This window comes from Aggregatibacter sp. oral taxon 458 str. W10330, from assembly GCF_000466335.1.
Lineage (GTDB): Bacteria > Pseudomonadota > Gammaproteobacteria > Enterobacterales > Pasteurellaceae > Aggregatibacter.
The window spans coordinates 904-58,574 of record NZ_KE952627.1 but is presented as its reverse complement, the minus strand read 5'-3'; the positions used below and the strand labels follow the sequence as shown (position 1 = coordinate 58,574).

Here is a 57,671-nt window from a genome sequence, read left to right as displayed (position 1 = left end):
CGACAAAATCATACCAACTCTTCTCTGCTAAGCGCCAACGGCTGTATTGTTGCACGATCTGAGTAACCGTACTTTTGGAATAAGTCACTTTAATATTTTCATCTAACGTCAATCGCCCTTTGGTAATGATCGAACCGCTAATTTTACCTTGCCCTCGAATGTGTAAATCGCCTTCGGCGACAATCACCGCATTCACATTTTTGTTAATCTCCCAGTCGGTTTCATTTGCCGTGAACCAATACAATGCCGCAGGCGACGACTTGCTTAAAATTAGCGGTGGAGACTGTAATTGTTGACGAAAAAGCGCAAGCCCTTCTTTGGAAATAAACTGGTCAAACAATTTTTCATGTTGGTTTCGCACCGGTTGCTTTTGAAATAACTTATCCCGTTGACACCACGCATAATGGCTTAAGCCATCGGCAAATGGATTATTCTCCAGCCGAAATGTCAAGAGAAACGTATCACCGTTTTCTTGCGTGGAAAGCTGTTCACAGCGCGTTTTTTTCTCATGCACGCTAAGTTGTTGCAAGGTGAGCTGTTGTTCCACATACCGATGCCGCTGAGCGGCAATGGCGGAATATAAACGCAGGAGATCATCGTTAAACAGCATGGCAATCAGCAAAAATCCGCTGAGTAATATCAGTAAGGTGAGGGTCATGATGCCGCGTTGGGGTGTTGTCATGGTTCTTCTCGGTTTAATAAGGGCACAACGATGGCGGTTTCGTAGGTGATTTTTTTATTCTGTTTTAAATTTCCCATTAAACGCACTTCAACGCCTTTTTGTTCCGCTAACCAAGTAAAAGTGAAATCAGAAATTTCATATTCTTTTTCATCTAACAAATCCACCCAGCCGCCGTGATTACAGGCAGATTGTTGGGTATAACGTTGGCAATCTTCAAAACTGCAATTTTGTTTGACCGCACTTTTATAGGTTAAACGGGTTTCTACCATTTTCTTATTGAGTCGATAACCGAATAATTCACGTTCAATTTCTTTGGTGGCATTTTTCTCGTTTGCAAGACAGGTATTGCCTTTGTATCGTCCGCCAATACAGCCATTCACATTCAGATCATAGAAAAAGAGAACACAGCTATTGCTATTTTCTGTCTCCATTTGTGCGATAGTGATTGCCGAAGGCGGATTCGGTTGTTCAAATAAGGACAAATTGTTTTGGGCTAATTTTTCACTCACCGCGCGAAACCCTGCACGCGCTAAATCTTTTCCGATGAGCTGAATCACACGTTGTAGCTCCGTTTGTAACTGCAGACGCAAAAGCATTTCCTGATTTTGCTGTTGATGCTGGCTATAAAACTGCAAAATCACCAAGAATAAAAACGAAGAAAGGGATATCGAAAGCATTAAACTCACCAAGCTTTGCCCTGAAACACATTTTTGTTTTAACGTCATGCTATTCTTCATCATTCACACAAGCACTTAAGGATTGGTTATCTTTTAATTTCAGACTGCCCACATTAAAAAATGAAAAGAGGGTTCGTTGATGGTTGGCTTGTAACACAAAACAGGCGGTGGACGCTGTGTTGCGAATGCCGCTTAACCTTGTAATTTCAAAAGGGTAGTAGCGTTTGCTGATTAACAAAGTGTCTTCAAAGGCGGGAAAATAAAAATAGGCGGAAACTTCCGTGGGGCAATGTTGTGGGTTTAAGCAATCACATAGCTTATCGTGCTTAATTTGCGCCGTGAGACACCAACGTCCCGTCGTTTGATGACGATTGGCAATTAAAAACCAAATGTCCGATGAATTTTCTACCCGCGCTTGAATTTGGCGTAAAAAGATATACAGCTTTTGTTGCTCTTTCTGCAAAATTGACTGTTGGCGATAGTGTTGCCATGTAGGCAGTGCCAATGTTAACAGAATACTTATCACAAGCAGTGCAATCAAGCTTTCCAATAAGGTGAATCCCTTTTGCATAAACGTTCCTTTTTTTGACCGCACTTTAGCCAGTGAAATCATCAAAAGGAAAGCTTACGATGTGATTTTGCGATCCCTATCGCAAAACCGTATCTTTCGTGCATGAGAAGCATCATGCGCAGAGAAAATAAGAATAGGTTGCCGATCAAAGTGCTGTCATTTTTGGGGCGATTTTTAGTTTTGCTCTTTTTTCAGTAATGCACATAAAAATAAGAAAGTAGAACAGATTACCACTGAGGGACCGGCGGCGGTGTCGTAATAGGCGGATAAGGTTAAGCCCATGGAGACAGCAATCATGCTGATGATACTGGCGATGACAACCATGCTTTCCGGTGTGCGGGCAAAGCGTTTGGCGGTGGCGGCAGGAATAATAAGCAACGAGGTAATAATCAAAGCACCGACAAATTTCATACTTAACGCAATGGTTAATGCGGTGAGGATCATTAGAATAAAGCGCATTCTTTTTACGTTAATGCCTTCCACTTGTGCCAGTTCAGGACTGATGGTGGTGGAAATGAGTGGTTTCCAAAAATAGCATAATGTGGCAAGCACGATGACAGCACCTATGCCGATATAAATTAAGTCTTCGTAGTTAATGGAAAGCAGATCGCCGAATAAATAGGACATTAAATCTACCCGCACATTTTGCAGTAAGCCGACGGTTACCACGCCGATTGAAAGACAACTGTGGGCGATAATGCCAAGTAGCGTATCGACGGAAAATTGCGTGTTGTTTTCCAACCAAACCATCGCAACGGAAAGCAATAGGGTCAGTATGAGAATGGCGATATACGGATTAATTTGCAGGAAAATACCCAATGCCACGCCAAGGAGGGCAGAGTGGGACAGGGTATCGCCAAAGTAAGCCATTTTTCGCCAAACGACAAAAGCACCGAGGGGCGCGGTGATGAGCGAAAGTATCATGCCTGTAAGCCAAGCGGGAAAAAGAATATCAAACATCATATTACCTTGCGTGGGAGTGTTTGGGTTCCATGTTGCAGATATCCCCATGCATATCATGACGATGATTGTGATGATGGGTATAAACTGCAATGTTTTTAGAAAATTGATCGCCAAAAAAGTGAATAAACGTCGGGTCATTAGACACGGTTTCCGGCGTGCCGGCACAGCAAATATGCTGATTGACACAAAGCACTTCATTGGTGTCTGCCATCACAATATGTAAGTCATGGGATACCATTAAAATGGCGCAATTAAGTTGCTTTTGGGTTTGATTGATCAGCTGGTAGAGTTCTGCCTGACCGGTCATATCCACCCCTTGAGTCGGTTCATCCAAGACCAATAAATTCGGTTTATTTAACATCGCTCGCGCCAATAGCACCCGTTGCATTTCGCCACCGGAGAGCTTTTGCATACTGTTGTGCATTAAATGGGTAATCGACAAGCGCGTCATTGCTTCTTGAATGTCTTGTTGTCCAATGCCTTTTTTTAGGGATAAAAATTTCTCCACAGTGATGGGAAGATTATGATCCAAATGGATTTTTTGCGGCACATAGCCAATATGAATATGTTTGTTATAAATGACTTGACCTGACGTGGGCTGTTGCAATTTTAGCAAGACTTTCAATAAGGTCGATTTACCTCCACCGTTTGGACCGACAATGGTAATAATGGAGTTGGGATAAACCGTCAAGTTAATGTTGCTTAACGCCACGTGTTGCCCGTATTTCACATTAATATTTTTTAATTCAACTAAAGGCAATTTAATTGCATTGATTTGCATATGAATTTTGGCATTTTGTTTTGAGGAAAAATTGCGCTAAAAATAACTTATTTTTTGAAGTTTAACAAGTTGAACGCAAATTTCCGTGTATAATGACGAGATTCATTTTAATTTATGTTTTGATGAATTTTTTTTTATTCATGTGGTCGTAACTACTATTCTGATGAAGGGTTTGTTGTAAAGGAAGTTGGTGCTGTGCAGTATATTATGTTGGCTAGAGATCGCCGTAAAAGAAAATCTCGTATAAAAGCCGTTATTTTTTTTATTGCGATTTGCTCAATTGCGCTTGGTGTTTTTTTACGCTTAAACGACAGTGCTTCCGATAAAGCGGAAACCATGGCTTATCCTCTTCATCTTGATTCTTCCATGACGAATGATCTCACTTCAAGCACAAATCAATTTCAAGACATTCTCGCTGATGCACTCTATCCCGCATCTGCCTATACGACCTCATTTGCGAATGAAACCTTGCAATCCTCACAAATTCTTGCGGATACTCGTGGGTTGAATACCGAAGATAATAATGCAACCTCTTATGAGGACGACCTTGGGCAAGATGATGAAGCGGAAGAAGTCACAACCCATGATGAATTTGATGGATTAGAGGGGTTGCCGAATGATGCTAAAGATGCGGTGGCGAATATTTTAGATGTAGCCGATCAGGCTATTCGGATTAAAGAACAATTCAGCCACACCGTTGTGAAAGGGGAGACATTAAAGGATGTCTTGGAGCTTTCCGGATTAGATGATGAGACCGGCAAGCAGTTGACCGAAGCCTATCCCGAATTAAAGCATTTACAGGCAGGGCAACAGTTTTACTGGATTTTGGATAATGATGGAAAATTAGAATATTTGAACTGGCTTGTTTCTCAAAAGAAAGAGCATACTTACGAATTGCAAGCAAGCGGACAATTTAAACGACAAATTATCGAAAAGAAAAGCACATGGAAGCGGGATGTTTTACGCGGTAGCATGGAAACGTCTTTTGTGAATAGTTTGAAGAGCATGGGACTGGAAAGTCGCCAAATTTATCAGTTATTTTCCGCCTTGCAGTGGCAAGTGAGCCTAAAACAGCTAAGTAAAGGCACAAAAATTTCCATTTTGGTCTCTCGTGAATATTTAGATGGCAAGCTCACCGGTCAGGGAAATGTGGAGGCGATTCACATTATCAGTAACGGTAAGAGCTATTATGCGATCCAAGCTGATAACGGGCGTTATTATAATCGCCAAGGTGAAACCTTAGGCAGAGGTTTTGCGCGTTACCCATTGCAACGTCAAGCACGGATTTCCTCACCGTTTAACCCTGTTCGCCGCCACCCGATTACCGGTCGAATTGCTCCGCATAAGGGGGTAGATTTCGCTATGCCGACAGGCACACCGGTGATTGCGCCGGCAGATGGCACAGTAGAAAAAATTGCTTATCAAGCCCGTGGTGCCGGCCGTTATGTGGTGATTCGACATTCGCGTGAATACCAAACCGTTTATATGCATTTGAGCCGTCCTTTAGTGAAAGCAGGACAAACGGTCAAAAAAGGGGAAAGAATTGCGCTATCGGGGAATACCGGCGGGTCAACAGGACCGCACTTGCACTATGAATTTCATATTAACGGGCGTCCGGTCAATCCGATTACGGTAAAACTTCCCGGCGCTAGCAGCAGTATGACCACAGCAGAACGTAAAGCGTTTTTAATTAAAGCGGCAGAAGTTGAACGCGCGTTACGCTAAATTCGTGTGTGGATTAAATGGCAAATTAAACAAGCAAGGTAAGCGTAGAGGGAGCATGCGGAATGTTTAAATGAATTTGTGACCTAGGACAAATTTCTTATAAAAAATCACCGAACTTTATGCTTATTTTTGCGCTTTGAATGTAAATATGGTACTTTTTATTCGTCAATCCGACGGTAATGATTAAATTTTTTATGAACGAAGAACACTCGAGCAATCAACCTGAAGCCAGTAAACAATCCTTTTTCCAATCTCTTTTCGGGCGCTTTTTCCAAGGCGAACTGAAAAATCGTGAAGACTTAGTGGAAGTTATTCGTGATTCCGAACAAAACGATTTAATCGATCAAGATACCCGCGAAATGATTGAGGGCGTGATGGAAATCGCCGAATTGCGCGTGCGTGATATCATGATCCCGCGTTCTCAAATTGTCTTTATTGAAGCGGAGCAGGATTTAGATTCCTGTTTGGATGTCATTATTGCATCAGCGCATTCCCGTTTTCCGGTGATTAAAGACGCAGATGATCGCGACAATATTGTCGGCATTTTGCACGCCAAAGATTTGTTGAAATATTTACGTGCCAGTGCAGAAGAATTTAATCTGCTTGATGTTATTCGCCCGACAATGATTGTGCCGGAAAGTAAACGTGTGGACAGAATGCTAAAAGATTTCCGCTCCGAACGTTTCCACATGGCCATTGTCGTGAATGAATTTGGTGGCGTCTCAGGTTTAGTTACCATTGAAGACGTATTAGAGCAAATTGTCGGAGACATTGAAGACGAATTTGATGAAGAAGATGTGGCAGATATTCGTCAGCTTTCCCGTCACACTTATGCTGTGCGCGCGTTGACGGATATTGATGATTTTAATCAGCAATTTAACACGCAATTTGTTGACGAAGAAGTGGATACTATCGGTGGATTGATTATGCAGGCCTTTGGTTATTTACCGAAACGTGGCGAAGAAATTACGTTGGAAAATCTCCACTTTAAAGTGACGTCTGCCGACAGCCGACGCATTATCCAGTTGCGTGTTACCGTGCCGGATGAACACCTGCCGGAGAAGGAAAAAACAGAAGAGATTATCGAATAGTTTTCATTTTAACTTGATTTTTCATTATATCTTTAACGATGGCACGCGCTTTTCTAACGCGTGCCGTTTATTTCATTCAATAACAACATATTAGGGGTGTATGCTGGGAGGCGTACGCCATTTGCGTGATGAATAAATACTTAACTTACCTTATCGCACTATTTTCCGGTGTTATTGGCGTATTTGCCTTCGCACCTTTCAATTACTGGCCGCTATCTTATGTTTCCTTATTAGGATTAATTTGGGCAATAAAAACGCCACAAAAATCCACCGCACTTTTTTCTGCCTTTTTATGGGGCTTAGGTTTTTTCACATTTGGCGTCAATTGGTTGCACGTCAGTATTCATCAATTCGGCGATGCACCTCTGGTGGTAAGCTATTTCTTAGTGGTTGTGTTGGCAGCCTATTTATCTTTATATCCGCTCCTATTTGCCTATTTGGTACGTCGTCTGCAAGTGCAACGAGCAGTGATGTATCCGGTATTGTGGACGTTTACGGAATTCCTGCGCGGTTGGGTCTTCACCGGTTTTCCTTGGTTGCAGTTTGGCTATACGCAGATTGAGAGTCCTTTTGCAGGCATTGCACCGATTTTTGGTGTTACCGGATTAACATTTTTTACGATGTTTGTGAGTGCGGTCATTTTTAATGGCGTTTTTGCATGGCTAAGCGCACCACGCAAGATCACGATGGTGGTGGCGAATGTCTTGATTCTAGCCGTTGTTGCTTTGCTTGCCGGCTATACGTCCAAAGCAAAATATGTGCAAGACATCCCTGAAAAAGCCGTGAATATCACCTTAGTTCAAGGCAATATTGAGCAAAATTTAAAATGGGATCCGAATTATTTGTCTCAAACCATGGAAAAGTATGGACGATTGATTGGCGATAATTTGGGGAAAACAGATTTAATTATTTTGCCGGAAGCGGCATTTCCTACTTATGAAAATAATATCCAACCATTTTTCCAAATGCTCCAATCCATAGCGGAAAAAACGAATACAGAAGTGATGATTGGAACGATTTATCGTGATGAGTCTGTGGGTAAATTATTCAATTCTATTGCGGTAGTTGGTAATAAAGCGATGCCTTATGAGCTAAAAACGCCTAACCGCTATAATAAACATCATTTAGTGCCGTTTGGCGAGTATGTACCGTTAGAAAACCTTTTACGTCCGCTTGGAACAGTGTTTAATTTGCCGATGTCAGCTTTTCAAAGTGGTGATTTTGTTCAAAAACCACTCTCAGCCAAAAATGTTAATTTCACAGCGGCGATTTGTTATGAAATTATTTTGGGTGCGCAGTTACAGAAAAATAAGGTAGCGGATTCCAATTTCATTTTAACCATTTCTAATGATGCGTGGTTCGGCAATTCCATTGGCCCATGGCAACATTTGCAAATGGCACAAATGCGAGCATTAGAGTTTGGTAAGCCTGTCATTCGTGCCACGAACACAGGTGTTACCGCATTTATTAATGCACAAGGGGAAATCGTGGCGCAAGCACCACAATTTGTGGAAACCGTACTTACGCATAAGATCGCGCCGACAGAAGGCAAAACGCCTTATGCCGTATTAGGTGATACTCCTTTATTTATTCTAAGTGCGGTCTTTTTCTTGCTACATTTCTTGGGTGGATTTGTTCAGCGTCGTATTTTGAAAAAGATGCAATATCCAACAACTTAAAAAACAAAAACACCGGAGAATATCCGGTGTTTTTGTTGATTCGGTGAGGCGAACATTAACGGCTACGGAAAATGATGCGGCCTTTGCTTAAATCGTAGGGTGTCATTTCTACGGTGACTTTATCACCGGTTAAAATACGAATATAGTTCTTACGCATCTTGCCCGAAATATGTGCAGTTACCACATGGCCGTTTTCTAACTCAACGCGAAACATGGTGTTTGGTAAGGTTTCCAGAATTGTACCTTGCATTTCAATGCAATCTTCTTTTGCCATTTTATCCTCTAAAATAATTAATCGGTTTTCCCGCCGGCATCTGTTGGTGGGATCTCATATGAAAATTCGGTGCGAATTATACCGTTTTTATTGGAAACAAGGAAGTTTTTATCCGGACAATCCGCTTTGCTTAAATTTCATTTTGGATGATTCATCGTTTTTAAACATGACCGGAATCAAACTTGTGATAACGCCGATATAAAAAGCCCGGCATTAAACCGGGCTTTTTTTCGTAAAACTGAATTATTCAGCAACGATAACAACGTTTAAGTGAGAGAAGACTTCACCATGGAATTGGAAAGTCACTTCATGTTCACCAAGCGTACGGATTAAACCGTTTGGTAAACGCACTTCACTTTTCGCCACTTCAACGCCTTTTGCAGTGATTGCATCAGCGATGTCACGAGTACCGATAGAACCGAATAAACGACCTTCGTCACCCGCTTTAGACGCGATGGTTACAGAACCTAATGCTTCTAAGCGTGCTGCGCGGTCAACAGCTGCAGCTAATGCTTGAGCTGCTTTTTCTTCTAATTCTGCACGGCGTGCTTCGAAATGTTCAATGTTTGCTTTGGTTGCCATAACTGCTTTACCTTGTGGGATTAAGTAGTTACGTGCGAAACCAGATTTCACATTGACTTGATCGCCCACTTTACCTAAGTGTGCAATTTTATCTAAAAGAATTACTTGCATTTGACCTTCCCCTTCTTAGTGATGATGTGTATCAGAGTAAGGTAATAACGCTAAATAACGTGCGCGTTTGATTGCGCGAGCTAATTGGCGTTGGTACTTCGCACGAGTACCGGTAATGCGGCTTGGTACAATTTTGCCGCTTTCAGAAATGTAGTTCTTTAATGTAGCGATATCTTTGTAATCGATTTCAACAACATTTTCCGCTGTGAAACGGCAGAACTTACGACGACGGAAATAACGTGCCATTTGGCTAGTCTCCTAATCTATAAATTCGATTTGCTCGGCATGTAGGACTAATTGTGTTGACCCATTATTTAATTGATGGGTGGTTAAGAAACCTAGAATTAATACTTTACTGCCGACCGTAATGCCTTGAGTTTTTTCTACTAATTGATTGCCACTGATTTGAACGGGCATTTTACACCAGGCTTGTCGCATTAAATTTGCTTCTTGCTGGCTCGAACGATGTTCCAATAAAAATTGGCAATGTTCGATTCCGTTCGGGCTTTTGCGTCGTTTAGGATTATTAGTGACAACACCAATAATGGATAAACGATTATCAATGTTCAAATTACTCTTCAGCATCCTCAAAATCGTTGGATTCAACTTCAGTTAAAGCTTTACGATCATCTTTTGCTTTAACCATTGGGGACGCTTCGGTTACGGCGTGCTTAGTGTGAATAACAAGGCTGCGCAATACAGCATCGTTATAACGGAAAGTCGTTTCTAGCTCGTCGATGACTTGTTGAGGCGCTTCTACATTCATAAGCACATAGTGTGCTTTATGTAATTTGTTAATTGGGTATGCTAATTGACGGCGACCCCAATCTTCTAGGCGATGAATTTGACCGCCGGCTTCTTTTACAGAACCGGTATAACGTTCAATCATCCCTGGTACTTGCTCGCTTTGATCCGGGTGGACCATAAACACGATTTCGTAGTGACGCATTACTGCTCCTTACGGGTTAATCAGCCTCCAACGTTAAGACCAGTCACCAATCTTGTGGAAGCAAGGAACTTATTCGGACGTGACTGAGGGCGCAAATTATACACGGAATCCGAGTTTTTGCAATAAAAGTGCGGTCATTTTTTTCAGTGTTTTTTCCCCTTGGACGTTTTTACATCCAAGCATTATTACGAATAATGCCGACTGCGATACCTTCGATTTCAAAATGCGGACGTTGGGTTAAATCTACGACAATTGGGGCAAATTCTTCGTTTTCAGCGTGCAAGTAAATCATCGAACCTTTACGCTCTAAGCGTTTTACTGTCACTTCATCTTCAATACGAGCAACCACAACTTGACCATTGCGCACATCTTTTGTGCTATGCACTGCTAGTAAGTCGCCATCTAAAATACCAATGTCTTTCATGGATTGCCCATACACTTTGAGCAGAAAATCCGCTTGTGGTTTAAACATTGCAGGATCAACATGATATGTACCTTCGATATGCTGTTCGGCTAAAATCGGTTCACCGGCGGCAACGCGACCAATGAGGGGGAGGCCGGGTTCTTCTTCTTCTGCATGATTATCTTCCAATAAAAGACGAATGCCGCGTGATGCACCAGAAACAATTTCAATGACACCTTTTTTCGCCAAAGCCTTCAAATGTTCTTCAGCTGCATTAGGAGAGCGAAACCCTAACTCTTTTGAAATCTCCGCTCGCGTTGGTGGCATACCTGTGGTTTCCAGATGATGTTTAAGAAAATCATAGACTTCTTGCTGGCGGGCTGTGAGTGGTTTCATAATATCGATCCTGTTCATATATACATAAATAACTGGTATTATATACAGAAAAATAAGCAGTGCAATCTTTTCTTTGGTAAAAGATAACGCGAATGATGACGTTATCTGAGAATTGTGTCGTAGGTCACTAATTCAGTAAAATTTTTATGCTAAACTAGCGCAAGTTTGACAACCTTTTAGTGATATGACGTTATAACAAGGACATTTATTATGGCGAGTTTTCTTAATGCTTATCGAAAATTGCTCGAGTTGCCATTGTCGATTTTAGTAAAAAATAATCCGATTCCACATCACCCTATTGAAGAATTAGCACTGAATGTTGCGCAACCTGTCGTTTATGTGTTGCCTTACACCTCTGAAACCGACTTTGTGATTTTCCGCAAAAACTGTTTGAGTGTCGGTTTACCGGATCCCTTGGAGCAAAATGAAATTAATGGGCGTGTTTTGCCACGTTTTGTCTTTTTAGATGAAGGACGGCGCTTTTTTAAATCCAAAGGTGCGAAGAAAGAAACCATCACGATCTTTAATAACTATTTGGAATTGCACCGCACTTTGCCAGAATTAGATGTTCAACTCATTCCGGTTTCGGTTTTGTGGGGAAGAGCGCCGGGACGCGAAGACAAAACCGGCTTGCCGAATTTGCGTTTGTTAAACGGACTACAAAAAACCATCGCAGCGCTCTGGTTTGGACGGGATACTTTTGTACGTTTTTCTCAAGCGGTATCTTTGCGTCACATGACGCGTGAGCATGGCTTCGATCAGAAAATCGCACAAAAACTTGCCCGCGTGGCAAAAATACACTTTGCCAAGCAGCGGATTTCTGCGACTGGCCCGCGTTTGCCTAATCGCCAAGCGATGTTTAATAAACTATTGCAACAACCGGTGATATTGGCGGCCATTGAGGATGAAGCGAAAAGCAAAAATATCAGTAAAGAAAAAGCCTACAAAGAAGCCGAAAAAATTTTAGATGAAATTGCTGCCAATGTGAGTTATGAAGGCTTACGCATGGCAGATCGTTTCTTGCGTTGGTTATGGAATAAACTTTATCAAGGTATCGATGTAGAAAATGCTGATCGCGTGCGGAAATTAGCGTTAGAGGGGCATGAAATCGTGTATGTGCCTTGCCATCGTAGTCATATTGACTATCTCTTGCTTTCCTATGTGTTATATCACCAAGGTTTGGTACCGCCACATATCGCCGCCGGAATTAACCTAAATTTCTGGCCAGTTGGGAGCATGTTCCGCCGTGGTGGGGCGTTCTTTATTCGTCGTACCTTTAAAGGCAATCGCTTGTATTCCACCATTTTCCGTGAATATTTGGCGGAATTGTTCCATCGTGGTTATTCTGTGGAATACTTTATTGAAGGCGGGCGTTCCCGTACCGGTCGCTTGTTAGCGCCAAAAACCGGCATGATGTCGATGACTCTTCAAGCCTTACAGCAGCAACAAACCCGACCGATTTCTGTCGTACCGGTGTATGTGGGGTATGAACACGTTTTAGAAGTGGACACATATGCAAAAGAGCTGCGTGGAGCAGCAAAAGAAAAAGAAAATGCCGGTTTAGTGTTACGTGTGATCAAAAAGTTACGCAATTTGGGCAAAGGTTATGTGAATTTTGGTGAGCCGATTACTTTAAGCAATTATTTGAACCAGCATTTCCCGGAATGGAAAGCTCCATTGGAAGATCGCCCACAATGGTTTAACAAAGCGGTTGACGCGGTCTCTCATCAAGTGATGGTAAATATTAACAAAGCGGCAGCAGTGAATGCCATGAACTTAACCGGTACAGCGTTGTTATCCTCCCGACAACGTGCGCTGTCTCGCGAGCAATTGTTAGAGCAGCTTGCCAGTTATCAACAATTCTTACAAAACGTGCCATATTCCGATGATGTGGTGATTCCAACGGAAAAACCGGAAATTATGCTTGATCATGTATTAAGTTTGGATCGCGTTGGTATTTTGGTGGAAAAAGACAATTTTGGTGAAATTGTTCGCTTGGAACGTTCTTCTGCTGTATTAATGACCTACTACCGCAATAATATCCAGCACCTTTTTGTCTTGCCATCATTGGTTGCCAGCATTGTGTTGCATTATGAGGCGATTCAAAAAACCTTAGTGCTGGATAGTGTATTGAAAATTTATCCGTTCTTGCGAAGTGAATTATTCCTGCATTTTAATGAAGAAGCACAAATTGCCGAGCGAGTAGAGCAGATTATTCAAGAATTTCAACGGCAAAATATTATTAAACACAGTGAAAATATGCTGACTATCAATAAGCCGAATATTCGGATGCTACAATTGTGGTCTGCCGGTGTGCGTGAAATTTTGCAACGTTACTACATCACCGTGAACTTATTGCAAAATAATCCATTGATTTCTCGTGCGAATTTGGAAAAAGAAAGTCAGTCTGTGGCGCAACGCTTGTCTGTTCTGCATGGCATTAATGCACCGGAATTTTTTGATAAAGCGGTTTTCTCTGCTTTTACGAATAGTTTAAAAGAACAAGGCTATTTCAATGAAAGTGGCACAGCCAATACGGAAAAACTACAGGAATTAGCGACGATCTTAACGCATTTAATTTCTACTGAGATTTGTCTAACGATTAACGGGGCGGTGGCGAAAGTGGAAGAAAAAGAACAGGATGAGAATTAACTAAAGTAATAAACATCAATTAGCCGCCAGAAGCCTGATTATGATATCGGACGTTTGGTGCGCTAATTGATTTTTTATTTATTGATTATCTAAATACACCCACCACAGCTACCACAACGCCAATCCTCTGGATTTACGGCTTGGTAAAATGCCCGCATATACTCTTCTTCTAATGGAATATTGTATTGAATAAATAAATCAGATAACCAATCCATGTTAGCGAGTATCCAATCATTTTCATCTAAGCCTTCTAAATAAAGTTCATCTTCGGGATCCATGAAATTATAAATATTTTGTGTTCCCATATCTTTATCCCGTCGTTCAGCAGGAAGTGTAAGAGGCAGTCCGTTATAACTGATTTCCCAATGACCTAAACAAAGCGTATGACCTTTTGATGTCCAGTTAGCAGTAAATGGATTTTCCATGATTTTTTTATACGTTGCTGTAATAAAGGTGGGGAGGAGTATAAAACGTGAAATGAAATGAGCCATACTACAAACATGGTAATCCGGTGAGTAATCATAAAAAAACTTGATCTCACGCAAAGAGAATACCTCAAAAAGTTTAAGCCCGTTTTTCATGAGAATGAATTTATCCTCTTTATTTTGCTAACTTTTCTTTTTGCTTTAGGTAGAAATTCGCTATAATTCTCAGCAATTTTTTTATGTTTTTGATTTATTTTTGAGTGTGATTTCATGTTAAAGCAAGTGACCGACTCCCTATTAGTTCGCAATAATTTAGCATTATCAGATTTGTCTAATCTGTTTGATACCTTAGCGCAACGCAACGTGGATTATGGCGATTTATATTTTCAGTTGAGTCAGGATGAAAACTGGGTATTAGAAGATGGGATTATTAAAGAGGGCGGATTTCATATTGATCGCGGCGTGGGCGTGCGTGCAGTCAGTGGCGAGAAAACCGGTTTTGCCTATTCTGACCAAATTAATTTAGCCAATTTACAACAATGCGCCCAAGCAGTGCGCGGTATTGCACAACCTTCTCAATGTAATTTTATTCTGCCGGTCAGATTTAATCCGGTGGACGCACCGTTGCGTTATCAACCTATTAATCCGTTATACAGCTTAAGCCAAGAGCAAAAAATTGAATTATTGCGTTTGGTCGATAGAACTGCCCGTGCGGAAGACCCACGAGTGGTGCAGGTGAATGCCGGCTTGAGTATGGTGTATGAAGAAATGTTGGTAGCCGCCACGGACGGCACCTTGGCGGCAGATATTCGCCCACTCATTCGTTTATCGGTTTCCGTGTTGGTAGAACAAGACGGTAAGCGTGAGCGTGGCAGTGCGGGCGCAGGCGGTCGTTTCGGCTTAGAGTGGTTCTTTGAAAGCTATCAAGGTGAGCAAAGAGCGGTCTATTTTGCGAAGGAATCGGTGCGTCAAGCATTGGTAAATTTAGGTGCGGTGGCGGCACCGGCAGGATTAATGCCGGTGGTGTTGGGCGCAGGTTGGCCGGGTGTGTTATTACATGAAGCAGTAGGGCACGGCTTGGAAGGCGATTTTAATCGTAAAGAAAGTTCATTGTTTACCGGCAAAATCGGCGAATTAGTTACATCGCCCTTATGCACGATTGTGGATGATGGCACCTTAATGGATCGCCGAGGATCAGTCACCGTTGATGATGAAGGTGTGCCGAGCCAACATAACGTGCTAATTAAAGACGGTATTTTGCAGAAATACATGCAAGATAAAATGAATGCCCGTTTGATGGGCGTGCAACCGACAGGTAATGGTCGTCGTGAATCTTATGCCCATTTGCCAATGCCACGCATGACCAATACTTATATGTTGGCAGGCAAAGACAAATTTGAGGATTTAGTGGCGTCCGTAGAACACGGCATTTTTGCACCGCACTTTGGCGGCGGCCAAGTGGACATTACTTCCGGTAAATTCGTATTTTCTACTTCAGAGGCTTATTTGATCGAAAAAGGCAAAATCACTAAGCCGGTGAAGGGCGCAACCTTAATCGGCAGCGGCATTGAAGTGATGCAAAATGTGTCCATGGTTGCTGATGAAGTAGAATTGGATCATGGTGTTGGCACTTGTGGTAAAGAAGGACAAAGTGTGCCGGTGGGTGTAGGGCAACCGGCATTGAAAATCGATCAAATTACGGTCGGCGGAACGAATTAATATACGCAATATCGCATTGTTAAATAGCGGAGATCATCAATAAATGAAAAAATCGACATATTTGTTTTTGGGACTTCTGGTATGCGGGATTGCCGGTGGTGGATATTACTGGCATCAAGAGCAAAAATTTAACGATCCTAATGGGGTTAAAATCACGTTAAACCCGATTCAACCAACACAGTATCAGGCTGAAGGGGGAGAAATAATTGCACCGTTAGTGATTGATTTTAGCGCAAATATTGTTGCACCGAATCAAGTAAAAGCACCTATTGCGCAGGGCATTAAGCTTCTTCCATCAGTGAAAGGGCAGTGGACATGGGAAAATGAACACGCACTGGCTTTTTTGCCGGCGCAAGATTGGGCGGCGGGGCAAGAATATCAGGTGACACTAGATAGACAACTACTTAACGCAAGCTTATCCTATGCACCGGAAGTTACCCAACCTCAAACGGTCAAAACAGTGCCCTTTAGTGTCGTCCGTGCGGAAGGGGAATTTTCTCAAGATGCTATTTCGGGACAGCATTATGCAGTGGGTTATATTGTTTTCTCTCATCCGGTCGATCCGAAAGTGCTGGAACACGCCATTGAATTTAAGTTAGTTCAACAACCGAAGGGAAAAGAGGCTACGCTAATAAAAACGTTGCCTTTTTACGTCACTTATTCTGACAATCAGCTTGAAGCGTGGATTCGTTCTGAGCCGTTAGCGCTCGCAACACAAGAGGATGAGTTTGTGCAAATTAGCCTCTTGAAGTCACTACAATCGAAATTAGGCGGAAATACATTGGATAAAGATGTTGGCATTCCCCTAATTGCTATTCCGAATGAATTTAGTTTGAAAAATACACAAAGCACATTCTCTTTTGTAAATGATGAGGAAGATGTCCTTGATCAGGTGCTAACACTGCATTTTAACAACGAAGTGAATGAAGAGGATATTGCGGATAGTTTGGTTGCGGTGTTACTGCCGGCTTTGCCGAAAGGTGAAACGTGGTCTTATGAAAAATTAAATGAATCTGCCCTGTTGCAGGGCGAGGTGATTAAGCCGGAGCTTCTTGGTGAGGGGCAATCTTATACGACAAAAACGGCTTTTCGTCTGAGCGTACCGGAAGAACGTTGCGTGTATTTTATTTTAAATAATGAGTTCACCGCAAAAGGGGGCTATCGTTTTAAAGATCCATTAGGCAGTTTAGCTTGCTTACCTCATTATCCGCATCATGTGGAGTTTGTCGGTCAAGATGATCTTCTTCCGCAATACTGGAATAGCAAAATTAATTTAAAAATACGTAATGCGCAAAGTGTAATATTAGATGTTGCACCATTATCGAAAACACAAGTACTTTCAATGATTAATTGGAGCGCGCCATCTCTTCGACCATCAGATTTGGCTATATTTAAGCCGGAAAAAACAACGCTTTTCAAAACAGAGACGTTACATACCGAAGGTGAAAATCCACGTTACTTTGATTTTCTTTCCGTGGATTTAGCTGAAAAAGGACTACCTCCGAAAGGCATTTTTTGGTTAAAAGCTGAAGTTCCTGTACCAGCAGGGAAAACGGAAGTGGAAAGTGCGGTCAAAAATGACATCGATCAGGTGACAGACAAATTGACGGACTATCGCTTGCTTGTTTTAACCGATTTTGACGTGACAACGGAGATGGAGGACAGTGGTAAGTATGTCGTTAAGGTAAAATCCTTAGCCACCGGTGAACCGATTGAGAGCGCAACCATTCGTCTCGTGACGGCAACGGCAGAAGAAATAGAGGCACAAGCAACCAATGAGAAAGGGGAAACCACCATTGAATTGCCGAAAGAAAATGCCGGCAAGACGAGTGTGCTTTGGGTTACCAAGGGCGATGACGCCTCTTTTGTGATTATTCATGCCCCTTAATGGGGCCTATTACGCCTTGCATTGACGGAGATTTAACCTGAACATTTTTTTGTATTCTACGTAGCAAGTTTAAACGTAAAAGCGGTTAATTTGTCTGTGTAAAAAGAGGCAGTTAAATTTGTGATTAATGTCTTTTCATTGGGGGCTAATCACTATATCATTAGCAGCTCATATTTATCATCGCCGCTTATCTTTTATGATAAGTATTTGTTTCTAATTTTTATCGAAAAACTTCGGTACGTTAGGGAGAAAACCAAAGCTAGTGGAAAACTCGGTTCAAAACAAGCCAATTATTGAGCTTCGTTCAATCAAAAAATCCTACGGTTCCAATACCATTATTAACGATTTTAATTTAACCATTAATAATGGTGAATTTGTCACCATTCTTGGCCCATCCGGTTGTGGTAAAACTACCGTGTTGCGTTTATTGGCAGGATTGGAAGAATTAGATTCCGGCAACATTATTTTGGACGGTGAAGACATTACCAATGTGCCGGCAGAAAAACGTCACATCAACACCGTATTCCAAAGCTATGCTTTGTTCCCGCATATGACGATTTTTGAAAACGTGGCTTTCGGTTTGCGTATGCAAAAAGTGCCGGAAAGCGAGATCAAACCTCGTGTGTTAGAGGCATTGCGTATGGTTCAGTTGGAAGAGATGGCGGAACGTAAACCTACCCAGCTTTCCGGCGGACAACAACAACGTATCGCAATTGCTCGTGCGGTGGTCAATAAACCGAAAGTCTTATTACTTGATGAATCTCTGTCTGCGCTGGATTATAAATTGCGCAAACAAATGCAATATGAATTAAAGCAATTACAACGCCAATTAGGCATTACCTTTATTTTCGTGACCCACGACCAAGAAGAGGCAATCACCATGTCTGATCGTATTGTCTTATTGCGTAAAGGTAAAATTGCACAAGACGGCTCTCCGCGTGAGATTTATGAAGATCCGGCAAACTTATTTGTGGCACGTTTCATCGGCGAAATTAATGTTTTTGATGCAACCGTCATTGAACGCAAATCAGACGATGTAGTACTTGCCAATGTGGAAGGCCGTATTTGTGATATTTATACGGATATTCCGGTCGAAAAAGATCAACAACTTCAAGTGTTGCTTCGTCCTGAAGATATTGTGATTGAAGAGCTGGATGAACACGAACATTCTAACGCGATTATCGGTCACATTATCGACCGCACTTACAAAGGCATGACTCTTGAATCTACCGTAGAATTCGAGCACAACGGCAAACGCGTGTTAGTGAGCGAGTTTTTCAATGAAGACGATCCTCATATGGATCACAGTATTGGTCAACGTGTAGGGATTACTTGGCACGAAGGTTGGGAGGTTGTACTCAACGATGAAGATAATCAATAATAAATTTCAGAAAATTACTGTTGCGATTATCTTCGGTTGGCTCATTTTCTTTGTGCTAATTCCAAACTTATTGGTATTAGTCGTAAGTTTCTTAACCCGAGATGGTAGTAACTTTTATGCCTTGCCATTTAACTTGGATAACTACATCAATCTGTTTAATCCGCTTTATGCGCAGGTGGTGTGGAATTCATTGTATATGTCGGGCATTGCCACCATTATTTGCTTACTGATCGGCTATCCATTCGCCTTTATGGTCAGCAAAATTCATCCGAAATATCGACCGCTCTTATTGTTCCTTGTGGTATTGCCATTCTGGACAAACTCGCTGATTCGTATTTACGGTATGAAAGTGTTCCTTGGTGTGAAAGGCGTGTTGAATACCATGTTGATGGATATGGGCATTTTGAGTGAACCGATTCGCATTCTAAACACAGAGGTGGCGGTGATCATCGGTTTAGTCTATTTGCTTCTGCCATTTATGATTTTGCCACTTTACTCCGCGATTGAAAAATTAGACGGACGTTTATTGGAAGCCGCAAAAGACTTAGGCGCTAATGCGTTTCAACGTTTCTTCCGTGTGATTTTACCACTCACCATGCCGGGCATTGTGGCAGGTTGCCTGTTGGTATTATTGCCGGCAATGGGCATGTTCTACGTCGCGGACTTGCTTGGTGGTGCGAAAGTCTTACTTGTGGGTAACGTGATTAAGAGTGAATTCTTAATTTCCCGCAACTGGCCATTCGGTTCGGCAATCAGTATCGGCTTAACGATTCTCATGGCATTGTTAATTTTTGTGTACTACCGTGCCAATAAACTATTGAATAAGAAAGTGGAGTTAGAATAATGAGCCGTTTACTACGTAATATCTTTATGTTTGTGGTATACGCTTATTTGTATATCCCGATCATTATTTTGGTGACTAACTCCTTCAACGAAGACCGTTATGGTTTAAGTTGGAAAGGCTTTAGCTGGAACTGGTATGAACGGCTGTTTAACAATGATACTTTAATTCAAGCCGCGATTCACTCTGTCACCATCGCCTTCTTTGCGGCAACTTTAGCGACTATCGTCGGCGGTTTAACCGCAATTGCTTTATATCGCTATCGTTTCCGTGGCAAACAAGCCGTAAGTGGCATGTTGTTTATCGTGATGATGTCGCCGGATATCGTGATGGCGGTATCGTTGCTTGCGTTGTTTATGGTTGTGGGGATTTCTTTAGGTTTCTGGTCGCTATTACTTGCCCATGTTACTTTCTGTTTGCCTTATGTCACGGTCACTATTTTCTCCCGCTTAAACGGTTTCGATGCCAGAATGTTAGAAGCTGCGAAAGATTTGGGGGCAAGCGAAGTGACGATTTTACGCAAAATCATCCTACCACTTGCATTACCTGCCGTGGTCTCCGGTTGGTTGTTAAGCTTTACCATCTCGCTAGATGATGTTGTGGTGTCATCTTTTGTGAGCGGTGTAAGCTATGAAATCTTACCGTTGCGTATTTTCTCCTTGGTGAAAACCGGGGTGACACCGGAAGTCAATGCACTTGCAACCATCATGATTGTGCTTTCATTATTACTCGTGGTCGTCAGCCAATTTATCGGCAGAAAACACAAAGACATCTAGCGGTAATAATGTTTCACAAATAATTTAATATCACATACAATACGCCTTGACGCACAATCAAGGCGTTTTTTTATACCTGCATTTTATGCAGGTGGTTTTTTACCCCTCTTTTACGGAGAACAAACAAAAATGAAAAAATTTGCTGGTTTATTCACCGCAAGTATGATCGCCGTTGCCCTTACCGGTTGTAACGAAAAAGACAACAAGCAAGCGCAAACCACACCCGAAGCTGCAAAAGCTGAAGCGCCTGCAAATGATACCGTGTATCTTTATACATGGACGGAATATGTGCCGGATGGACTTTTAGATGAGTTCACGAAAGAAACCGGCATCAAGGTTATTGTTTCCAGCCTTGAATCCAACGAAACCATGTATGCAAAAATCAAGACCCAAGGGGCTGCCGGCGGTTATGATGTGATTGCGCCGTCTAACTACTTCGTATCCAAAATGGCACGCGAAGGTATGTTAAAAGAACTTGACCACAGCAAATTACCTGTCATTAAAGAATTAGACCCTGATTGGCTCGACAAGCCTTACGACAAAGGCAACAAATATTCCCTTCCACAATTATTAGGTGCGCCGGGTATTGCATTCAACACCAATAGCTACAAAGGCACCGATTTCACCTCTTGGGGTGATTTATGGAAACCGGAATTTGCGAATAAAGTACAATTATTAGATGATGCCCGTGAAGTATTCAACATTGCCTTATTGAAAATTGGTCAAGATCCTAATACGCAAGATCCAGCAATTATCAAACAGGCTTATGAGGAATTGTTGAAATTACGTCCGAATGTGCTTTCTTTCAACTCCGATAACCCGGCAAACTCTTTTATTTCCGGTGAAGTAGAAGTGGGTCAATTATGGAATGGTTCCGTACGTATTGCGAAAAAAGAACAGGCACCTTTAGACATGGTATTCCCGAAAGAAGGTCCGGTCCTTTGGGTGGATACTTTAGCCATTCCGGTTACCTCTAAAAATCCGGACGGTGCACACAAACTTATCAACTATATGTTAGGTGCGAAAGCCGCTGAAAAATTAACCTTGGCAATTGGTTACCCAACGGCGAACCTTGAAGCGAAAAAAGTCTTACCAAAAGAAATCACAGAAGATCCGGCAATCTATCCAACAGCTGAAGTATTAAAAAATAGCTACTGGCAAGATGATGTGGGTGATGCGATTCAATACTATGAACAATATTATCAAGAGCTAAAAGCAGCGAAATAATTTGTTCTCATCGCTATCCCTAAAGTGCGGTTGAAAATTGATATAAATTTCCACCGCACTTTTTTTATCTAATGCTAAGATAAGGAAATGAAAAGCGAAAAAGGAGGGGATTATGACAACACCAATTTCAGACAAAATTCACCACGCGTTGTCCCAAATTGATAATGTACTGTTAGCTCAGGATATTTGGCTTATTTTACAAGAGCAAAAATTTGTGGGATTCCTACCGCACTTTGCCATACAGCACTTGTGCAACAAACATCAAATCACGCCTCAACAACTCTCCCTTCAGCTGCTTCCCATTGCCGCTTGTTATGCCACCACGCCCATCTCACATTTTAATGTTGGCGCGATCGTCATAGGAGTAAGCAGCAATTTTTATTTCGGTGCGAATCAAGAATTTTGTCAAACGGATATTCAACAAACCATCCATGCCGAACAAAGCGCAATCAGTCATGCTTGGATGCGCGGAGAAAAACAGATCACCGACATTAGCGTCAACTACACACCATGCGGCCATTGTCGTCAGTTTATGAATGAATTAAATAGCGCAGAAAAATTACAAATTCATTTACCGCATCGCAAGAATAATCCGTTGCACCAATATTTACCCGATGCATTCGGGCCAAAAAACTTGAACATTCAGCTACATTTGCTGGATCAGCATGATAATCAATTATCCTTGAACAGCAACGACCCAGTGATTTCACAAGCCCTTGCGATGGCGAATCAAGCACATGCGCCTTATTCAAAGGCCTTCCATGGCATTGCATTACAAACGCAAGATCAACACATTTATCACGGCAGTTATGCGGAAAATACGGCGTTTAACCCAAGCCTACCGGCGATGCAAGTGGCGTTGAATTATCTGATATTAAGTGGTGAAGCCGTAGAAAATATTACCCGTGCGGTGATGGTAGAAAAACCACAGACGCTCAGTTATAAAAGGATGGCAGAGGATTTGCTGGGAAGTTTAACGAAGGTTAAATTAGAGTACATTTTGACCTAATGGCATTGAATAAAATACAGTGAACGTGCCTTTATGGTGTCCGGTTAGGTGTGGTGAGATTTTATCATAGATTCAAAATCTCTTAAAAAATCCACCGCACTTCAACGCACTGAGTCGCTTAAAACTGCTATAATCCCCGCCAATTTTTACCAACCATTGAGACCTTATGAAACAACTTTTTGCCACCACTGCCCGTGGGTTTGAAGAGCTTTTAAAATCCGAATTGACCGAGTTAGGCGCGCAGGATGCCAAAGTCGCGCAAGGCGGCGTGCATTACTGGGCGGATGATGAAACCTTGTATCGCACTTTGCTTTGGAGCCGTTTGAGTTCACGCATTTTATTGCCTATCGTGCAAGCCAAAGTCTTTAGCGATTTGGATTTATATTCTGCCGTGGTGGGCGTAAATTGGTTGGATTATTTTGATGAAAAAGTCCATTTTTTCGTGGATTTTAACGGTACGAACCAAGAAATTCGTCATACCCAATTCGGCGCAATGCGTGTAAAAGACGGGATTGTGGATTATTTTGAGCGCCACGGTCGCGCCCGTCCTAACGTGGACAAAGAGCAACCGGATATTCGTATTCATGCGTATTTAAATCGTGATGATGTGGTGCTGTCGCTTGATTTAAGTGGTGATGCGCTGCACATGCGCGGTTATCGCGAAGACACCGGCAAAGCGCCGTTGCGTGAAACCTTGGCAGCTGCGATTGTGCTGCGTTCCGGTTGGCAAAAAGGCACGCCGTTAGTGGATCCGATGTGCGGTTCGGGTACGCTATTGATTGAAGCCGCACAAATGGAAGCGCAAATCGCACCGCAATTGTATCGTGTGCATTGGGGCTTTGATTTTTGGCAGGGGCATAATCAGGCAGCGTGGGAAAAGGTGAAAGAAGAGGCTTTAGCTTTGGCGGAAGCCGAAAAACAACGTGAAAACTCACCGCACTTTTATGGCTTCGATTTGGATCATCGCGTGTTGCAAAAAGCCAAACAAAATGCCAAAAATGCGGGTGTGGCGCATCTGATGCAATGGCAACAGGGCGATGTGGCAGCGATAAAAAATCCAAGCCCGAATGTGGCGGGCACGGTGATTTGTAATCCGCCGTACGGCGAACGTTTAGGCACAACGCCGGCGCTGATTGCCTTATATTCTGTGTTTGGGCAACGCTTGAAACAACAATTTGCCGGCTGGAATGCGTCCATTTTTAGCGGTGAACCGAGTCTATTGGATTGTTTGCGTTTGCGTTCTCATCGTCAGTTTAAAGCGAAAAACGGTCCGTTGGATTGTGTCCAGAAAAATTATCAAATTGCCGAGCGCACAGAGCAAAGTGCGGTAGAAAATGCCCTAGAATTTGACCGCACTTCTTCGGTGACACCTGAGGTGGCGGTGGATTTCGCTAATCGCCTGCAAAAGAATATTAAGAAAATTGAGAAATGGGCGAAGCAGCAAGGGCTAGACGCTTATCGCTTATATGATGCGGATTTGCCGGAATACAATTTGGCGGTGGATCGTTATGCCGATCACATTGTGGTGCAGGAATATGCCGCACCGAAAAATATTGATGAAAATAAAGCCCGCCAACGGTTGTTGGATGCGGTAAATGCTACGTTGAACGTTACCGGCATTGAAACCAATAAATTGATTTTAAAAGTGCGCCAAAAACAAAAAGGCACTAATCAATATGAAAAATTGGCGAACAAAGGCGAGTATTTTTATGTAAACGAATACGGCGCGAAACTGTGGGTGAACTTAACAGATTATTTGGATACCGGCTTGTTTTTGGATCACCGCCTAACCCGTAAAATGCTCGGTGAAATGGCGCAAGGCAAAGATTTCCTCAATTTGTTTGCTTACACCGGTTCGGCAACGGTGCATGCAGCGTTGGGTAAGGCAAAATCGACCACTACCGTAGATATGTCAAATACCTATCTCAACTGGGCGGAACAGAATTTGTTGTTGAACGACATTGAAGGTAAACAGCACAAACTGATTCAAGCGGATTGCCTGCAATGGCTAGAAAAATGCGATCGTCAGTTTGATTTAATTTTCGTTGACCCGCCGACATTCTCCAATTCCAAACGCATGGAAGACAGTTGGGACGTGCAACGGGATCATATTAAGTTAATGACGAATTTAAAACGCATTTTGCGCCCGAACGGCACCATTGTGTTCTCTAACAACAAACGCGGTTTCAAAATGGATTTTGCTAAGTTGGAAGAATTAGGCTTAAGTGCGGTGGAAATTTCTCACAAAACCTTGCCGTTGGATTTTGAACACAATAAGCAAATTCATAATTGTTGGCTGGTGACGTTAAAATAAGGCGAGTTTAGCAAAAAAAGAAGATGATTAAAATGAAAAGAACCGAATGCATCGTACATTCGGTTCTTTTTATGGCATTATTTTTTGTTGTTTTCTGGGCATTGATTAATATCACTACATTTGCCATAGAGATATAGACTGTGGCTGGAGAGTTCAATGCCGTGCTGTTTACTGATTTCTTTTTGGCGACTTTCAATTAATTCGTCATTAAATTCGAACACTTTACCGCAATCGGTGCAGATAATATGGTCGTGATGTTGGGTTGGCGCCAACTCAAAAACCGATTTATTTCCTTCAAAGTTATGACGAATTAAGATTTTGGCTTCATCGAATTGGTTTAAAACACGATATACCGTCGCTAAACCAATGTCTGAACCATTCTCCAATAGCATTTTGTAAACATCTTCTGCGGAAAAATGCTGTTCACTGTGTTTTTGCATTAAAGCTAGGATCGTCAAACGGGGTTCCGTAATTTTCAATCCTGCTTTTTTTAATAATTTGATGTTTTCTTCAGACATAACAGCTCCTTTTTTGCTATTAAGCTAACTCAGCCAAACACATTTCGTCATAAACTTGTTTAACCCATTTGTTGACACGTTCAGACGTTAATTCCGGTTGACGATCTTCATCAATACATAATCCGACAAACGTATCATCGTCGACTAATGCTTGTGAAGATTCAAAGTTGTAACCTTCTGTCGGCCAATGTCCGACAATAATCGCACCGTGCGGCTCGATAATATTACGCACAGTTCCCATGGCGTCACAGAAATAATCTGCATAATCTTCCTGATCGCCACAGCCAAAGATGGCGACCAGTTTATCCGTAAAATCAATTTGCTCTAATGTTGGGAAAAAGTCATCCCAGTCACATTGCGCTTCGCCGTAGTACCACGTCGGAATACCGAATAAGAGAAAATCGTAAGCCTCGATATCTTCTTTGCTACTTTTGGCAATATCGCGAATATCAACTAATTCGCTGCCTAATTGTTTTTGAATCATTTTGGCAATGTTTTCTGTATTGCCAGTATCACTACCATAAAATAAGCCGACAACAGCCATCTTGTTACCTATTTATTAATGTTAAAATAATCTTGTAAAATTGCGCCAATAAGCTCGGCACGATTCACATTTCGTAGGGATGCTAAATCTTCTAATTGTTGAACCAAGTCCTCATGCAATTTTAATTCGACACGCTTTAATCCACAGGATTTATCACGTTTTAATTGATTGCGCTTATTAACACGGATTTGTTGTTCCCGACTCAGTGGATTGGTTTTTGGACGTCCAACTCTACGAATTTCGCTAAATAAATCTAAAGTAATACAGTCAGAATCTTGTTTTGCCATTTTGTTAACCACTGGCCTGTAAGTCGACTTCTGCCATTCTAACTAAAGAGAATTATTTCAGAAGTGATAATGATAAGCCACAACCAAATTTGGGAGAAAACTATATCATAATTAACAAGCAAATGAAATTCTATTTAGATTCCCCGTGACTATCAATTCTATTCAAAAAATGTGTGATTGCACGGATAACAAATTGCGGTTTTTCCGCATGAACCCAATGTCCGCTACCGTTAATGGTAAAGGAGGCAGCGTGTGGGCATTGGGATAAAATCCGATCGGTGTATTCGGGTAAAATGTAGGAGGAATTGCTACCTTTGATAAACAAGCAAGGTTGTGTGATATGGCGTGATTCCCAGCCCATTAAGTGAGGGTAATTGTGTTTAAGTGCGGTCAAATTAAAGCGAAAATAATCGGCACTTGAGGCATCAAAGGATTTCAACATAAACTGTTGTACGCGTTCATCCTGAATATATTGCGCTAAAATGGGTTTAGCCTCTTGACGGGTATGAGGTTGGGCATTTTTTACAGCAAACAAACCGTTAAAGACGTCATCGTGCCCATGTTCGCCATACGCGACAGGCGCAATATCAATCACCACTAATCCTTTGACGAATTCAGGGTAATTTGCCGCACAAACCATAGCGGTTTTTCCGCCCATGGAATGCCCGACTAAAATCACTTCACGAATGCCCAAAGAATGAATTACGTCAAAGACATCTTCCGCCATGGCATCGTAATTCATCTCTTCGCAATGAAAACTCAAGCCGTGGTTGCGTAAATCTACCCGTAAAATAGAATAATCATCACTAAAGGCGCGGGCGATGACGCCCAAGTTATTCATATCGCCGAATAAACCGTGAATGAACACCAAAGCCGGTTTATTAATTGCTTGTTTTAATTCATTAAATTGGAAGTTGAGTAATTTTTTCATCGGTTAAATTTGGGGCTGGAGAATTTGCTTACAGCTCGTTATAATGTGTCAAAAGGTTAAAGAGATCAAGCAAGTGGAGAGAGAAAATGAAAATTATCGAAGTGGATGAAGAGCTTTATCAATACATTGCCGGTAATACGCAATCGATTGGTGAAAGCGCTTCGGATATTTTGCGTCGTCTGCTCAATCTTTCCACGAAAAACAGCTATGTTCCTTTTGCCGAGAGTTTATCTTCCCCTGTTGAACGTCCTTCTTCCGCGAACACGAAACAGGACGCCAAAAAAGTCAATGCAGCGCTGGAATCAAGTGATGCAATAAAGCCTGCTGTGAAAAAGCAGCCTGATGCCGTAACGCAAAAAACCATCGAGAAATTAGAAGCGTTACTCAACTCAGAAGCATTTAAACAAGAAAATAAAGCGGTTATTCGTTTCTTAAATATTCTGACAATTTTATATCGCACCAATCCGGAAGGCTTTGCTCTCGCAACAGAATCGTTACAAGGACGCACTCGTGTTTATTTTGCCCGTGATGAAGGCACCTTGTTAATGGCAGGAAATCATACGAAGCCGAAACAAATTCCGGATACGCCGTATTGGGTGATTACGAACACCAACAGCGGTCGTAAAATGCTTATGTTGGAAGGCGCGATGCAGTCCATGCATTTGCCGGAATACTTAATTGATCAAGTGCGGTCATTTTTTACGGCAAATTAATGCTTATGGCACTAGGTCAGCAATTTGCACAATCTCCTCTATTTTCCAAGCGAATCGCCTTGCAAGTTTTGCAAGGCGACGCTTTTACATGGCATCAACTCCTCGAAAAAACACAGCAAATCTCCACGTATTTACAATATCTTGGTGTGAAGCCACAAAATGGCATCGCATTATGTGGGAAAAATCGCCTAGAATTGGTGTTATTTTATTTAGCGGCGATTCAAATCGGTGCCCGCGTTTTAATGCTCAACCCCATGTTTCCACTGGAAAAACGTATTGCATTGTGCCAAGCCTATAATGCGGATTTTTTCTTTACCACAGATCACGAAGAATGTGTTGCAGAATCCCAAAAGTGCGGTGAGATTTTCAGGTGTTTTTTTACTTTTTCGGATGCCATAAAGCAGGCAGAGAAAATAGATTCTTTTGGCCATTTTCCCGTTAATTTGACGCAACCGGCGACCATGACGCTCACATCAGGTTCCACGGGCTTACCCAAAGCCGTTGTACATAATGTGCAAGCACATTTGGCAAACGCACAAGGCGTATGTGATTTAATGCAATTTGGTGCGGCAGATTCATGGTTACTTTCATTGCCGTTGTATCACGTCTCCGGGCAAGGCATTGTGTGGCGTTGGTTAACGACAGGGGCAACTTTAGTGTTACCCGCTGAGGATTTTTATGCGGCAGTCAATCAGGTGACTCATGTTTCTTTGGTGCCAACGCAAGTGCAACGCTGGTTATCGTATTTGCAGGAAAATCCCTCAACGAGACAAACACGCGCTGTATTACTTGGCGGGGCACATATTCCTTTAGCACTGACGCAAGCTTTGCAGCATCTTGGTGTGAAAAGTTATTCCGGTTATGGCATGACAGAAATGGCTTCCACGGTGTTTGCTAAACAAAGTGATGAAAAAAACGGGGTAGGACAGCCCTTAGCTGGACGTGAATACTGTTTGCACAATGAAGAAATTTGGTTGCGCGGTGCAGGCTTGGCGTTAGGTTATTGGCAACAGGGCCGCATCGTTTCTCTTCTTAACGAACAAGGTTGGTTTGCTACCAAAGATAAGGGTGTGTGGCACGACGGCGAACTTGTGATTTCAGGGCGAATTGATAATATGTTTATTTCCGGCGGAGAAAATATTCAGCCGGAAGAAATTGAAAAGTGGATTCTAAAGTCTGATTTAGTCAAACAGGTTTTTGTGTTGCCTGTCACCGATCCGGAGTTTGGTCAACGACCGGTAGCCATTGTGGAATGGCGGGAGCCGACAAAAAGTGCGATGGAAAATCTGAAGGTATTTTTACAGGGGCGATTGGAACGTTTTAAACAACCTGTTGCCTATTATGAATTGCCGTTAAATTTAAGCGACGGTGCGATCAAAGTTTCTCGTAAAACGTTAGCAGGCTGGCTAGCGAAACAATTAGGATAAATATGAAAATAAACGCGTTTTTAACCGCACTTTGTGCTGCCTTATTTTTAAATATGGCAGTGTCACAAAATGCCTTTGCCGATCAAAATACTCTGTCTTTGCCAACCGAAAAAAGTCTTAAGGCAGATCTTGCCGCAGCACAAAAAATGCCGGATGGCGATGAAAAGCAAACGTTGGTCACAGACATTCAAACCTCTTTGGATCTCTTGCAACAAATTCAAGCGCAGCAAAAGGCCAATGAGGCACTACAAGCCACATTGAATGGGGCGGATGCTGAGATTCAGAAGAATAATGCCGAATTACAAACGCTGAAAAAACAATTAAATACCGCCACAGCTGCAGATTATCAATCTCGCCGCTTAGCGGATTTACAGGCTCAGCTTGAAAAATTAATCGAACAACAACAGGAAACGCAATCGGCGTTAGGGGCAGTGAATAGCCAATTGGCGGGGCAAAGCTCAGTATCCGAGCGGGCGCAAGCCACATTAACCGCCAATTTGAAGCGTGCGCAAGAGCTTAATCAAAAGCTTGGCGATAGTACGACTTCAGCAGCATTGAAACAGCAGGCTCAGTTAGAGTTACAACTGATTGATCTGAAAAATAATTACAATCAAATTTTGTTGAAAAACAGCGATCAGCTGACGGTGTTGTATCAAAGCCGTTATGACTTATTAAACGCTCGTGCGCAAGTGCTACAACAACAGATTGCGGCCATTCAAGAGGCGATTAATCAACAGCATTTGGCACAAACACAAAATCAGGTTGAGCAAGTACAGCAACAAAGTCAAAGTGCGGTCAAAAATAATTACATTCAAAAAGAATTAGAGCGTAATGCCCAGCTGAGCCAATTTTTATTGGAACAAACGGAAAAAACCAACACGTTAACGCAAGATGAATTGCGTATGCGTAGTGTTCTAGAAAGCTTAACGCAAACGCAGCGCACCATTGATGAACAAATTAGTGCGTTGCAAGGCACATTGGTGTTGTCACGGATTATTCAACAGCAAAAACAAAAATTGCCGACAAACTTGAATATCCAAGGATTATCAAAACAAATTGCCGATTTGCGTGTACAGATTTTTGATATGACCCAACGCCGCAATGAGCTTTATGATTTGGAGGCTTATTTAGCGAAGGTTCAAGCCGAGCAGAACCAAACCTTTACGGCAGAAGAAAAAGCACAGCTCACCAATTTGTTGACGGAGCGCCGTAAAATTGCCTCCGATGTGATTAAGTCTTTAAATAACCAATTAAATTTGGCGATTTCTTTAGAATTGACACAACAGCAAATTACACAGCTTAGCGATCAAATTCAGGCGAAGTTGGATCAGCAAAGCTTTTGGGTCAAAAGCAATAACCCGATCAATTTAGCGTGGTTTAAGAATTTACCTATGTCGCTTAGCGAGCAATTTGAGGGAATCAGTAAAAAATTAGGTTTCCCGAGTAATTTTGATAATTTGCCTTATTTACTCATGTTTGTGGCAATTTTGGTACTGATTGGCGGTATTATTTTCAGATTTAAAACACTGATTAAGCAACGTTTAGCTACCATTAACAGTGAAATTAATACACTTCGTTCCGACAGTCAGTGGCATACGCCAATGGCACTTTTATTGACAGCGATTATCGCTTTGCCATCCACATTATGGTTTTTAGCCGTATGCCAACTGTTAGGCTTTTTCTTTGTTCGAAATCCGGCGGAATTTTGGCAATGGTCGTTGAGTATGGCGGCATATTGGTGGTTCTTTAGCTTTGTGCTTGCACTTTTACGACCGAATGGTATCTCCGTTCGTCATTTTGGATTCTCTCAGGATGAAGCGGAAAAACTGAGAGCGGTGACGAAACGAATCATTGTCGCGGTAGTATTATTATTGAATACCTCGGTTTTCAGTAATGTTATGGATAGCGGTTTAGCCAATGATGTGCTTGGCGAATTGAATACCATGGTCGCCTTGATTTTTTGTATCGCCATTATTGCGCCACGTTTTCGTAGAGCTTCAAAAACATTAGGCCAGACAAATCGTGATCACCGAGATGAACTGATTTTAAAAATTGTCCGCATTTTATTGCAATTAGTGCCGGTCGGATTGATTGTATTGGTCGCGCTCGGTTATTACTACACCGCACTTAACTTGATTAACCACATGATTAACACCTACATCGCTTGGGTGATTTGGTCTCTGGTTCGTTACACGCTATATCGTGCGATTACGGTTTCCTCCCGTCGTTTAGCATACCGTCGCGTGCAAGAAAAACGTCAGCAAAAAGCTACGAAAGCCAATGATGGATCCTCTGCAGAGGATATCGTGGTGGTGAGCGAACAAGAAGAGGGTATGGCCGTTAATCAAGTCCGTAGCCAGTTACTGCGCTTTGCCGATTTATTCATTTGGACGGCATTGTTTGCGATTTTCTATTATGTGTGGTCGGATTTAGTTACTGTAGCAAGTTACTTACGCGACATTACCTTATGGCAACAAACAACGACAACAGAAGCCGGTGTCGTAACCGAAAGTATTTCGCTATTTAACTTACTTATGGCGTTAGTGATTATCGGTATTACTTACATTTTAGTGCGCAACTTGCCGGGGATTTTAGAAGTGTTGATCTTCTCCCGTGTGAAGTTGTCGCAAGGCACGCCTTATACGATTAATACCTTATTAACCTATCTCTTAGTGGCTATTGGAGGCGCATGGGCATTTGCCACCTTGGGGATGTCATGGTCTAAATTGCAGTGGTTATTCGCCGCACTTTCTGTGGGTCTCGGTTTCGGTATGCAGGAAATTTTTGCGAACTTCGTGTCGGGTATTATTCTCTTATTTGAACGTCCGATTCGAGTGGGCGATACCGTCACCATTAACGATGTGACCGGTACGGTAGCGAAAATTCGTATTCGCGCAATTACGATTATCGATCCTGATCGTAAAGAAGTGATTGTGCCGAATAAATCTTTTGTGACCGGACAGGTCACTAACTGGGCGTTATCCAATACCATTACCCGTTTAGTGATTTCGGTCGGGGTAGCATACGGATCCGATTTAGACTTAGTTAAGCGTTTATTATTACAAGCGGCGGCTGAGCAAGCTAATGTAATGAAAGAACCTGAGCCAAGTGCTTTATTCATCAGTTTTGGCGCCAGCACCTTGGATCATGAATTGCGGGTTTATGTGTCTCAACTCTCCGAACGTAATAATACCATTGATGCGTTAAACCGCCGTATTAATGAATTATTTGCGGAACATAACATTGAGATCGCCTTCAATCAGCTTGATGTCTTTATCAAAAATCAAGATACCGGGGCGATTATGCCGTTGGTGGAAGTGAAATCATAAATCGAATTGAAGAGAGAAGATTATGGCAGGAAATACGATTGGGCAATTATTTCGCGTAACCACCTTTGGTGAATCTCATGGCATTGCATTAGGTTGTATTGTCGATGGTGTACCACCGAATATGGCGCTCTCGGAAGCCGATATTCAGCCGGATTTAGATCGCCGTAAACCGGGTACCTCTCGTTACACCACGCCACGTCGTGAGGACGACGCAGTGCAAATTTTATCGGGCGTCTTTGAGGGGAAAACCACGGGCACCAGCATTGGCATGATCATCAAAAACGGCGATCAACGTTCGCAAGATTATGGCGAAATCAAAGATCGTTTTCGTCCGGGGCATGCCGATTTCACTTATCAGCAAAAATACGGTATTCGTGATTATCGCGGTGGCGGCCGGTCTTCTGCCCGTGAAACCGCCATGCGTGTGGCGGCAGGCGCTATTGCAAAAAAATATTTACGTGAACAATACGGCATTGAAGTTCGCGGCTTTTTAAGCCAAATCGGCAAGGTAAAAATCGCGCCCCAATCTCTTGCAAACATCGATTGGGCGGAAGTGAATGACAATCCGTTTTTCTGTCCGGATAAAAGTGCGGTGGAAAAATTCGATGAATTAATTCGTGAATTGAAAAAGCAGGGCGATTCCATCGGTGCAAAATTAACTGTCGTCGCTGAGAATGTGCCGGTAGGCTTAGGCGAACCGGTATTTGACCGTTTAGATGCAGATTTAGCGCACGCTCTCATGAGCATTAACGCGGTAAAAGGCGTTGAAATTGGCGATGGTTTTGCCGTCGTAGAACAACGCGGCAGTGAACATCGTGACGAAATGACACCGGAGGGGTTTCTTTCCAATCATACGGGTGGGATTTTGGGCGGTATCAGCTCAGGACAACCGATTATTGCGACCATTGCGTTAAAACCTACCTCCAGCATCACTCTTCCGGGGCGTTCCGTCAATCTTAATAACGAACCCGTAGAGGTGGTGACCAAAGGTCGTCATGATCCTTGTGTGGGTATTCGTGCCGTGCCGATTGCCGAAGCGATGATGGCTATTGTGTTGCTGGATCATCTATTACGATTTCAGGCGCAGTGTCGATAATTTGCAACAGGGACACCATAATGAATAAGATTTTTCATCAACTCATCAAAAGTGCAGTCATTTTTAGCAGTGTTTTTTTTGCGACCTCCACTTTTGCTGCACCACAAGATTGGCAACAGATCAAACGCCCTATCCCGGCAGAAAATGGCAAAGCTGAGCCGATTGGTAGCTATTCTAACGGCTGTATTATCGGTGCGGAACCCTTGCCTTATAAAGGCGAAGGCTATCAAGTCATTCGTATGAATAAGAACCGTTATTATGGCCATCCGGACATGATTCGTTATTTGCAACGTCTAGGGCAACGTGTTAAAGCGGCCGGCTTACCGACTATGTTGGTGGGCGATATTGCCATGCCGGGGGGCGGACGTTTTTTGACGGGGCACGCCAGCCATCAAATGGGCTTAGATGCTGATATTTGGTTGCGCATGGGCAGTATGTCGGATACTGATGCCTTGAATTCCGACGGCAAAGGTTTGTTGGTGGTGAACCGCAAAGCACAGCGGGTAGATGAGAGCGTTTGGACAGCCAATCACGCAAAACTGATTAAGTTGGCTGCGGAAGATCCAAAAGTCACCCGTATTTTTGTTAATCCGGCGATTAAGTTGAAACTTTGTGAAACTGCCGGTTCAGATCGTGCTTGGTTACACAAAATCCGTCCGTGGTTTGGGCATGACTCCCATTTTCATGTGCGGCTCACCTGCCCGCAAGGCGCACAACATTGTGAAAATCAGGCACCGGTGCCGGCTGGCGATGGTTGTGATAGCGAACTTTATTCTTGGTTTGAACCGCCAAAACCGGGGGCAACACCAAGTAAGCCCAAAGTCACACCGCCGGAGCCGTTTTTGTGCCAACAAATCTTAAACTCACCCAATCGGAGTGAATGGTTGGAGTAAGCGATGGAATTCAGTCTTGATATTTTAGCCATTTTATTTGGGGTGGCGTTTGTTGCCGGCTTTATTGATGCCATCGCTGGTGGTGGCGGATTAATCACGATTCCGGCGTTGCTGATGACAGGCATTCCGCCTGCGGTCGCGTTGGGGACTAACAAGCTACAAGCCTGTGGTGGCTCCTTTTCCGCCAGTCTTTATTTTTTACGTAAAAGAGCGGTTCATTTTTCGGAAGTTTGGTTAATTTTGCTGATGATTTTCTTTGGCTCTGTCGCCGGAACGATTTTAATTCAGCTGATTGACGCCACCGTCATTAAAAAAATTCTGCCATTTTTAATTTTAGCGATCGGCGTTTATTTTTTAGTCACCCCTAAACTGGGCGATGAAGATCGTAAACAACGTCTGTCTTATCCGGTTTTCGCTTTTTGTATCGGCACATTGATGGGCTTTTATGACGGATTTTTCGGGCCGGGCACCGGTTCAATTATGAGTTTAGCCTGTGTGACATTACTGGGGTTTAATTTAGCCAAGGCAACTGCCCATGCCAAAGTCATGAATTTTACTTCTAACTTGGCTTCCTTAATTTTCTTCCTTATCGGCGGGCAAATTTTATGGACGGTCGGTTTGACCATGATGGCGGGCCAATTTATCGGTGCCAATTTAGGCGCTAAAATGGTGATGACAAAAGGCAAAACGTTGATTCGCCCAATGGTGGTTGCCATGTCTCTTATCATGACGATAAAAATGGCCTTTGATCAAGGCTGGTTTAATTTCTAACGGGATAAAGTGCGGTGAATTTCCGCAACGTTTTTTATGACAGATTCTCAACAAAATATTCGTTTAACGGCACGTGTCGGCTATGAGCCGCATTTCTCGTGGTCCTATTTAAAGCCTAAATACTGGGGCATTTGGCTCGGTATTTTGGTTTTGCTGTTACTGGCGTTTATTCCTTTTCGTTTGCGCGATAAATTCGCCGCCAAGATTGGCTTATTTGTAGGACATAAAGCGAAAAAACAACGTAAACGCGCTCAAATTAATTTGCAATATTGCTTTCCGCAATGGTCGGAACAACACCGCGAACAGGTGATTGATGACATGTTTGTTGTATTGGCGCAGGTGATGCTAGGGATCGGCGAGATTGCGGTTCGCTCGAAAAAACATTTGCAACAGCGCAGTGAATTTATTGGCATTGAGCATATTAAACAGGCAAAAGCGCAGGGTAAAAATGTGATTTTGCTGGTGCCGCACGGTTGGGCAATTGATGCGTCAGGGATTATTTTGCACACTCATGGTATTCCGATGACATCCATGTATAACCCGCATCGTAATCCGTTGGTGGATTGGCTTTGGACGCTGGCGCGGCAACGTTTTGGCGGCAAAATGCATGCGCGCCAAAATGGTATCAAACCGTTTTTGAGCCACATTCGACAAGGACAAATGGGGTATTATTTGCCGGACGAAGATTTTGGTGAAGAACAAAGCGTGTATGTGGATTTCTTCGCGACTTACAAAGCAACCTTGCCGGGGATTAATAAAATGGCGAAGTTGGCAAAAGCCGTTGTGATTCCCATGTTTCCGCGTTATAACGCGCAGCTGGGTAAATACCAAATGGAAATTCATCCGCCAATGACACTGAGTGAAGATCCGCAGCAATCTGCTCGTGCCATGAACGCAGAAATTGAAAGTTTTGTTACCGAAACCCCGGAACAATACGTGTGGATTTTGCAGCTTCTGCGCACCCGAAAAAATGGCGAAGATCTTTATGATTAATGTTCGGCAATCCAGCGATTTATGATAATATGCGCGCCGGCTTATCATTTTAATTCACGTGGAAAAACAACCGCACTTTTAGGTAAAAAAATGGAAAAACAACTTGCACTTATTGCTTCTTCAATTAAATCCATTCCTGATTATCCAAAACCGGGAATTATTTTTCGGGATATTACCAGCTTAGTTGAGAACCCGGCGGCGTTTCGCGCGGTAATCGATTTGATGGTGCAACATTGCAAAGAGAAAGGCATTAATAAAGTCATTGGGACAGAATCCCGCGGCTTTATTTTTGGTGCGCCGGTGGCGTTGGCATTAAATGTGCCTTTCGTGTTGGTACGTAAACCGGGCAAATTGCCACGAGAAACCATTGCACAATCTTATGAATTGGAATATGGACAAGACACCTTGGAAATTCATGTGGATTCCATTCAAAAAGGTGATAACGTATTGATTATTGACGACTTATTGGCAACAGGCGGTACCGTTGAAGCCACGGTTAAATTAGTACAACGTTTGGGTGGCGAAGTGAAGCATGCCGCATTCGTGATTAATTTACCGGATTTAGGTGGTGAACAACGCTTACGCAATTTAGGCGTAGAACCTTATACTTTAGTTAATTTTGCCGGTCATTAATTTTCTAAACGGGCAGGGATAAAGCATGAGTTATCAAGTATTAGCAAGAAAATGGCGACCAAAAACCTTTGCTGATGTTGTCGGTCAGCAACATGTTTTGACCGCACTTGCTAACGGCTTGCGTGAAAATCGCCTACATCATGCTTATTTATTTTCCGGCACGCGCGGCGTGGGGAAAACCTCCATTGCCCGTTTATTTGCCAAAGGGCTAAATTGTGTTAACGGCGTGACTGCCGAGCCTTGTGGTGTATGTGAACATTGTAAAGCCATTGAAGAAGGCAATTTTATCGATTTAATTGAAATCGATGCGGCATCCCGCACCAAAGTGGAAGATACACGCGAGCTGTTGGATAACGTGCAATACAAGCCGGTGTTAGGGCGTTATAAAGTGTATCTTATCGATGAAGTACACATGCTTTCCCGTCATTCTTTCAATGCGCTCTTAAAAACCTTGGAAGAGCCGCCGGAATATGTGAAATTTCTGCTGGCGACTACCGATCCTCATAAACTGCCGGTAACGATTTTATCTCGTTGCATGCAGTTCCATTTGAAAGCCTTGGAGCCATCACAAATTGCCGAGCATTTGGGATACATCCTAAATCAGGAACAGATTCCTTTTGAGTCTTTAGCATTAGATAAACTCGCCAATGCGGCACAAGGCAGTCTCCGTGACAGTCTCAGTTTGACAGATCAAGCCATTGCAATGAGTAACGGCAATGTCACGCTCAATATTGTCAATGAAATGTTGGGGTTGTTGGATGAAACCCAAGCCATTGAGATGATTTATGCGCTGCAACAAGGCAATGGCGAAAAGCTCATGCAAGTGGTGGATGCCGTGGCGAATAAAGCAGGTGATTGGGATGAGCTATTGCGTGAAGTTGCAGAAAATTTGCACAAGATCGCAATGCAACAATTATTACCACAGACCTCGTTAACAGAAGCGGATCACATTGGCTTTTTAGCGAAACATATCGCACCACAAGACGTGCAATTTTTCTATCAAGTGGTGGTGAGCGGTCGGAAAGAATTAAGTTTGGCACCGACAGCGCGCATGGGGGCTGAAATGGTGTTATTGCGTGCGTTGGCGTTTCATCCGAAATTCATTGCTCAACCGCTAAACCTTGAAAACAGCACGCAAGGAAGTTCATCCAAAAATCCATCAAGTGCGGTGGAAAATCGTGTTAAATCTTCTGGTCAAACTGCTTCAGCGGCGATTGAAATGCCTGTGGTTTCTCAGGCGATAAAAGCCCATTATCAAGATCGTAAAAAATCCACTACAAATGAAACCGTGACAAAAACAGCGCAACCTCAATCCACGCAATCGGCAGAACCCTTGGTGAGTTCGCCTGTACTTGGCGCATTAAACGGGTTAGACCAACTGGATGCGATGCCGAGCAGCCCTTCTCAAGAAAAAAAAAAGTCTGAGCGCCTAGCACAACATTCCTCTGAAAAACTGACCGCACTTTCTCATGCTTCTGACACCTTGGACGCTAAAAGTGCGGTAGAAAATCCGAATGAATCGGAGAGCGAAGAAAACGATTCAGATGGGCTAGGCGAAGATTACCGTTGGGAGTGGAGCAATCCGGAACTAGCACAGGTTGAACAAGGTCCCAAACCTTCGGACATTAAGGCTGCCATTCTGCAAGACATCACCCCGGAATTACAGCAAAAAATTGTCCATTTAACGGAAGAACAAGATCGCTGGGCACAGTTGATTGAACAAAGTGGTGTGGAAAATCTCACCAAAGAATTTGCGTTAAATACTTTTATTTGGACGGAAAGCGAAGATGCGCTTAAATTGGGTGTGCGTTCCAGTCACGGGCATTTGAATCAAGATAAGCATTGTAAATTGCTACAGCAGTCGATTTCACACGTGTTAGGAAAAACCATTGCATTGACCGTTGAAATCAATGATGACGAGCAGTATCTCACGCCGACAGATTATCGCCGTAAAATTTATGCCCAATTACGGGAACAGGCGAAACAGGATTTATTGCAAGATCCTAAATTGCAATTATTAGAACGCGAATTTGATTGTAGCGTTGATGTGAAAAGTATTCGTCCGGTGTAATGATGTTTAAAAAACACGCCTTTAAATTCATCACTTTTCTCGTTTTCCTTATAGCGGCGATTACCGGCTATCTTTTTTATAGCCTAACGATTTTCTCTCCTGTCAACATTCACTTTAGCACGATGCCAAATCTCACCTATCATCCGATAAAAAAACAGGATGAGTTAATTTGTTATCAAGCAGACCAGGCACCACGCGAAATCACACAGAAGACATTTCGTTTGTTGGTTTGGAATTTGCATAAAGGACAAGATGCTGGTTGGCAAGAAGCGCTGGAGCGTTTTGCGCAAGGGCGGGATATTTTGCTATTGCAGGAAGTGTTAAACACACAAGAATTGGCAGCACAATATTCATCGCGATTTCCTACCGCACTTTATGCCAGTGCCTTTGCTTATTTACAACAACAATCCGGCGTGGAAATTCTCTCTCAATTTGCACCGCACTTTTACTGTGCCGGCTCAAAATCCGAACCTTGGATTCGTATTCCCAAAGTGGGCGCGGCGATGAGTTTGCCTCTGTCCAACGGGCAAGCGCTGTTATTGGTCAACGTGCATTTGATCAATTTTGAAATAAATCCCACGACTTATGAAGCACAACTTCACACACTGATGCAGTTAGTTTCACAGCATCAAGGTCCTCTTGTGTTATCCGGTGATTTTAATTCTTGGAATGGTTATCGCGCGCAGATCATCCGAAAAGTGATTAACGAATTTGGTTTAGAGGAAGTGTCTTTTGAACAAGATCACCGCTTACGTTTTTTAGGCAATCCGTTAGATCATGTTTTTGTGCGTGGGCTGAACGTATTAAATGCGACAACAGAACCCACGGAAAGCTCTGATCATGCACCGTTGCTGTTAGAGGTGGAATTAGCAGATTAAACCGCAGCCGTGATCACAATTTCTACTTTCCAGCGAGGATCCGCAAGTTTAGCTTCCACGGTAGCACGCGCTGGGGGATTTTGCACATCAACCCATTCATCCCAGGCTTGATTCATTAACGTATAGTCCTGCATGTTCGCCAAAAAAATTTGTGCGTTTAGAATACGGCGTTTATGGGAATGTATTTTTTCCAGCAACTTGTCGATAAGCGTCAAGACTTCTTTTGTTTGCTCGTAGGTATTCTGTTCTACGCTGGTTTCCGGCACTTGCCCTGCAAAATAAACAACACCCTGATAAATTACGGCTTCTGCAAGACGAGCGTTGGTGTCAATGCGTTGAATTTGTGTCATACCATCTTCCTCTGAATAAAAATAATTCTCAGAGATTATACCAATTCTCACAAAAAACCTCTAAAATTCTTGAACCTTCCATTCAATAATTCATCTGATTTATGAAGCTATTAATTTCGAATCAACACGGTGCCATTGTGATGGCACTTATGCCATTTTTATACGGAATGTTGCTCAGTCATCCGATTTGGCAACACGTTTTCTTTTTGCTGGCATGGTTTTCCTTGTATTTAATGACCTATCCGTTTCTGAATTTATTTAAAGGCAGAAATTTGGAACTGTATATCAAATGGTCGTGGATTTATTTCTTCGCCTGTGTCATTTTTGCTATTCCGGTATTGATTTATAACTGGCATACGGCGTTATTTGTGGCGGCTATGTTGCCTTTCGTGTTGATCAGTATTTATTACGTTAAGCAGAAAGATGAGCGCGCTTTTTTAAATGATTTGGCAGGTATCGTGATTTTTGCCATTGCCGGCATGGGAGCTTATTATTTTCCTGACCGCACTTTTGATGACAAAATTTGGCTGGTCGCGCTGTATCCGAGCTTATTTTTTATTGGAACCACTTTATATGTGAAATCCGTTATGCGCGAGCGTAAAAATCCGTTGTATTTAAAATTATCCATTGGTTTTCACGCCCTTTGTATTCTCGGATTTGTTTTTGTCCAACAATATCTCATGGCGTTGGCGTTTGTGCCGCCATTCATTCGTGCCATTTGGTTGCCGAAGAAAAAAATGTCGGTCAAACAAGTGGGTTTCACCGAAATGGGGATTTCCCTATTGTTTTTTGCGAATTTACTTTATGCCACGTTGTAGATAAAGGGTGAAAAAATAGTTAGATGATGAAAAGATAGACAGATGATGAAAAAACAATTGAAATATATTGCCCTAGCATTCGGGTTATTGAGCGGTTTCGCCCAAGCCAATCTTGGACTTCCAATTTCCGTGGGAAATACCGTCCAAGAGATGGATAAGCTGTTACGTAATCAATTAACGAACGACCAGTTGAGGGAATTGGCGCAACGTTTTTTACAAGCCGGCGATTTACGTACCGCATTTAATACCATGCATATTTTGGCGCTGAAAGATGATCGTCGTGCGCAGCTTGATCTCGGGCGGTTTTATTTCCGTGGTGATGGCGTGGCACAAGATTACGGTAAAGCCTATTGGTGGTTTAGTGAAGCGGCCGAAAAAGGTAGCGCCATGGCGTTAACAAATTTGGGGATTTTATATGCCGGCGGTTATGGCATTAAAAAAAATCTTCCGCATGCCATCTCTTTATTGGAAAAAGCCGCCTCAGCCAATGATTCCCATGCCATGTTAGTTTTAGGCATGTTGTATTACAACGAGGACAAGATTAAAAGCCTGAGCAAAGCTTTTCGTTGGTTAGAAAAAGGCGCGAAACGTGGCAATGAGGAAGCCATTTTCCGTTTAGCGTTAATGTATGAACGAGGCGAAGGCACAAAACGTAACCGACCGATGGCGATTTCTATTTATAAAGATTTAATCGCACAAAAAAGCCGTTTTTCTGAAGAAGCAAAAGAACGTCTGGCGTTATTAGAAGGTTAAGTGGATACAATAAATGGATGAGATTCGATACATATACGAAAAATGGCATGAGTATGCGAAAGCGCGGGATGTTGAAGCGTTAATTGCGTTATACGCGGATCATGCGGTATTTGAAAGTCCTTTGGTTCCGGCTATCTTAGATAGGACAAATGGCGTACTGAATGGCAAGGATGACATTAAATTTTTCTTACAGGAAGGAACAAAGCGTCGTCCTAACGAATTGGTTAAATGGTTTCGGCGTGGTGATTATCTCACAAATGGGCGTTTATTAGTTTGGGAATATCCAAGGCAAACGGATGAGGGTGAGCAAATTGATATTCTAGAATTGATGGAAATCGAAAACGGGCTCATTCAACAACATAGAATCTATTGGGGCTGGAAAGGATGTTTGCTGATTAGTCAGGGGTTAGCGAGATTGCAGCACGAATGATTAACCTCGATGCACAATTCAGGTAGCGTGCATCTTGATGCACGACCAAACCATGCACGGAACGTTATTTTAAGCTTTTCGGACATTCACGATTTCGTGCAACCGGAAAACCCACCGCACTTTGCATATAAAAAGGACGCCAATCATGCGTCCTTTTGAGTCTAAATTTCGTCTTATTCCTCAGGCGTTATTACTTCAATTTCCACGTTGCTATGCAAGCCGCGCGGTAACTGCGTCCCTTTGCGACCCCGTTCGGCGCGGAATTTCTGTAAATCTTCCGGCTTCAAGGTCACTTTACGTTTCCCGGAATGGAAGACCAGGCTGGAATTTTCTTCAATCAACAATAACCGCACCAGTAATTCGGAACGCGCTTTAGCGTTGGCGGACGGAATCGTGACGATTTTGTTGCCTTTGCCTTTGGACAGTTCCGGTAAATCTTGCACTGGGAAAATCAGCATTCGACCGGCAGAGGTAAGCGCCACCAAAAGTGCGGTCGGATTTTTCAGTGTTAACGGTGGTAACACTTTGGCATTTTCCGGTAAGGAAATGAGCGCTTTACCGGCTTTGTTACGGGCGACTAAATCGGCGAATTTACAAATAAAGCCATAGCCGGCGTCGGATGCCATGAGCAATAGTTGATCTTCATTTTCAATCAGCAGCTGATCAATGGTTGCGCCTGCCGGCAGGGTAAGTTTTCCGGTGAGCGGCTCGCCTTGAGAGCGGGCAGACGGCAGACTTAGCGGATCCAGTGCGTAACTGCGCCCCGTGCTGTCAATAAACACCGCCGGTTGATTGCTTTTGCCGTAGGCATGCGCCAAATATTTGTCGCCGGCTTTGTAGCTTAAGCCTTGCGGATCAATGTCATGCCCTTTCGCGCAACGCACCCAACCCATTTCCGATAAAATCACCGTCACCGGTTCTGCCGGCAGCATTTCGTTTTCTGCAATGGCTTTAGCTTCCGCGCGTTCAATCAACGGCGAACGGCGTGGGCTGGCGTATGTTTTGGCATCCTGTTGAATTTCTTTTTTCAACAGCGTATTTAAACGGCGTTCGGAGCCTAAAATCTCTTCCAAAGATGACCGTTCTTTTTCCAGTTCAGCTTGTTCCGCTTGCAACTGATGTTCTTCCAGTTTCGCTAAATGACGCAAACGCAAGTTCAAAATGGCTTCCGCTTGTGCATCGCTTAAGTTGAAACGAGCCATTAATTCAGCTTTCGGCTCATCTTCGTTGCGGATGATTTCGATCACTTCATCAATATTCAAAAAAGCAATCATCAAACCTTGCAAGATATGCAGGCGGGCAAGCACTTTGTCTAAGCGATATTGCAAGCGGCGGGTCACGGTGGTGCGACGGAAAGTCAGCCATTCGGTGAGGATTTCCAACAAATTTTTCACTGCCGGTTTGTAATCCAAACCAATCATGTTCATGTTGACACGATAGCTTTTTTCCAAATCGGTAGTGGCAAATAAATGCGCCATCATGGCATCAGTATCTACGCGATTCGAACGCGGCACGATCACAATGCGCACCGGATTTTCATGATCTGCTTCATCACGAATATCTTCTACCATCGGCAGTTTTTTCGCGGTCATTTGCTCAGCGATTTGCGCAATCACTTTGGATGGCGAGGCTTGGTGCGGCAGGGCGCTGATAATGATTTCCCCGTCTTCCTTTTTCCATGCTGCGCGCATTTTAATAGTGCCGCGACCTTGTTGATATATTTTGCGAATTTCTTCTTTCGGCGAAATGATTTCCGCCTCTGTCGGGAAATCCGGGCCTTGCACTACGGTTAATAAGTCATCCAAGGTCGTTTTCGGATTATCCAGCAACATGACTGCAGCATCGGCGATTTCATTTATATTGTGCGGAGGAATATCCGTTGCCATCCCCACCGCGATCCCTGTTGTACCGTTGAGTAAAATATGTGGCAAACGTGCCGGCAAATATTGCGGTTCTTCTAAGGTGCCGTCAAAGTTCGGTTGATAATCTACGGTGCCTTGTCCGAGCTCCGCTAATAGCACTTCTGAAATTTTAGATAAACGGGATTCCGTATAACGCATCGCCGCAAAAGATTTCGGATCGTCCACCGCGCCCCAGTTGCCTTGTCCGTCAACTAATGGGTAACGGTAAGAGAAGGGCTGCGCCATCAACACCATGGCTTCATAGCAAGCGCTATCACCGTGCGGGTGGAATTTACCCAACACATCCCCCACAGTACGGGCAGATTTTTTATATTTTGCCGTTGCATTCAGCCCAAGCTCGGACATGGCATAAATAATGCGTCGCTGTACCGGCTTCAAACCATCACCGATAAACGGCAAGGCGCGATCCATGATGACGTACATGGAATAGTTGAGGTACGCCCTTTCGGTGAAGTGGCGTAGTGGCATTTGTTCGATGCCTTCGTAGTTGATGGAGTCAGTCATGATTTATTTTGGTATTTTATTTATGTCGATAATATTCGTTTAATTTATTGGTTTCGCCAATTTTCCCCTCTTTTGTAAAGAGGGGCTAGGGGAGATTTAAAGTGCGGTTGATTTTTAAAATGTTTTTAAGCGTTTGAAAATGTCACCGCACTTTTCTTCTTACACAGCTAAATCCACTTGATCCCCTTTCGCTTGTAACCAATTTTTACGGTCTTCAGCGCGTTTTTTTGCCAGTAGCATATCCATGGTTTCCATTGTTTCTTGGCTTTCTTCACCTTGCGTTTCAAAGGTCAGTTGCACTAAACGACGGGTATTCGGATCCATCGTAGTTTCGCGTAATTGCATTGGGTTCATTTCGCCCAACCCTTTAAAACGCTGTACGTTTGGCTTGCCTTTTTTCCCTTTGAGACGATCCAAGATAGCCTCTTTTTCGCTTTCATCGAGGGCATAGAACACCTCTTTGCCTAAGTCGATTCGATAGAGCGGTGGCATTGCCACATACACATGGCCTTGTTCTACCAGCTTCGGGAAATGGCGTAGGAAGAGGGCACAAAGTAGGGTGGCAATGTGTAAACCATCCGAATCCGCATCGGCAAGAATACAAACTTTGCCGTAACGTAACTGCGATAAGTCGTCGTTGTCGGGATCGATACCAAGAGCAACGGCTATATTATGTACTTCTTCCGAGCCTAAAACTTGCTCGGAAGACACCTCCCAGGTGTTCAAAATTTTCCCGCGCAACGGCAAAATCGCCTGATATTCGCGATCTCGCGCCTGTTTGGCAGAGCCCCCGGCAGAATCGCCCTCTACTAAAAACAACTCGGTTTTATCCAAGTCCTGTTGCGAACAGTCGGCAAGTTTGCCCGGTAAGGCTGGACCGCTCACCAGTTTTTTACGCACCACTTTTTTCGCTGCACGCAAACGGCGTTGGGCGGAACTGATTGCCATATCTGCCAATAATTCAGCTTGTTGAATATTTTGGTTCAACCACAAACTGAAAGCATCTTTCACAACGCCGCCAATAAACACCGCACTTTGACGGGAGGAAAGGCGTTCTTTGGTTTGTCCGGCGAATTGCGGATCTTGCATTTTAAGGGACAGCACATAAGCACAACGATCCCATAAATCGTCAGCGGTAAGTTTTACACCGCGCGGCAATAAATTTCGGAATTCGCAGAACTCACGCATGGCATCTAATAATCCTTGACGCAAACCGTTGACGTGTGTGCCGCCAAGTGCGGTCGGAATCAGGTTTACATAGCTTTCGCCGATGAGTTCGCCACCTTCTGGCAACCATAATAACGCCCAAGACACCGCTTCTTTTTCGCCCTTAAATTCACCGATGAATGGTTGTTCCGGTAAGGTGACTAAACCGTTTACCGCTTCCATTAAATAGTCGTTCAAGCCGTCTTGATAAAGCCAAGTGTCTTCGGTGTCATTCACTTTATCGATAAATTTAATTTCGAGTCCTGAGCACAACACGGCTTTGGCGCGGAGTAAATGACGCAAACGGCTGGCAGAGAATTTGGGGCTGTCGAAATATTTTGGATTGGGTTTGAAGTGCACGGTAGTGCCGGTCGTGCGACGGCCGCAGGTGCCGATAACGGTGAGATCTTCTACTTTTTTGCCATTTTCAAAGGCGATTTTATACACTTCACCGTTACGTTTAACGGTGACATCAACTCGCTCGGATAAGGCGTTCACCACAGAAATCCCCACCCCGTGCAAACCACCGGAGAAGGTGTAATTTTTATTGGAGAATTTACCGCCGGCGTGCAGTTTGCTCATGATGACTTCTACGCCGGATACTTTTTCCACCGGGTGAATATCCACCGGCATACCACGCCCGTTGTCAGTCACTTCAATGGATTGATCTTTATGCAAAATCACTTCGATTTTCGTAGCAAAACCGGCAAGGGCTTCGTCCACGCTGTTATCGATAACTTCTTGTGCGAGGTGATTTGGGCGGGTAGTGTCGGTGTACATACCCGGGCGGAGTTGTACGGGTTCAAGGTCTTTTAAAACGGTGATTTCGTTGGCGGAATAATTCGTTGTCATAGTCATTCATTCATAAAATCTTGGAAGCAAAATTGCGCAGGATTATAGCAAAAAACAACGGGATTTTTAACCGCACTTACCGGTTTTGTCGAAAGGAGGGAGAGGTAAGCGCGGTCGTATTAGCAGAACTTTGGATTATGATGATGGATCTTCGTCATGCTGATTTTTCAGCGTGGAGAAATAGTTGGCTAATATCGGGCCGGAAACATTGTGCCAAAAACTGAAAACGGCACTTGGCACTGCGGCAATCGGATTAAAGTGCGCGGTGGCTAAGGCAGCACCTAGACCGGAGTTTTGCATACCTACTTCAATGGCAATCGCTTTGCTATCGTAGTTATTGAGCCGTAAGGCTTTGGCAGCGAGAAACCCAACGAGATAACCAAGGCAGTTGTGCAAGACAACAACACCGAAAATTAATAAACCGGAATCAATGATTTTGTCTTTGCTACCGGCGACGACGGCGGCAAGGATTAATACAATGGCAATCACTGAAACCAACGGCATGGTTTGACTGATTTGTGCCATTTGTTTTTTTAACAAGGCGCGAATGATTAAACCTAAGAAAATTGGGAAGAGCACCATTTTTAATACCGAGGCAAACATGGCGGAGGCATCAATATCAATCCATTGGCTGGCTAATACATAGAAAATGATCGGTGTTAATAACGGTGCCAGCAAGGTGGAAATGGTGGTGCAAGCGACGGAAAGTGCGGTGTTGCCTTTCGCTAAATAGGTCATCACGTTGGAGGAGGTGCCGCCCGGACAAGCGCCGACCAGAATCACGCCGATGGCTAAATCTGTTGGGAGTACAAAGAGTTTTGCTAATGCAAATGCGATAGCCGGCATGATCACAAACTGTCCAACCACACCAACAATGACGGATTTCGGGTGCTTAACGACTTCGCTGAAATCGTTAAAGGTGAGCGTAATGCCCATACCGAACATGACAATGCCCAGTAAGTAAGGGATATATCCGCGGATTTCGAGGAAGGTTTCCGGTGAAACAAACGCGAGGAACGCAAAGAGCAGTACCCAAAGTGCGAAGGTTTTACTCACAAATTGGGTTAATTTGAGCAAATGTGGCATAAATTTTCCTTAAATAAACATACCGAGTAGTAAAAAGAGGTTAAAAATAACAGAAATTTGACAGGGAATACAAAGCTTTTTCATGTTTTTTTTTAAGCATGCCCTGAGAAATGGATTGCGTGATATTATGTGGCTGTTGTACAAAACTGAAACCTCAGTCTCCTAAGGTTGCAGGAGGATGAATCACTTTAGCCTATTTCAATATAAAGCTAATGTTTCGACAAGGACTTCAACCATTTCTATATTTGATACATAATCAGGAAAATTTAAATATAAGTTAAATAATATGAGTTAATAATGTAAAATATCTAAAATATAGCTATCAGAATCTATTCATTAGGAATATACAAGACAGGATTAAATTATGAATAAACAATGTTTTCGTATCATATTTAGCAAAACTTTACAATGTTTAGTTGTTGTGTCAGAGCTTGCAAAGTCGGAAGGTAAATCAGCCGAGACATCATCTTTTATGGTTCCGCAAATTTTAGCTCGAATTCGACCGCTTACCTTCAGTTTATTTTGTGCCTTAGGGTTTGTTGCATTTCCAGATTTAGCGATGGCCGATACTTTTATTATTCAAGCAGATAAATCAGCACCTAAAAATGAACAACCGATTATTTTACAAACTGCTAATGGACTCCCTCAGGTAAATATACAAACGCCTAATGATAAAGGACTTTCACACAATAAATATTCAAAATTTGATGTGGATACCAAGGGGGCTATTTTAAATAACAGTCGTACTAATGTTCAAACTCAACAAGCAGGAATGATTACAGGTAACCCTTATCTTGCTCGTGGAGAGGCTAAAGTTATTTTAAATGAAGTCAATTCGTCTGATCCCTCTGTGTTAAAAGGGTATGTGGAAGTGGCCGGTAAAAAAGCGGATGTAATTATTGCCAATCCCTCAGGTTTGCATTGTGAGGGGTGTGGAGTCATTAATTCTGACCGGACGACATTCACAACAGGTAAACCACAAATCGTAAATGGTAATTTGGAAAACTTTGTCGTTGAAAACGGTCGGGTAAGCGTTTCGGGTAAAGGTTTAGATAATAGTCGTGTTGATTACACTGAAGTGATTACGCGTGAAATGCAAGCGAATGCAGGTATTTGGTCTAAGAAAGAAACTAAAGTTATCACAGGGAAAAATACCGTTAAACGGTCAGATGACCCCGAAGCGCTCCAAATTACGCATACGAAGCAAACTTTATCAACAGAAAATAAACCTCAATTTGCTCTCGATGTTGGCGAATTAGGAGGTATGTACTCAGGTAAAATCTACTTGATTGGAACGGAAGATGGTGTAGGCGTTCGGAATGCCGGGCACATTGGTGCTAGTGCGGAAACATTACAAATTGATAGCCATGGGCGTATCGTAAATACGGGTACTGTAAATGCGCAGAAAGATCTGCGATTAGTTAGTGAAACAGGTATTGAAAATACAGGTAAAATTGAAAATCGACAAAGCGATATTGTACTCACTACGCGGACTGAGATTAAACAAGACGGTACGGTTGTAGCACGTAATGGCAATATTTATAAAAGTGCAAATCAAGGCATCACTCAAAATGGTGAGACTATTGCAAAAGGATATGTTAATTATCAAGCCCCAAAAGTAACAGCTTCAACGCACTCGCTTATTGCTGCAGGCGTTGATGTTAAGGATGTTGCGCAAGGCGAGGAACGTTCTCTTGAAAAAGCCTCGGCACAAGGTAAAAACATCACAGCGATCACAACAGAAAAAGCCATCTTACAAGGGAAAAACCTTGCATCAGGCAAAATTCAAATCACAAGTTCGGCAGCAAATTTGGATAATAGCCATACATCCGCATATTCAATTAATGTCACTGCATCCGAAGATAACATCCAGGCGAATAATGCCGCTATTATTGCGGATGAAGGGTTAGCTTTATCAACGCCGACCTTACTTGAAACTAAAAATAGCTATTTAAAAGCGGAAAATATTACAACTAAGCAACGTTCTCTTCATACGCAAAATACAGTATGGGAACAGACCGGTTTGGGAGAGTTAAAGCTTGAAGTTGTGGATGAGCTACAAAATAAAGGCGGTACTTTTAAAACTAAAGGTGATTTGACCGTTAAAGCAAACGGTATGGATAATCAACAAGGTCGTTTATTGGCAAGTGGTAAATTGACTGTCAATGTAGGGAAAGGCAAATTAGATTCAAGTCACGGCGCAATGTTATCGGAGCAAATGCTTTCCATTACTTCAGGTGAGCTTATTAACGATGCCGGTTTAATTCAATCCGCTAAACATATTGCAATCAATACACAAGGGCAATCTCTCTCTAATAAACAGACATTAAGTAATACAAGTACACAGAATAAAGGTATTGTGGCATTAGGTGATCTAGATATCCAATCAGAAAATATTTTTAACCAACAAGGACGTATTGTTAGTGGCGGCACGCAAAACCTCAAAATGGCTCATACTAATAATCAACATGGGTTAATTTATTCCGGGCAAAATTTCACCTTAAATGGTGTAGGTCTGACTAATGATGGCGGTAAGATCGGGGCGGCTAAACAAGGCAATATTGCGCTTTCAGGGGATTTAAGTCAGCAGAATGGTGAAATTGATGCAGATGAGATAGTCGTGTCGGCTCAAAATATGAGAAGTTCGGATAAGAGTCGGATTATTGCGAAGGGTGTTACCTTGACAATGGCTCATCAATTAGAGAACTTAAACAGTTTTATTCAAGCCGATTCGAAAGATTTAACCATTTCAAGCCAAGCACTAGATAACACCGGTGGTGAGATTCATGGTCTTCAAAGTGCGGTAACGATTAATACACGCCAGCAAAAGCTTGTAAATACGACGGGTAAGATCCGTTCGAAATCAATGTTAATGATTAATAGTGGAGAATTAAATAACATTAACGGCGCTATTCACAGCGAAGGTGATGTTGCGATTAATGCCCATGGACAACTTATTAATAATCAACAAACGAAAGATAAATTACATGGAATCTTAGCTAAAGGTAAATTGAAAATTGATGCAGGTAAATTAGATAACGATCAAGGGGCAATTTTAGCTAATTTAGCACAACTAGATGTCGCGCAATTAGAGAATCATTTAGGTATTGTACAGAGCGGTAGTGATTTATCTCTAAACACTCAACAGCTTGAGAATAGCGAAGGACTGATTTCAAGTGCCGCAAAGACTACTCTTAAGGTGGCAAATAGTTTGCGGCAACAAGCGGGTAAAATCAGTGCGGGAGAATTAACTCTAAACGCCGGCACACTTGATTCTACCGAAAAAAGCGTTATTGCGGCTGATAATGCTGATCTGACGATTAAACATAACTTAATCAACACACATAGTGAACTTTCTGCAATTCATAATTTAAATGTCATTAGCCAAGAATTGGATAATAGACAAGGTCTGTTATTGGCCGAACAGGGACGCTTAGTCATCAATACCCAACAACATCAAGTGAATAACCAACATGGTAAAATCGTTGCGGGGCAGGCGGTGCATCTAGATAGCGGCCAATTAGATAACCAACAAGGTCTCGTGCAAGGTGATACAGGCGTTACCTTAAATACTCACGGTCAATCTGTGAATAATATGTCGGCAGCCATAGTCAGCCGACAAGCTTTGGCTATTACCGCAGGGCAATTGAATAATAATCAAGGCTATATTCAATCGGCACAGCAAGCTGATATTCAGCTTGGTTCCTCAACTTTATCCAATGAAAACGGTGAGATTTCTATCGGTACGGATTTGAACTTAAATTCCGGCACAGTGAACAATACCGATGGCACTATAGTCGCAAAACAGAGTGCCATTATTCATAGTGGTAGACTAAATAATACCAATGCTATGTTAATTGCAGAGCAGGGGAATCTTGATATTGATACTCATGAGCAAGATTTAATCAATCAGCAAGGTAAATTGAGTTCGGGCGCGAATTCTAAAATCAATAGTGGCTTATTAGATAATCAGGCAGGTTTAATTCAAAGCCGTCAAGATATGATGATTAATACTCATCAAGGTGATTTGAATAACCAACAAGGAGAAGTGCCACCAAAAGAAAAAGGTATTATTTCATTGGGTCGATTGGTGATCAGTACACAGCAATTTTTAAATAAAACAGGGTATGTGTTAAGTCAAGGCGACCAGACTATAACGACAGAATCTATTAAAAATGATTCAGGTATCCTTTCCTCATTTGCATCTCAAAAAATAACGGTAAATCAAGATCTTAGCAATGTGCAAGGTAGAGTCAGCGCGAATGCTGTCACGATAACCGCGCAATCGATTAATAACCAAACGGGTTTATTGCAAGGGAGTGATCTACTTAATCTTCGGGCGACAGAGGTTTTTAATAATCAGAAGGGACAAGTCAAAGCAAATGATAAGGTTGAAATTCATGCAAAAAGTGTAAATAACCAAGAGGGAAATATTAATACGATTGCAGGCAATTTATTGCTTTCTTCTAAGGAAAGGCTGAATAACAGGTTAGGCAATATCATTACAAAGCAAAATGCAAGCATCATTGCAAATGGCATAGATAATCACCAAGGAACGATTTATAACGAAAAAGGATTGCTTCATCTTAATTTATGGCAACAGGCCTTAGATAATCAACAGGGTAAAGTGATTAGTAAAGAGAACCTCATTTTTGAAGGTGGTTCTCTCTCAAATCATAACGGGGCTATTTATGCTGAAACACAAGGTAAGCTCCAAGTTACAGGATTAGTTGATAACCAACAAAACGGTAAAATTCACGGATTAGGTGAAATGACTATTTTGGCCGATAGCGTTGATAACCGTGGTGGTGAAATTCGTACAAAAGATAATCTCACATTAAATGTAACGACAGAAATCAGCAATCAAAAAGTTGGGGCATCGGGATCATTTATTGAAAGTGGAAATCTTTTAATAATGAATACTGCAAAACTCGATAATCGCGATACAAAATCAATTTCAGAGCAAGTAAGGGAAGGTATCTTAGCCTCTGTATTAAAAATTTCTGCGCAGTCTATCGATAATCAGCAAGGTAAAATTCATAGCCGTACCGAGAGCCATTTAGCCGTAGAGCACTCTCTCAATAATCAGCAAGGTGAGATAACAGGAAATCAAGCGGTTTCAATTAAAGGCACAAATTTACATGTTGATAACCAATCAGGACGCTTGCAAGGGGCGTCTCTGTCAATCGTTGCTGATGATGTTACGACCGATGGACATATTGAGGGTAAAAATGTCCAAATTACCCAACAAAAAGATTTTGTGACAAACAATCACATTAATGCCGAAGACACACTTTCCATTACAACGGCGGGAAATTTAACGAATCGACATAATTTATATGCGAATGCCGGTGTCATGCTTAATGCGTACCATATTACCAATGATGTAGATGGGCGAATTAGTAGTGCGGATACCCGAGTTTACGCCAAAGGTAATATCACCAATGAAGGGTTGATTAACGGGATTAGTTCGGATGGAAATGCAAAAACGGTTGTGAAGGCAGGGAAGCATTTACTCAATACAGGGAAAGGTCGTATTTATGGTGATGAAGTTGCACTTCAAGCAGAGAAAATTGAAAACAGCGATAAAGATTACGGAAATGGGGAAATTAAATCGGCTGTCATTGCCTCGCGTGAACGCTTAGACATCGCTGCACACGAGGTGGAAAATAATACGGTACATTATTTAGCCGATAATCAGGTGGGTGCAATCTTATTTAGTGCAGGAGAGATGACCTTTGGGCGAACACTAAACGCAGATAATCATGCGGAGGGCAAGGCTGACACATTACGCAATAACAGTAGTGTGATTGAAGCGCAACAAGACATTCACTTAAACGTCGCGCAAATTCATAACAATAACGTGCATTTTCTTGTTGAACACGTAAAAACAGGTAAAGCGCCAACTGAGGTCACGAAATTAGAAAATAGATCTGTGAATAAGACTGACATTGTGCCGATGGGGCGTAATGCTCGCCATAATTTGCAAACCGATTTTACGAATAATTTAAATGGAGATAAATCGGGGATAAATACTAACGATCCTCATATTCCAATGACATTACTTCGTTGGGCCGGTTGGAGCCGTGCGGGACAGCTAGTTTATAAAAATGATGGCGCGGAACCGACGGTCTTAAAAGCAGGAGACGTCATAACCAAAGATACACCGCTTGCCATTCGTAATGAAATGACGTGTGACTATATTAACGGAAAAAATGCTTGTCAGTATACACCGGCAGGGCAATATGGTTCGGATAGTCCTATTTGGGCATACTTTGGTGTTCCGGCACCGGTAGAGCAACAGCCGCCGTTTCCATTTGATGATTTAGCGGAACAACCTTGGTATAAAGAGAGTGATTGGTTTGATGATGAGGGTAATTTTAAGCGCCCTACCAGACCATCTCGTTTTCGGATGAATAGCGCAGCTTATCAAGAGCAAATAGTAAAATGGGATTATTATGTCGAACACATTAGACCGTTAGAGTTGTGGGAGGCCAAATACCGCAAGAGTATAGATGCGGTAGATGCCGGAATCGAGGCGCATAATAAAAACCGGTTAGGTGCGTTAGCGGGAAAATATTATCGTGAGTTTTGGCGCTTGCATATTAATAATCATCGAGTGGATGAAAGCAAAGTCACGAGAACGGTGGCAGGTCAAATACTGGCCGGTGGTTACTTAAATTTTGATGGTCAATCTTTTGTTAATGAACGTAGTGTCGTTATTGCCGGAGAGACCATGTCCTTAACAAATCAAATTAAAAATATTGGTGAACAAGGATTACATCGCATTACGGATAGCGGCGATAAAGTGTTTACATTTGATAAATGGCGTGGGGGCTTTAAACGTTATTTTCAACGTAAATGGGAAAATCAAGGGCCATATACCCGAATTATTGAAACCCCATTTGATATGCCGGTCTATCGGGTTGAAGAAAAGGTGAATTACAGTGCTAACAAACGGACATCGGATGATGTTAGCGCATCGACACATCACACATTATCCTTAACCGAAGTGGGTGCAAATAACAGCAGTGCAATCGCGACGATAAGTGCCTACACACCGACTAAATTAGAAGGTGGTGAAATAGCTTCATTTGCCACGTTAAACACATCGCAAAATATTCATGGGACGCAACTATGGGCGGGGAATAAATTAGGGATTCGCGTGCCGATGTTAGCGGAGCGATTAAATGATTTTGGGCGCATGCCGGGACAAAGTCAAAGTGCGGTGCGTCAGTTGGCGCGAGTTGAGTTATCGAATGAGCTTGAAGTGCGTAGCATCCAGCCGAATGTCACGCTTCCGCAAAATGTGTTATATCGAGTTAATGCTGCGCCGACGAGCAAGGTGCTGATTGAAACGGACCCGGATTTTACGAACCAAAAACGCTGGTTAAGCAGTGATTATATGTTCAACACACTCCGCTATGCGCCGGAAACGATGCAAAAGCGTTTGGGTGACGGATTTTATGAGCAACGCTTAATTCGCGAACAAATAAACCGCTTAACGGGCAGAAATTTCGTGGGCAACTACAGCGACTTTGACAGTCAATATCGAGGTTTAATGGATGCGGGCATCACGTTTGCGCAGAAGTTTAATCTTCGCCCGGGGATTGCGTTGACGCCAAGTCAAGTGGCGCAGTTAACGACAGACATCGTATGGTTTGAAAGCCAACCGGTTTCGCTTGGGAATGGACGCATAGAGCAGGTGCTGGTGCCGAAGATTTATGCGTTAGCGAAGAAAGGCGATGTCACAGGAAATGGGGCTTTACTGTCAGGCAAAAAAGTGACTCACAAAGGCGGAGATTTCACGAACAGCGGCACTGTGGTGGGGCGAGAGTTAGTTCAGTTTGACAGCGCAAGCATTCGCAACACAGGCACACTTAGTGGCAGAGCGATAGTTGGGCAGGTGAGTGGTGATGTCGAGAATCTCGGCGGAACGATAGAAGCGGACAGAGCGATTTTATTGAATATCGAGGGAAACTTTAAGCATAGCAGTACACTCCACACAAGCGAAGTCAATGAAAACGGCTATCAACGCACAGACACGAGACAAGGACGAAAAGGGTTATTGCACGTCAAAGGGGAAGACGGCGAATTACAAGTGTCGGCGAATAATATTGATGTGACGGGCGCAGATATTCTCAATGAAGGAAAAGGGCGAACCTATGTTTCGGCGAAGAACAAGATGAGTTTGGGGACTTTAGAGACTGGTTTTAGCGAAAAGATGGGGGGCGGCAATCACACCCGCATCGAGCGCGTGACGGAAAGTCTCATATCACGAGTGAAAGGCCAGGGAGATGTCGTCTTATCGGGTAAAGATATTTGGTCTGCCGGTGCGGAATTAGAGGCCAAGAATAAGTTTATGGCGTTGGCAGAAAACGACTTGGTTCTGGGCACGGCGACAGTTGACAGTGATTTTGAGGAGTTCCATCAAACAAAAAGCGGCAGTTTGGCGAAGACCACGAAGACGCGCTTAGATAAAGTGCAATCCCGCCATCACCTCGGCACCCAAGTGAGCGGCAAAGACGTGATTCTTTCAGCAGGTCATGATGTGAAGGCGAAAGGCATTCAGGCTATTGCGGATGATAATCTCCATGTTCAGGCTGGACATGATGTTGATATTGGCGCGACGACCAATCACTTTAAAGAAGTGCATCAACAAACCAAGAAGACCTCAGGCGTGCTTGCGAGTGGCGCAGGCATCACCTTGGGTTCGAAATCAGAAAAACATCATGTTGAATCGGCAGGTTGGACGCAATCGGATGGGCGAAGCACATTAGGGTCTTTGCATGGAAACATCAGCGTCCAAGCAGGCAATCATGCTCACGTGATGGGCACGGACATGATAACACCGAACACGAATCGTATAGATGTTGAAGCCGCGAGCGTGAAGGTTGAGGCGGGGAAAGATATTATTCATACGAATGAGCGTCATGAGTATAAACAATCCGGTGTAAGTTTGGCGGTAAGTACACCGGTCACCGACATGGCGCAAGCGGCATACAGCAGCGCACAACGTAGTCAACAGGTGACGAATCCGAAACTGAAAGCGCTTTATGCGATGAAAGCGGCGGAAGAAGCGGCAATGGCGGCACAAAATGTCGGTAAGGTGGCAGAGACCTTAGATGCCTTGCGGGCAGGGAATATGCAACAAAACGGAACCACGTCGAGCCCGAGTGTCAAGGTAAGTCTTGGTTACGGTAGCCAAAAACAAACGCAAAGCAGTGAAAGCCAAAGCATTCGTCATCAAAAATCCACATTAAGCACCGGCGTATTAAATATCAGAGCGCATGGTGAAAAAGTGGTTTTTGAAGGCGTGGATGCGAATGCCAAGTTAATGGCGTTTTCCGGTAAACAAGGGATTGACATCAAAGGGGTGAAAGACGAAGAGCACCAACGTACGGAGAATAAATCGAGCGGCGGAAGTGTCGGTGTTTTTGTGGGAACCAACGGCAATAGTTACGGATTGGGGATAGAAGGTTCGGCGAATGTGGCGAAGGGCAAGTCGAACTCGGCTAGCGAACGCTGGCAAAACAGCCATCTGACGGCA

General features: G+C 42.9%; 47 protein-coding genes (2 of these 47 only partly in view). 26 read left to right on the top strand and 21 right to left on the bottom strand.

Annotated features, from left to right (window positions below; translation table 11 throughout):
- Positions 1–12, bottom strand: partial view of a DUF5374 domain-containing protein gene (locus tag HMPREF9065_RS00540; RefSeq protein ID WP_021617048.1) — the 5' portion only. The gene continues 291 nt to the left of window position 1, outside the view; only the first 12 of its 303 coding nucleotides appear in the window; the start codon lies at positions 10–12; its stop codon lies off the left edge, out of view.
- On the bottom strand, positions 1–682 hold the 5' portion of the coding sequence (locus HMPREF9065_RS00545; RefSeq protein WP_021617047.1) for a DUF2572 family protein. It extends 14 nt beyond the left edge of the window; 682 of the gene's 696 nt are visible here — the first part of the coding sequence; its start codon is at positions 680–682; the stop codon falls past the left edge of the window. The genes HMPREF9065_RS00540 and HMPREF9065_RS00545 overlap by 26 nt, the downstream gene beginning before the upstream one ends.
- Positions 679–1,422: a PulJ/GspJ family protein gene (locus HMPREF9065_RS00550; protein ID WP_021617046.1), complete on the bottom strand. Its 744-nt coding sequence runs from the start codon at positions 1,420–1,422 to the stop codon at positions 679–681. The genes HMPREF9065_RS00545 and HMPREF9065_RS00550 overlap by 4 nt, the downstream gene beginning before the upstream one ends.
- Entirely contained in the window at positions 1,409–1,930 is a 522-nt protein-coding gene (locus tag HMPREF9065_RS00555; protein WP_033002791.1) for a type II secretion system protein, read from the bottom strand. Before HMPREF9065_RS00555 ends, HMPREF9065_RS00550 begins: the two co-directional genes overlap by 14 nt.
- 174 nt (positions 1,931–2,104) lie before the next feature.
- The gene (gene znuB, locus HMPREF9065_RS00560) at positions 2,105–2,890 is read right to left on the bottom strand and encodes a zinc ABC transporter permease subunit ZnuB (protein WP_033002790.1); all 786 of its coding nucleotides are present in this window, start codon (positions 2,888–2,890) and stop codon (positions 2,105–2,107) included.
- Between the two features lie 4 nt (positions 2,891–2,894).
- Positions 2,895–3,674, bottom strand: a complete 780-nt coding sequence (gene znuC, locus HMPREF9065_RS00565; protein ID WP_021617043.1) for a zinc ABC transporter ATP-binding protein ZnuC — start codon at positions 3,672–3,674, stop codon at positions 2,895–2,897.
- Between the two features lie 195 nt (positions 3,675–3,869).
- On the opposite strand from znuC, the gene mepM reads away from it, so the two are divergent.
- From mepM to lnt, 3 genes are all read left to right on the top strand, one after another.
- Positions 3,870–5,399: a murein DD-endopeptidase MepM gene (gene mepM, locus HMPREF9065_RS00570; RefSeq protein WP_033002789.1), complete on the top strand. Its 1,530-nt coding sequence runs from the start codon at positions 3,870–3,872 to the stop codon at positions 5,397–5,399.
- Positions 5,400–5,593: 194 nt separating this feature from the next.
- Entirely contained in the window at positions 5,594–6,490 is an 897-nt protein-coding gene (corC, locus tag HMPREF9065_RS00575; RefSeq protein ID WP_033002807.1) for a CNNM family magnesium/cobalt transport protein CorC, read from the top strand.
- Positions 6,491–6,618: 128 nt separating this feature from the next.
- A complete protein-coding gene (gene lnt, locus HMPREF9065_RS00580) occupies positions 6,619–8,169 on the top strand; it encodes an apolipoprotein N-acyltransferase (RefSeq protein ID WP_021617040.1) in 1,551 nt (516 codons plus the stop codon).
- 55 nt (positions 8,170–8,224) lie between these two features.
- Here the strand turns inward: lnt and infA are convergent, their stop codons facing one another.
- The 6 genes from infA to lexA form a co-directional block, all read right to left on the bottom strand.
- The gene (infA, locus tag HMPREF9065_RS00585) at positions 8,225–8,443 is read right to left on the bottom strand and encodes a translation initiation factor IF-1 (RefSeq protein ID WP_005627617.1); all 219 of its coding nucleotides are present in this window, start codon (positions 8,441–8,443) and stop codon (positions 8,225–8,227) included.
- Between the two features lie 243 nt (positions 8,444–8,686).
- A complete protein-coding gene (gene rplI / locus HMPREF9065_RS00590; RefSeq protein ID WP_021617038.1) occupies positions 8,687–9,136 on the bottom strand; it encodes a 50S ribosomal protein L9 in 450 nt (149 codons plus the stop codon).
- Between the two features lie 15 nt (positions 9,137–9,151).
- Positions 9,152–9,382, bottom strand: a complete 231-nt coding sequence (gene rpsR / locus HMPREF9065_RS00595; protein WP_005541294.1) for a 30S ribosomal protein S18 — start codon at positions 9,380–9,382, stop codon at positions 9,152–9,154.
- 12 nt (positions 9,383–9,394) lie between these two features.
- Positions 9,395–9,721: a primosomal replication protein N gene (gene priB / locus HMPREF9065_RS00600; RefSeq protein ID WP_021617037.1), complete on the bottom strand. Its 327-nt coding sequence runs from the start codon at positions 9,719–9,721 to the stop codon at positions 9,395–9,397.
- On the bottom strand, positions 9,708–10,085 hold the full coding sequence (gene rpsF / locus HMPREF9065_RS00605; protein ID WP_005555822.1) for a 30S ribosomal protein S6: 378 nt from the start codon (positions 10,083–10,085) through the stop codon (positions 9,708–9,710). The genes priB and rpsF overlap by 14 nt, the downstream gene beginning before the upstream one ends.
- A 169-nt stretch (positions 10,086–10,254) precedes the next feature.
- On the bottom strand, positions 10,255–10,884 hold the full coding sequence (lexA, locus tag HMPREF9065_RS00610) for a transcriptional repressor LexA (RefSeq protein ID WP_033002788.1): 630 nt from the start codon (positions 10,882–10,884) through the stop codon (positions 10,255–10,257).
- A gap of 210 nt (positions 10,885–11,094) precedes the next feature.
- Here lexA and plsB point away from each other — a divergent pair, with 210 nt between their 5' ends.
- Positions 11,095–13,536 carry a glycerol-3-phosphate 1-O-acyltransferase PlsB gene (gene plsB, locus HMPREF9065_RS00615; RefSeq protein ID WP_021617035.1) on the top strand — a complete coding sequence of 814 codons (2,442 nt, stop codon included), beginning with the start codon at positions 11,095–11,097 and terminating at the stop codon, positions 13,534–13,536.
- Positions 13,537–13,625: 89 nt separating this feature from the next.
- Here the strand turns inward: plsB and HMPREF9065_RS0109645 are convergent, their stop codons facing one another.
- Entirely contained in the window at positions 13,626–13,961 is a 336-nt protein-coding gene (locus tag HMPREF9065_RS0109645) for a hypothetical protein (protein WP_033002806.1), read from the bottom strand.
- A gap of 270 nt (positions 13,962–14,231) precedes the next feature.
- Between HMPREF9065_RS0109645 and tldD the strand changes: the two genes are divergently transcribed.
- From tldD to rlmKL, 8 genes are all read left to right on the top strand, one after another.
- Positions 14,232–15,680 carry a metalloprotease TldD gene (gene tldD / locus HMPREF9065_RS00620; protein WP_021617032.1) on the top strand — a complete coding sequence of 483 codons (1,449 nt, stop codon included), beginning with the start codon at positions 14,232–14,234 and terminating at the stop codon, positions 15,678–15,680.
- Positions 15,681–15,723: 43 nt separating this feature from the next.
- On the top strand, positions 15,724–17,568 hold the full coding sequence (locus HMPREF9065_RS00625) for a hypothetical protein (RefSeq protein WP_021617031.1): 1,845 nt from the start codon (positions 15,724–15,726) through the stop codon (positions 17,566–17,568).
- A 262-nt stretch (positions 17,569–17,830) separates the two neighbouring features.
- Positions 17,831–18,949: a spermidine/putrescine ABC transporter ATP-binding protein PotA gene (gene potA, locus HMPREF9065_RS00630; protein WP_021617030.1), complete on the top strand. Its 1,119-nt coding sequence runs from the start codon at positions 17,831–17,833 to the stop codon at positions 18,947–18,949.
- Positions 18,933–19,793, top strand: coding sequence for a spermidine/putrescine ABC transporter permease PotB (gene potB, locus HMPREF9065_RS00635; protein ID WP_021617029.1), 861 nt, complete (start codon positions 18,933–18,935; stop codon positions 19,791–19,793). The genes potA and potB overlap by 17 nt, the downstream gene beginning before the upstream one ends.
- Positions 19,793–20,566, top strand: a complete 774-nt coding sequence (potC, locus tag HMPREF9065_RS00640) for a spermidine/putrescine ABC transporter permease PotC (RefSeq protein WP_021617028.1) — start codon at positions 19,793–19,795, stop codon at positions 20,564–20,566. The genes potB and potC overlap by 1 nt, the downstream gene beginning before the upstream one ends.
- A gap of 129 nt (positions 20,567–20,695) precedes the next feature.
- Entirely contained in the window at positions 20,696–21,793 is a 1,098-nt protein-coding gene (locus HMPREF9065_RS00645) for an extracellular solute-binding protein (RefSeq protein WP_021617027.1), read from the top strand.
- A 112-nt stretch (positions 21,794–21,905) separates the two neighbouring features.
- On the top strand, positions 21,906–22,802 hold the full coding sequence (gene cdd, locus HMPREF9065_RS00650) for a cytidine deaminase (RefSeq protein WP_021617025.1): 897 nt from the start codon (positions 21,906–21,908) through the stop codon (positions 22,800–22,802).
- A gap of 166 nt (positions 22,803–22,968) precedes the next feature.
- Entirely contained in the window at positions 22,969–25,116 is a 2,148-nt protein-coding gene (gene rlmKL / locus HMPREF9065_RS00655) for a bifunctional 23S rRNA (guanine(2069)-N(7))-methyltransferase RlmK/23S rRNA (guanine(2445)-N(2))-methyltransferase RlmL (protein ID WP_021617024.1), read from the top strand.
- Between the two features lie 77 nt (positions 25,117–25,193).
- On the opposite strand, the gene fur is transcribed toward rlmKL, so the two are convergent.
- From fur to HMPREF9065_RS00675, 4 genes are all read right to left on the bottom strand, one after another.
- Positions 25,194–25,634 carry a ferric iron uptake transcriptional regulator gene (fur, locus tag HMPREF9065_RS00660; protein ID WP_021617023.1) on the bottom strand — a complete coding sequence of 147 codons (441 nt, stop codon included), beginning with the start codon at positions 25,632–25,634 and terminating at the stop codon, positions 25,194–25,196.
- 19 nt (positions 25,635–25,653) lie between these two features.
- On the bottom strand, positions 25,654–26,178 hold the full coding sequence (fldA, locus tag HMPREF9065_RS00665) for a flavodoxin FldA (protein WP_021617022.1): 525 nt from the start codon (positions 26,176–26,178) through the stop codon (positions 25,654–25,656).
- Positions 26,179–26,186: 8 nt separating this feature from the next.
- Positions 26,187–26,465 (bottom strand): LexA regulated protein, encoded by a 279-nt coding sequence (gene ybfE / locus HMPREF9065_RS00670; RefSeq protein ID WP_021617021.1) that lies wholly within the window; start codon positions 26,463–26,465, stop codon positions 26,187–26,189.
- 130 nt (positions 26,466–26,595) lie between these two features.
- Entirely contained in the window at positions 26,596–27,396 is an 801-nt protein-coding gene (locus HMPREF9065_RS00675; protein WP_021617020.1) for an alpha/beta fold hydrolase, read from the bottom strand.
- 86 nt (positions 27,397–27,482) lie between these two features.
- Here HMPREF9065_RS00675 and seqA point away from each other — a divergent pair, with 86 nt between their 5' ends.
- From seqA to HMPREF9065_RS00725, 10 genes are read left to right on the top strand one after another with little or no spacing between them, the layout of a single operon-like run.
- Positions 27,483–28,109: a replication initiation negative regulator SeqA gene (gene seqA / locus HMPREF9065_RS00680; RefSeq protein WP_021617019.1), complete on the top strand. Its 627-nt coding sequence runs from the start codon at positions 27,483–27,485 to the stop codon at positions 28,107–28,109.
- Positions 28,110–28,114: 5 nt separating this feature from the next.
- A complete protein-coding gene (gene menE, locus HMPREF9065_RS00685; protein WP_033002803.1) occupies positions 28,115–29,536 on the top strand; it encodes an o-succinylbenzoate--CoA ligase in 1,422 nt (473 codons plus the stop codon).
- Positions 29,537–29,538: 2 nt separating this feature from the next.
- Positions 29,539–32,865, top strand: coding sequence for a mechanosensitive channel MscK (gene mscK, locus HMPREF9065_RS00690; protein WP_021617017.1), 3,327 nt, complete (start codon positions 29,539–29,541; stop codon positions 32,863–32,865).
- 22 nt (positions 32,866–32,887) lie between these two features.
- Positions 32,888–33,961, top strand: coding sequence for a chorismate synthase (gene aroC / locus HMPREF9065_RS00695; protein WP_021617016.1), 1,074 nt, complete (start codon positions 32,888–32,890; stop codon positions 33,959–33,961).
- A 20-nt stretch (positions 33,962–33,981) separates the two neighbouring features.
- On the top strand, positions 33,982–34,854 hold the full coding sequence (gene mepA, locus HMPREF9065_RS00700; protein WP_021617015.1) for a penicillin-insensitive murein endopeptidase: 873 nt from the start codon (positions 33,982–33,984) through the stop codon (positions 34,852–34,854).
- Positions 34,855–34,857: 3 nt separating this feature from the next.
- The gene (locus HMPREF9065_RS00705; protein WP_021617014.1) at positions 34,858–35,625 is read left to right on the top strand and encodes a TSUP family transporter; all 768 of its coding nucleotides are present in this window, start codon (positions 34,858–34,860) and stop codon (positions 35,623–35,625) included.
- Between the two features lie 36 nt (positions 35,626–35,661).
- Entirely contained in the window at positions 35,662–36,618 is a 957-nt protein-coding gene (gene lpxM / locus HMPREF9065_RS00710) for a lauroyl-Kdo(2)-lipid IV(A) myristoyltransferase (RefSeq protein ID WP_021617013.1), read from the top strand.
- Between the two features lie 21 nt (positions 36,619–36,639).
- Positions 36,640–37,251, top strand: coding sequence for an adenine phosphoribosyltransferase (gene apt, locus HMPREF9065_RS00715; RefSeq protein ID WP_021617012.1), 612 nt, complete (start codon positions 36,640–36,642; stop codon positions 37,249–37,251).
- 25 nt (positions 37,252–37,276) lie between these two features.
- On the top strand, positions 37,277–39,322 hold the full coding sequence (gene dnaX / locus HMPREF9065_RS00720) for a DNA polymerase III subunit gamma/tau (RefSeq protein ID WP_021617011.1): 2,046 nt from the start codon (positions 37,277–37,279) through the stop codon (positions 39,320–39,322).
- A complete protein-coding gene (locus HMPREF9065_RS00725; RefSeq protein ID WP_021617010.1) occupies positions 39,322–40,200 on the top strand; it encodes an endonuclease/exonuclease/phosphatase family protein in 879 nt (292 codons plus the stop codon). The genes dnaX and HMPREF9065_RS00725 overlap by 1 nt, the downstream gene beginning before the upstream one ends.
- Here HMPREF9065_RS00725 and HMPREF9065_RS00730 read toward each other — a convergent pair.
- On the bottom strand, positions 40,197–40,550 hold the full coding sequence (locus HMPREF9065_RS00730) for a RidA family protein (RefSeq protein ID WP_033002785.1): 354 nt from the start codon (positions 40,548–40,550) through the stop codon (positions 40,197–40,199). The two genes, HMPREF9065_RS00725 and HMPREF9065_RS00730, sit on opposite strands and share 4 nt — an antisense overlap.
- Before the next feature lie 101 nt (positions 40,551–40,651).
- On the opposite strand from HMPREF9065_RS00730, the gene HMPREF9065_RS00735 reads away from it, so the two are divergent.
- Genes HMPREF9065_RS00735 through HMPREF9065_RS00745 form a run of 3 tightly spaced genes read left to right on the top strand, consistent with a single transcriptional unit; the run spans position 40,652 to position 42,551 of the window.
- Positions 40,652–41,368: a YwiC-like family protein gene (locus tag HMPREF9065_RS00735; protein WP_021617008.1), complete on the top strand. Its 717-nt coding sequence runs from the start codon at positions 40,652–40,654 to the stop codon at positions 41,366–41,368.
- A 42-nt stretch (positions 41,369–41,410) separates the two neighbouring features.
- Positions 41,411–42,121 carry a tetratricopeptide repeat protein gene (locus HMPREF9065_RS00740; RefSeq protein ID WP_021617007.1) on the top strand — a complete coding sequence of 237 codons (711 nt, stop codon included), beginning with the start codon at positions 41,411–41,413 and terminating at the stop codon, positions 42,119–42,121.
- Between the two features lie 13 nt (positions 42,122–42,134).
- Complete coding sequence (locus HMPREF9065_RS00745) at positions 42,135–42,551, top strand: nuclear transport factor 2 family protein (protein WP_021617006.1); 417 nt, start codon at positions 42,135–42,137, stop codon at positions 42,549–42,551.
- Positions 42,552–42,724: 173 nt separating this feature from the next.
- Here HMPREF9065_RS00745 and parC read toward each other — a convergent pair whose 3' ends face one another.
- From parC to HMPREF9065_RS00760, 3 genes are all read right to left on the bottom strand, one after another.
- Positions 42,725–44,977, bottom strand: coding sequence for a DNA topoisomerase IV subunit A (gene parC / locus HMPREF9065_RS00750; RefSeq protein ID WP_021617004.1), 2,253 nt, complete (start codon positions 44,975–44,977; stop codon positions 42,725–42,727).
- Between the two features lie 159 nt (positions 44,978–45,136).
- Entirely contained in the window at positions 45,137–47,035 is a 1,899-nt protein-coding gene (gene parE, locus HMPREF9065_RS00755) for a DNA topoisomerase IV subunit B (protein ID WP_033002783.1), read from the bottom strand.
- A 135-nt stretch (positions 47,036–47,170) separates the two neighbouring features.
- Positions 47,171–48,121, bottom strand: coding sequence for a bile acid:sodium symporter family protein (locus tag HMPREF9065_RS00760; protein WP_021617002.1), 951 nt, complete (start codon positions 48,119–48,121; stop codon positions 47,171–47,173).
- A 364-nt stretch (positions 48,122–48,485) separates the two neighbouring features.
- Between HMPREF9065_RS00760 and HMPREF9065_RS09805 the strand changes: the two genes are divergently transcribed.
- The coding region (locus HMPREF9065_RS09805; protein WP_021617001.1) for a two-partner secretion domain-containing protein at positions 48,486–57,671 on the top strand (9,186 nt) is incomplete at its 3' end.

Excerpts from the sequence above, each read along its gene's own strand:
- HMPREF9065_RS00745 (WP_021617006.1), top strand. The coding sequence starts at position 42,135 with ATGGATGAGATTCGATACATATACGAAAAATGGCATGAGTATGCGAAA.
- HMPREF9065_RS00740 (WP_021617007.1), top strand. The coding sequence starts at position 41,411 with ATGATGAAAAAACAATTGAAATATATTGCCCTAGCATTCGGGTTATTG.
- rlmKL (WP_021617024.1), top strand. The coding sequence starts at position 22,969 with ATGAAACAACTTTTTGCCACCACTGCCCGTGGGTTTGAAGAGCTTTTA.
- dnaX (WP_021617011.1), top strand. The coding sequence starts at position 37,277 with ATGAGTTATCAAGTATTAGCAAGAAAATGGCGACCAAAAACCTTTGCT.
- HMPREF9065_RS00550 (WP_021617046.1), bottom strand. The coding sequence starts at position 1,422 with ATGATGAAGAATAGCATGACGTTAAAACAAAAATGTGTTTCAGGGCAA.
- mscK (WP_021617017.1), top strand. The coding sequence starts at position 29,539 with ATGAAAATAAACGCGTTTTTAACCGCACTTTGTGCTGCCTTATTTTTA.
- menE (WP_033002803.1), top strand. The coding sequence starts at position 28,115 with ATGGCACTAGGTCAGCAATTTGCACAATCTCCTCTATTTTCCAAGCGA.
- plsB (WP_021617035.1), top strand. The coding sequence starts at position 11,095 with ATGGCGAGTTTTCTTAATGCTTATCGAAAATTGCTCGAGTTGCCATTG.
- HMPREF9065_RS00730 (WP_033002785.1), bottom strand. The coding sequence starts at position 40,550 with ATGACACAAATTCAACGCATTGACACCAACGCTCGTCTTGCAGAAGCC.
- potC (WP_021617028.1), top strand. The coding sequence starts at position 19,793 with ATGAGCCGTTTACTACGTAATATCTTTATGTTTGTGGTATACGCTTAT.
- infA (WP_005627617.1), bottom strand. The coding sequence starts at position 8,443 with ATGGCAAAAGAAGATTGCATTGAAATGCAAGGTACAATTCTGGAAACC.
- priB (WP_021617037.1), bottom strand. The coding sequence starts at position 9,721 with ATGCTGAAGAGTAATTTGAACATTGATAATCGTTTATCCATTATTGGT.
- znuB (WP_033002790.1), bottom strand. The coding sequence starts at position 2,890 with ATGTTTGATATTCTTTTTCCCGCTTGGCTTACAGGCATGATACTTTCG.
- seqA (WP_021617019.1), top strand. The coding sequence starts at position 27,483 with ATGAAAATTATCGAAGTGGATGAAGAGCTTTATCAATACATTGCCGGT.
- parE (WP_033002783.1), bottom strand. The coding sequence starts at position 47,035 with ATGACAACGAATTATTCCGCCAACGAAATCACCGTTTTAAAAGACCTT.
- rpsF (WP_005555822.1), bottom strand. The coding sequence starts at position 10,085 with ATGCGTCACTACGAAATCGTGTTTATGGTCCACCCGGATCAAAGCGAG.
- aroC (WP_021617016.1), top strand. The coding sequence starts at position 32,888 with ATGGCAGGAAATACGATTGGGCAATTATTTCGCGTAACCACCTTTGGT.
- HMPREF9065_RS00555 (WP_033002791.1), bottom strand. The coding sequence starts at position 1,930 with ATGCAAAAGGGATTCACCTTATTGGAAAGCTTGATTGCACTGCTTGTG.
- ybfE (WP_021617021.1), bottom strand. The coding sequence starts at position 26,465 with ATGGCAAAACAAGATTCTGACTGTATTACTTTAGATTTATTTAGCGAA.
- HMPREF9065_RS00705 (WP_021617014.1), top strand. The coding sequence starts at position 34,858 with ATGGAATTCAGTCTTGATATTTTAGCCATTTTATTTGGGGTGGCGTTT.
- rplI (WP_021617038.1), bottom strand. The coding sequence starts at position 9,136 with ATGCAAGTAATTCTTTTAGATAAAATTGCACACTTAGGTAAAGTGGGC.
- potB (WP_021617029.1), top strand. The coding sequence starts at position 18,933 with ATGAAGATAATCAATAATAAATTTCAGAAAATTACTGTTGCGATTATC.
- HMPREF9065_RS00645 (WP_021617027.1), top strand. The coding sequence starts at position 20,696 with ATGAAAAAATTTGCTGGTTTATTCACCGCAAGTATGATCGCCGTTGCC.
- lexA (WP_033002788.1), bottom strand. The coding sequence starts at position 10,884 with ATGAAACCACTCACAGCCCGCCAGCAAGAAGTCTATGATTTTCTTAAA.
- fur (WP_021617023.1), bottom strand. The coding sequence starts at position 25,634 with ATGTCTGAAGAAAACATCAAATTATTAAAAAAAGCAGGATTGAAAATT.
- HMPREF9065_RS0109645 (WP_033002806.1), bottom strand. The coding sequence starts at position 13,961 with ATGGAAAATCCATTTACTGCTAACTGGACATCAAAAGGTCATACGCTT.
- rpsR (WP_005541294.1), bottom strand. The coding sequence starts at position 9,382 with ATGGCACGTTATTTCCGTCGTCGTAAGTTCTGCCGTTTCACAGCGGAA.
- lnt (WP_021617040.1), top strand. The coding sequence starts at position 6,619 with ATGAATAAATACTTAACTTACCTTATCGCACTATTTTCCGGTGTTATT.
- corC (WP_033002807.1), top strand. The coding sequence starts at position 5,594 with ATGAACGAAGAACACTCGAGCAATCAACCTGAAGCCAGTAAACAATCC.
- apt (WP_021617012.1), top strand. The coding sequence starts at position 36,640 with ATGATAATATGCGCGCCGGCTTATCATTTTAATTCACGTGGAAAAACA.
- cdd (WP_021617025.1), top strand. The coding sequence starts at position 21,906 with ATGACAACACCAATTTCAGACAAAATTCACCACGCGTTGTCCCAAATT.
- lpxM (WP_021617013.1), top strand. The coding sequence starts at position 35,662 with ATGACAGATTCTCAACAAAATATTCGTTTAACGGCACGTGTCGGCTAT.
- mepA (WP_021617015.1), top strand. The coding sequence starts at position 33,982 with ATGAATAAGATTTTTCATCAACTCATCAAAAGTGCAGTCATTTTTAGC.
- HMPREF9065_RS00675 (WP_021617020.1), bottom strand. The coding sequence starts at position 27,396 with ATGAAAAAATTACTCAACTTCCAATTTAATGAATTAAAACAAGCAATT.
- HMPREF9065_RS00760 (WP_021617002.1), bottom strand. The coding sequence starts at position 48,121 with ATGCCACATTTGCTCAAATTAACCCAATTTGTGAGTAAAACCTTCGCA.
- HMPREF9065_RS00735 (WP_021617008.1), top strand. The coding sequence starts at position 40,652 with ATGAAGCTATTAATTTCGAATCAACACGGTGCCATTGTGATGGCACTT.
- HMPREF9065_RS00725 (WP_021617010.1), top strand. The coding sequence starts at position 39,322 with ATGATGTTTAAAAAACACGCCTTTAAATTCATCACTTTTCTCGTTTTC.
- HMPREF9065_RS00625 (WP_021617031.1), top strand. The coding sequence starts at position 15,724 with ATGAAAAAATCGACATATTTGTTTTTGGGACTTCTGGTATGCGGGATT.
- parC (WP_021617004.1), bottom strand. The coding sequence starts at position 44,977 with ATGACTGACTCCATCAACTACGAAGGCATCGAACAAATGCCACTACGC.
- znuC (WP_021617043.1), bottom strand. The coding sequence starts at position 3,674 with ATGCAAATCAATGCAATTAAATTGCCTTTAGTTGAATTAAAAAATATT.
- fldA (WP_021617022.1), bottom strand. The coding sequence starts at position 26,178 with ATGGCTGTTGTCGGCTTATTTTATGGTAGTGATACTGGCAATACAGAA.
- tldD (WP_021617032.1), top strand. The coding sequence starts at position 14,232 with ATGTTAAAGCAAGTGACCGACTCCCTATTAGTTCGCAATAATTTAGCA.